This is a genomic window from Streptomyces sp. NPDC043870, from assembly GCF_056435785.1.
In genome coordinates, this window is sequence record NZ_JBWKDT010000004.1 from 78,159 (window position 1) to 135,600 (window position 57,442).

At 71.2% G+C, this 57,442-nt stretch carries 45 protein-coding genes and 2 pseudogenes (2 of these 47 only partly in view); 20 read left to right on the forward strand and 27 right to left on the reverse strand.

Annotated elements, in window-relative coordinates:
- From AC0699_RS06855 to AC0699_RS06870, 4 genes are all read right to left on the reverse strand, one after another.
- Positions 1-1,497, reverse strand: partial view of a sodium/solute symporter gene (locus AC0699_RS06855; RefSeq protein ID WP_478656558.1) — the 5' portion only. It extends 237 nt beyond the left edge of the window; 1,497 of the gene's 1,734 nt are visible here — the first part of the coding sequence; the start codon lies at positions 1,495-1,497; its stop codon lies beyond the left edge, outside the window.
- Between the two features lie 22 nt (positions 1,498-1,519).
- A complete protein-coding gene (locus AC0699_RS06860) occupies positions 1,520-1,900 on the reverse strand; it encodes a DUF485 domain-containing protein (RefSeq protein ID WP_478656560.1) in 381 nt (126 codons plus the stop codon).
- Between the two features lie 133 nt (positions 1,901-2,033).
- The gene (locus tag AC0699_RS06865; protein WP_478656562.1) at positions 2,034-2,357 is read right to left on the reverse strand and encodes a hypothetical protein; all 324 of its coding nucleotides are present in this window, start codon (positions 2,355-2,357) and stop codon (positions 2,034-2,036) included.
- 160 nt (positions 2,358-2,517) lie between these two features.
- Positions 2,518-3,399 carry a LytR/AlgR family response regulator transcription factor gene (locus tag AC0699_RS06870; RefSeq protein ID WP_478656565.1) on the reverse strand — a complete coding sequence of 294 codons (882 nt, stop codon included), beginning with the start codon at positions 3,397-3,399 and terminating at the stop codon, positions 2,518-2,520.
- Positions 3,400-3,593: 194 nt separating this feature from the next.
- On the opposite strand from AC0699_RS06870, the gene AC0699_RS06875 reads away from it, so the two are divergent.
- Complete coding sequence (locus tag AC0699_RS06875) at positions 3,594-4,265, forward strand: zf-HC2 domain-containing protein (RefSeq protein WP_478656568.1); 672 nt, start codon at positions 3,594-3,596, stop codon at positions 4,263-4,265.
- Positions 4,266-4,673: 408 nt separating this feature from the next.
- On the opposite strand, the gene AC0699_RS06880 is transcribed toward AC0699_RS06875, so the two are convergent.
- The 4 genes from AC0699_RS06880 to AC0699_RS06895 form a co-directional block, all read right to left on the reverse strand.
- Positions 4,674-5,537: an Fpg/Nei family DNA glycosylase gene (locus AC0699_RS06880; RefSeq protein ID WP_478656571.1), complete on the reverse strand. Its 864-nt coding sequence runs from the start codon at positions 5,535-5,537 to the stop codon at positions 4,674-4,676.
- A 114-nt stretch (positions 5,538-5,651) separates the two neighbouring features.
- Positions 5,652-7,043, reverse strand: coding sequence for a wax ester/triacylglycerol synthase family O-acyltransferase (locus AC0699_RS06885; RefSeq protein WP_478656574.1), 1,392 nt, complete (start codon positions 7,041-7,043; stop codon positions 5,652-5,654).
- A 108-nt stretch (positions 7,044-7,151) separates the two neighbouring features.
- Positions 7,152-9,224, reverse strand: coding sequence for a SpoIIE family protein phosphatase (locus AC0699_RS06890; RefSeq protein WP_478656576.1), 2,073 nt, complete (start codon positions 9,222-9,224; stop codon positions 7,152-7,154).
- 55 nt (positions 9,225-9,279) lie between these two features.
- Positions 9,280-10,665: a DUF6777 domain-containing protein gene (locus AC0699_RS06895; protein ID WP_478656578.1), complete on the reverse strand. Its 1,386-nt coding sequence runs from the start codon at positions 10,663-10,665 to the stop codon at positions 9,280-9,282.
- 198 nt (positions 10,666-10,863) lie between these two features.
- Here AC0699_RS06895 and AC0699_RS06900 point away from each other — a divergent pair.
- The 3 genes and pseudogenes from AC0699_RS06900 to AC0699_RS06910 all read left to right on the forward strand — a co-directional run.
- Positions 10,864-11,013: pseudogene (locus AC0699_RS06900) on the forward strand (YndJ family transporter); the annotation flags it as partial.
- Positions 11,014-11,245: 232 nt separating this feature from the next.
- Positions 11,246-11,824 (forward strand): DUF1990 family protein, encoded by a 579-nt coding sequence (locus AC0699_RS06905; protein WP_478657192.1) that lies wholly within the window; start codon positions 11,246-11,248, stop codon positions 11,822-11,824.
- A complete protein-coding gene (locus tag AC0699_RS06910) occupies positions 11,791-13,224 on the forward strand; it encodes a lipase maturation factor family protein (RefSeq protein ID WP_478657194.1) in 1,434 nt (477 codons plus the stop codon). Before AC0699_RS06905 ends, AC0699_RS06910 begins: the two co-directional genes overlap by 34 nt.
- A gap of 80 nt (positions 13,225-13,304) precedes the next feature.
- Here the strand turns inward: AC0699_RS06910 and AC0699_RS06915 are convergent, their stop codons facing one another.
- A complete protein-coding gene (locus AC0699_RS06915) occupies positions 13,305-13,475 on the reverse strand; it encodes a hypothetical protein (RefSeq protein ID WP_478656580.1) in 171 nt (56 codons plus the stop codon).
- 305 nt (positions 13,476-13,780) lie between these two features.
- Entirely contained in the window at positions 13,781-15,277 is a 1,497-nt protein-coding gene (locus AC0699_RS06920; protein WP_478656583.1) for an SDR family NAD(P)-dependent oxidoreductase, read from the reverse strand.
- A gap of 219 nt (positions 15,278-15,496) precedes the next feature.
- On the opposite strand from AC0699_RS06920, the gene AC0699_RS06925 reads away from it, so the two are divergent.
- From AC0699_RS06925 to AC0699_RS06935, 3 genes are all read left to right on the forward strand, one after another.
- A complete protein-coding gene (locus AC0699_RS06925) occupies positions 15,497-16,315 on the forward strand; it encodes a serine/threonine protein kinase (protein ID WP_478656586.1) in 819 nt (272 codons plus the stop codon).
- 63 nt (positions 16,316-16,378) lie between these two features.
- Positions 16,379-17,926: a protein kinase domain-containing protein gene (locus AC0699_RS06930; protein ID WP_478656588.1), complete on the forward strand. Its 1,548-nt coding sequence runs from the start codon at positions 16,379-16,381 to the stop codon at positions 17,924-17,926.
- 170 nt (positions 17,927-18,096) lie between these two features.
- Complete coding sequence (locus AC0699_RS06935; protein WP_478656591.1) at positions 18,097-18,447, forward strand: SH3 domain-containing protein; 351 nt, start codon at positions 18,097-18,099, stop codon at positions 18,445-18,447.
- Between the two features lie 33 nt (positions 18,448-18,480).
- Here AC0699_RS06935 and glgC read toward each other — a convergent pair whose 3' ends face one another.
- Genes glgC through AC0699_RS06950 form a run of 3 tightly spaced genes read right to left on the reverse strand, consistent with a single transcriptional unit; the run spans position 18,481 to position 21,631 of the window.
- A complete protein-coding gene (glgC, locus tag AC0699_RS06940; RefSeq protein WP_478656593.1) occupies positions 18,481-19,698 on the reverse strand; it encodes a glucose-1-phosphate adenylyltransferase in 1,218 nt (405 codons plus the stop codon).
- Positions 19,699-19,736: 38 nt separating this feature from the next.
- Positions 19,737-20,900, reverse strand: a complete 1,164-nt coding sequence (gene glgA, locus AC0699_RS06945; protein ID WP_478656595.1) for a glycogen synthase — start codon at positions 20,898-20,900, stop codon at positions 19,737-19,739.
- A gap of 50 nt (positions 20,901-20,950) precedes the next feature.
- Complete coding sequence (locus AC0699_RS06950) at positions 20,951-21,631, reverse strand: (2Fe-2S)-binding protein (RefSeq protein ID WP_478656598.1); 681 nt, start codon at positions 21,629-21,631, stop codon at positions 20,951-20,953.
- A gap of 82 nt (positions 21,632-21,713) precedes the next feature.
- Between AC0699_RS06950 and AC0699_RS06955 the strand changes: the two genes are divergently transcribed.
- Complete coding sequence (locus tag AC0699_RS06955) at positions 21,714-22,403, forward strand: carbonic anhydrase (RefSeq protein ID WP_478656600.1); 690 nt, start codon at positions 21,714-21,716, stop codon at positions 22,401-22,403.
- A gap of 119 nt (positions 22,404-22,522) precedes the next feature.
- Positions 22,523-23,614, forward strand: a complete 1,092-nt coding sequence (locus tag AC0699_RS06960) for a DMT family transporter (RefSeq protein WP_478656602.1) — start codon at positions 22,523-22,525, stop codon at positions 23,612-23,614.
- Here the strand turns inward: AC0699_RS06960 and AC0699_RS06965 are convergent.
- The gene (locus tag AC0699_RS06965; protein WP_478656605.1) at positions 23,495-24,808 is read right to left on the reverse strand and encodes a peptidoglycan DD-metalloendopeptidase family protein; all 1,314 of its coding nucleotides are present in this window, start codon (positions 24,806-24,808) and stop codon (positions 23,495-23,497) included. The genes AC0699_RS06960 and AC0699_RS06965 overlap by 120 nt on opposite strands.
- A 229-nt stretch (positions 24,809-25,037) precedes the next feature.
- Between AC0699_RS06965 and gndA the strand changes: the two genes are divergently transcribed.
- Positions 25,038-26,480 (forward strand): NADP-dependent phosphogluconate dehydrogenase, encoded by a 1,443-nt coding sequence (gndA, locus tag AC0699_RS06970; protein WP_478656608.1) that lies wholly within the window; start codon positions 25,038-25,040, stop codon positions 26,478-26,480.
- A 386-nt stretch (positions 26,481-26,866) separates the two neighbouring features.
- Here gndA and AC0699_RS06975 read toward each other — a convergent pair whose 3' ends face one another.
- The 4 genes from AC0699_RS06975 to AC0699_RS06990 form a co-directional block, all read right to left on the reverse strand.
- Positions 26,867-27,208: a GNAT family N-acetyltransferase gene (locus tag AC0699_RS06975; RefSeq protein WP_478656611.1), complete on the reverse strand. Its 342-nt coding sequence runs from the start codon at positions 27,206-27,208 to the stop codon at positions 26,867-26,869.
- A gap of 74 nt (positions 27,209-27,282) precedes the next feature.
- Positions 27,283-27,717, reverse strand: a complete 435-nt coding sequence (gene panD / locus AC0699_RS06980) for an aspartate 1-decarboxylase (protein ID WP_478656613.1) — start codon at positions 27,715-27,717, stop codon at positions 27,283-27,285.
- Between the two features lie 435 nt (positions 27,718-28,152).
- Positions 28,153-29,064, reverse strand: a complete 912-nt coding sequence (locus tag AC0699_RS06985; protein ID WP_478656615.1) for an NADP-dependent oxidoreductase — start codon at positions 29,062-29,064, stop codon at positions 28,153-28,155.
- Positions 29,065-29,131: 67 nt separating this feature from the next.
- The gene (locus tag AC0699_RS06990) at positions 29,132-30,109 is read right to left on the reverse strand and encodes a cupin domain-containing protein (RefSeq protein WP_478656617.1); all 978 of its coding nucleotides are present in this window, start codon (positions 30,107-30,109) and stop codon (positions 29,132-29,134) included.
- A 160-nt stretch (positions 30,110-30,269) separates the two neighbouring features.
- Here AC0699_RS06990 and AC0699_RS06995 point away from each other — a divergent pair, with 160 nt between their 5' ends.
- From AC0699_RS06995 to AC0699_RS07005, 3 genes and pseudogenes are all read left to right on the forward strand, one after another.
- Entirely contained in the window at positions 30,270-31,259 is a 990-nt protein-coding gene (locus AC0699_RS06995; protein WP_478656620.1) for an Lrp/AsnC family transcriptional regulator, read from the forward strand.
- 154 nt (positions 31,260-31,413) lie between these two features.
- Entirely contained in the window at positions 31,414-31,998 is a 585-nt protein-coding gene (locus tag AC0699_RS07000; protein ID WP_478656622.1) for an FAD-dependent monooxygenase, read from the forward strand.
- Between the two features lie 240 nt (positions 31,999-32,238).
- Positions 32,239-32,928, forward strand: a pseudogene (locus AC0699_RS07005) (AraC-like ligand-binding domain-containing protein); the annotation flags it as partial.
- 252 nt (positions 32,929-33,180) lie between these two features.
- On the opposite strand, the gene AC0699_RS07010 reads toward AC0699_RS07005, so the two are convergent.
- Positions 33,181-34,197 carry a helix-turn-helix transcriptional regulator gene (locus AC0699_RS07010; protein ID WP_478656625.1) on the reverse strand — a complete coding sequence of 339 codons (1,017 nt, stop codon included), beginning with the start codon at positions 34,195-34,197 and terminating at the stop codon, positions 33,181-33,183.
- A gap of 62 nt (positions 34,198-34,259) precedes the next feature.
- Here AC0699_RS07010 and AC0699_RS07015 point away from each other — a divergent pair, with 62 nt between their 5' ends.
- Positions 34,260-34,388 carry a hypothetical protein gene (locus tag AC0699_RS07015; protein WP_478656627.1) on the forward strand — a complete coding sequence of 43 codons (129 nt, stop codon included), beginning with the start codon at positions 34,260-34,262 and terminating at the stop codon, positions 34,386-34,388.
- Between the two features lie 4 nt (positions 34,389-34,392).
- Positions 34,393-35,493, forward strand: a complete 1,101-nt coding sequence (locus AC0699_RS07020) for a winged helix DNA-binding domain-containing protein (RefSeq protein ID WP_478656630.1) — start codon at positions 34,393-34,395, stop codon at positions 35,491-35,493.
- Positions 35,494-35,698: 205 nt separating this feature from the next.
- Here the strand turns inward: AC0699_RS07020 and AC0699_RS07025 are convergent, their stop codons facing one another.
- The 5 genes from AC0699_RS07025 to AC0699_RS07045 all read right to left on the reverse strand — a co-directional run bounded on the left by AC0699_RS07025 (position 35,699) and on the right by AC0699_RS07045 (position 41,094).
- Positions 35,699-36,679 carry a CU044_5270 family protein gene (locus AC0699_RS07025; RefSeq protein WP_478656632.1) on the reverse strand — a complete coding sequence of 327 codons (981 nt, stop codon included), beginning with the start codon at positions 36,677-36,679 and terminating at the stop codon, positions 35,699-35,701.
- Positions 36,676-37,365, reverse strand: coding sequence for an RNA polymerase sigma factor (locus AC0699_RS07030; RefSeq protein ID WP_478656634.1), 690 nt, complete (start codon positions 37,363-37,365; stop codon positions 36,676-36,678). Before AC0699_RS07030 ends, AC0699_RS07025 begins: the two co-directional genes overlap by 4 nt.
- Before the next feature lie 178 nt (positions 37,366-37,543).
- The gene (locus AC0699_RS07035; RefSeq protein ID WP_478656635.1) at positions 37,544-40,093 is read right to left on the reverse strand and encodes an FtsX-like permease family protein; all 2,550 of its coding nucleotides are present in this window, start codon (positions 40,091-40,093) and stop codon (positions 37,544-37,546) included.
- A 3-nt stretch (positions 40,094-40,096) separates the two neighbouring features.
- Complete coding sequence (locus AC0699_RS07040) at positions 40,097-40,861, reverse strand: ABC transporter ATP-binding protein (protein WP_478656637.1); 765 nt, start codon at positions 40,859-40,861, stop codon at positions 40,097-40,099.
- The gene (locus tag AC0699_RS07045; protein ID WP_478656639.1) at positions 40,858-41,094 is read right to left on the reverse strand and encodes a hypothetical protein; all 237 of its coding nucleotides are present in this window, start codon (positions 41,092-41,094) and stop codon (positions 40,858-40,860) included. The genes AC0699_RS07040 and AC0699_RS07045 overlap by 4 nt, the downstream gene beginning before the upstream one ends.
- A 170-nt stretch (positions 41,095-41,264) precedes the next feature.
- On the opposite strand from AC0699_RS07045, the gene AC0699_RS07050 reads away from it, so the two are divergent.
- From AC0699_RS07050 to AC0699_RS07060, 3 genes are all read left to right on the forward strand, one after another.
- Entirely contained in the window at positions 41,265-42,557 is a 1,293-nt protein-coding gene (locus AC0699_RS07050) for a sensor histidine kinase (protein WP_478656641.1), read from the forward strand.
- Positions 42,545-43,204: a response regulator gene (locus tag AC0699_RS07055; protein ID WP_478656644.1), complete on the forward strand. Its 660-nt coding sequence runs from the start codon at positions 42,545-42,547 to the stop codon at positions 43,202-43,204. Before AC0699_RS07050 ends, AC0699_RS07055 begins: the two co-directional genes overlap by 13 nt.
- 145 nt (positions 43,205-43,349) lie before the next feature.
- Positions 43,350-44,504: a serine hydrolase domain-containing protein gene (locus AC0699_RS07060; protein WP_478656646.1), complete on the forward strand. Its 1,155-nt coding sequence runs from the start codon at positions 43,350-43,352 to the stop codon at positions 44,502-44,504.
- 26 nt (positions 44,505-44,530) lie between these two features.
- Here the strand turns inward: AC0699_RS07060 and AC0699_RS07065 are convergent, their stop codons facing one another.
- A complete protein-coding gene (locus tag AC0699_RS07065; RefSeq protein ID WP_478656648.1) occupies positions 44,531-45,142 on the reverse strand; it encodes a TetR/AcrR family transcriptional regulator in 612 nt (203 codons plus the stop codon).
- A gap of 39 nt (positions 45,143-45,181) precedes the next feature.
- Here AC0699_RS07065 and AC0699_RS07070 point away from each other — a divergent pair, with 39 nt between their 5' ends.
- Positions 45,182-45,769 carry an alpha/beta fold hydrolase gene (locus tag AC0699_RS07070; protein WP_478656650.1) on the forward strand — a complete coding sequence of 196 codons (588 nt, stop codon included), beginning with the start codon at positions 45,182-45,184 and terminating at the stop codon, positions 45,767-45,769.
- 96 nt (positions 45,770-45,865) lie between these two features.
- Here the strand turns inward: AC0699_RS07070 and AC0699_RS07075 are convergent, their stop codons facing one another.
- Positions 45,866-46,348, reverse strand: a complete 483-nt coding sequence (locus AC0699_RS07075; protein ID WP_478656653.1) for a hypothetical protein — start codon at positions 46,346-46,348, stop codon at positions 45,866-45,868.
- A complete protein-coding gene (locus tag AC0699_RS07080; protein WP_478656656.1) occupies positions 46,348-56,061 on the reverse strand; it encodes a polymorphic toxin-type HINT domain-containing protein in 9,714 nt (3,237 codons plus the stop codon). Before AC0699_RS07080 ends, AC0699_RS07075 begins: the two co-directional genes overlap by 1 nt.
- A gap of 576 nt (positions 56,062-56,637) precedes the next feature.
- On the opposite strand from AC0699_RS07080, the gene AC0699_RS07085 reads away from it, so the two are divergent.
- Positions 56,638-57,442, forward strand: partial view of a DUF8189 domain-containing protein gene (locus AC0699_RS07085; protein ID WP_478656658.1) — the 5' portion only. It continues 1,163 nt past the right edge of the window; only the first 805 of its 1,968 coding nucleotides appear in the window; the start codon lies at positions 56,638-56,640; its stop codon lies beyond the right edge, outside the window.

Genomic DNA, 57,442 nt, shown 5'->3' on the forward strand with positions numbered 1-57,442 from the left:
GCCGCCGGCGACGAGTCCGGCCGCGGCGCCCGGCGGGGTGAGCCGGCGCCACCAGATACCGAGGACGAGCAACGGGCAGAACGACGAGGCGGAGACGGCGAACGCGAGCCCGACGGCGTCCGCCACCGGCACATTGGTGGCGACGATGCTCACGGCGAGCGGAACCGCCATGGCGAGGACGGTCGCGAGCCGGAAATGCCGTACGCCGCGCGAGGGCAGCATGTCCTGGGTGAGGACGCCCGCGACGGACATCGTCAGCCCGGAGGCGGTGGACAGGAACGCGGCGAACGCGCCGCCCGCGAGGAGCGCGCCGAGCAGATCGCCCGCGAGACCGCCGACGATCCGTTCCGGCAGGACGAGCACGGCGGCGTCGGCCTCTCCGGTGAGGGCGAGTTCGGGGGCGTAGATACGGCCGAGGGCGCCGTAGACGGGCGGCAGCAGGTAGAAGGAGCCGATCAGACCGAGCACGACGAGGGTCGTGCGGCGCGCGGCACGGCCGTTGGGGCTGGTGTAGAAGCGGACGGCGACATGGGGCAGTCCCATCGTGCCGAGGAAGGTGGCGAGTATCAGTCCGTAGGTCGCATAGAGCTGGTAGCCGTCGCGTCCGCCCGCGAGCGGCTGGGACCAGCTGAACGGGTCCGCGCCGGTGGACGCACGTTCGGGTACTTCGGCGCCCTTGGGGAACGTGAGGGTGGTCCCGGCGTCGATGTGGTGGGTCCCCTCACCGAGGGTGAGCCGCTGTCCGTCGTGCCGGGCGCCGTCGACCGAGCCGGAGACGCTGACGGTGAGCGGTCCTTCGAGCTCGACCCGTACGGTGTCGTCGATCCGGACGACGGTGTGCTCGCGGAGGACGGTGGGGGCGTCGAAGCGAGCCCGGGGGGCGTCGTCGCCGAGCCAGGCGGCGACGAGGAACAGGGCGGGCACCAGGAGCGCGGTGAGCTTCAGCCAGTACTGGAAGGCCTGCACGAAGGTGATGGAGCGCATGCCGCCGGCGGCGACGGCGCCGGTGACGACGACGGCGACGACGAGTCCGCCGACCCAGTCGGGTGCGCCGGTGAGTATCTCCAGGGTCAGCCCCGCGCCCTGGAGCTGCGGGAGCAGATAGAGCCAGCCGATGCCGACGACGAAGAGGCTGGCGAGTCGCCGCACCGTGGCGGATTCGAGCCGGGCCTCGGCGAAGTCGGAGAGGGTGTACGCCCCCGAGCGGCGCAGCGGGGCGGCGACGAGTACCAGCAGAACGAGATAGCCGGCGGTGTAGCCGACGGGGTACCAGAGCATGTCGGGGCCCTGGAGGAGCACGAGTCCCGCGATACCGAGGAAGGAGGCGGCGGAGAGGTACTCGCCGCTGATGGCCGCGGCGTTGAGGCCGGGTTTGACGGTGCGCGAGGCGACGTAGAAGTCGGACGTCGTACGGGATATGCGCAGGCCGAGGGCGCCGATGAGAACGGTCGCGAGGACGACGGAGGTGACGGCCGTCACCGCATAGGTCTGGTTCACCGGTTGTCCCCCGCTCGCGGCGTCAGCGGCCCTCGACGAGCCCGGTGAAGTCGCGTTCGTTGCGCTCGGCCCGGCGGACGTACCAGCGCGCGATCAGCCACATCACCGGATAGACGGCCACTCCGAGCACCGCCCAGACGAACGGCTCGGGAGAGGAGAAGGAGCCGAGGACGGCGGCGGGGAAGGCGAACAGCAGGGGGAGCGTGCCGACGAGGAGGACGAGCGTGCCCAGCGCGTACAGCGCCGTGCGGAGCTGGCTTCGCATCAGGGAGCGGACGTACACCGTGCCGAGCGGGGTCTGCTCGCTGATCTCGGAGCGCGCGGGCGCGTGACCGGGCCGGCGGCGGGCTCCACGGGGCACTCCGGTGACCACTTCACGGCGGGGTGGCTGCTCTGCAGACATCGGTGTCCGCTCCCGGCATCTCTCGGCGACTCGTTCGGACGGGCGGCACGTTCGGGCAGGTGCAGGTCCGAGGATCTACGGAGTCTACGCAGGAGGAATGACGCAGGGTAGGCGCCCGATGGTCTCGGCCCGATCACGGTGGCGCGGATGCGCCGCCCCGGTCGCGGGTCGCGGCGCCCGGGGCTCGATGGCCCGCGCGCCGGCGGGTGCAGTCCGCGAGGGCGATCTCCAGTTCGACGTACGACTCCTCGGCGCGGCGGAACGCGACCTCCAGGGCGGCCTCCGCGCGCGGTCCGACCAGTCCCTGCGTGGACTCCTGGATCTCGTACAGCACATCGGCCCACCGGCCGGCGGCGCTCTTGGCCTTGGCGAGGAGCGCCTCGACGTCGCCCGGGCCCGCGGGCCGGATCGCCTGCAGCCCGCCGAGCTCCTTGAGCAGCGCTTCGATGTCCGACATCAGGCCCCTCCTCCCCTTGCCGATCAAGCGTAGGCGGGTGCGGGGAGCGGCAGCACGGATTCCGGGTGCGGCTCGGTCAGCGGGGTGCGCCCGTCGCCGTACGGGCCCGGCGGGACGACGAACGGCGCCCCGCGCGCGCCGAACGGTCGCGTACGGCCGCTCAGCCCCGCGCGTGGCGCATCAGCAGATCGCGCAGCTGGCGCGCGTGCCGGCGGCTCACCGCGAGCTCCGCCGTGCCCACCCGGACGGTCGTGGCGCCGGCGTCCAGGCGCAGCTCCTCGATGCGGCCGAGGGCGACGAGATGGCTGCGGTGGATCCGTACGAAGCCCCGGGACGCCCAGCGTTCCTCCAGGGTGGACAGCGGGATCCGGACGAGGTGGCTGCCCTCGGCCGTGTGCAGCCGGGCGTAGTCGCCCTGGGCCTCGACGTACGCGATGTCGTCTATCGCGACGAACCGTGTCACACCGCCGAGTTCCACCGGAATCTGCTCGGGAGCGCCGCCGGGCGCGGCGGGTCCGGTGACGAGGGGCCGGGTCGGCGGCGACGGATTCGGCCCGGGTGAGGGCGCGGAGGCGGACCGGGGCGAGGACACGGGGGCGGGCGTGGGTGAGGGCGCGGGGGCGGGCGTGGACCGGCCCGAGTCGCGCGCCGCGGCGGCCAGATCGCTGACGCGCCGCACCGCCTCGGCGAGCCGCTCCCGGCGGACCGGCTTGAGGACGTAGTCGACGGCCTTGAGGTCGAAGGCCTGTACGGCGAAGCCCTCGTGGGCCGTGACGAACACGATGAGCGGGGGCCGCGCGAAGCCCGCGAGCAGCTTCGCGACGTCGAGTCCGGTCAGCCCGGCCATGTGGATGTCGAGGAAGACGACGTCGATGGCGTCCTCGCCGTCGGGACCCGCGTCGAGTGCCCGGCTGATGCGCCGCAGCGCCTCGGTGGCGTCGGTGGCTCCCTCCGCACTGTGCACCCGTGGATCGGAGCGCAGCAGATACAGCAGTTCCTCGAGCGCCGGTTTCTCGTCGTCGACCGCCAGTACGCGCAGCATGCTGCGGATTTTAGGCGCGCGGCACGCATGGGACCACGGGCCGGCCACGCCGGAACCGGCGCCGGCTCGTGCCCGTGCAGACTTTCCGGACTCACGGATGAGCACGGAAGGGTTCCTCTGCGTATTCCCCAGTGACCCACGGTACGTACGACGTGTATGGACCGTTCGTAGCCGGCGAGCCGAAGGATTGGTCCATGAATCTGCGGGAGCGGCACCGGGATGTGGCCGCCTATGCGCTGGGCGTCCTCGACCCCGCGGACGCGTTCCGCTTTGAGGAGCATTTGTCCGAGTGCGTGCTCTGTGCCGTGCGCCTGACCGACTTCACGCCGGTCGTGTCGGCGCTGTCCGATCTCGCCGGTCCCGGCCGGCCCGAGACCCCTCCGGCGCCGCGGTTACTGCACCGGATGCTCCATGAGGTCGGGGTGTTCCACCGGCGCAACTCCCGCCGCAGGCTGCGGCTGGTGGCGGCGGCCGCCGCGCTGATCGTCGCGCTGCCCGCACTCGTGGTGGGGCTGTCGCGCGACGCGGGCGGCGGCCCCGACGAGCGGATCGCGGCGACCGACGCTGCGAGCGGGGTGTACGGCGCGGTTGATCTGCGGGCGTCGGACTGGGGCACCGCGGTCGCGCTGCGGGTGGCCCGGCTGCGTGGGCCGCGGACCTGTGAGCTGGTAGCGATAGACAAGGACGGCGAGGAGCACACGGTCACCTCCTGGTCGGTGCCGAGCGGCGGTTACGGCATCCCCGGCTCGCCCGGGCACGAGGAACCGCTGGACATCGAGGTGGGCACGGCACTGCAGGACCGCGAGATCGACCGCTTCGAGGTCCATACGGTGAACGGCGACCGCCTGGTGTCCCTGGAGCGCTAGGGTCCCGAGTCAGAAGTCCTTCGGTGGTTCTTCCAGATCCCGGCTGGCGGTCGGCCCGCGGTGGACCGCAGCCTGCGTCCCGCGAAGGCGATGCCTGGAGCATCCCGCGCCCGGGCGAGAACTACCTAAGAATCTCCGACTCGGGACACTAGGGCCTGTCCGGCGGATCAGGCTGGATCAGCGAGCGCCCGCCGCGAAGCGGCTGATGTCACTGATGCGGCTTCGGATCCAAGGCGGAGGATGGGGGTCCCCCGCCGAAGGCAGGGGGAGCATGGCGGAGCCATGCCGACTGACGACAACGCAGGAGACGGAGCCGCATGACGCCGCGAGCCCAGCAAGATCCACCGGACCGGCCCCAGGGTCTGTCGTTCGGATCAGCCCGGCAAGATCCGGACGACAGGCCCTGAGTCACTTCAGCAGCCGGGACATGCGGCGGTCGGCGAGCGGCTTGCCGCCGGTCTGGCAGGTGGGGCAGTACTGCAACGACGAGTCGTGGAAGGAGACTTCGCGGATCGTGTCGCCGCACACCGGGCAGAGTTCGCCGGTGCGGCCGTGCACGCGCAGTCCGCTCTTCTTCTCGGCCTTGAGGCGTCCGGCGGCGAGGCCGTGCGAGCGCTCGACGGCCTCCTTCAGAGTCGTGCGCATCGCCTCGTACAGTCCGGTGATCTCGTCCTCGCCGAGCTTCGAGGTGAGCTTGTACGGAGACATCTTCGCGACGTGCAGGATCTCGTCGCTGTAGGCGTTGCCGATTCCGGCGATGAGGCTCTGGTCACGCAGTGCGCCCTTGATCTGGCGGCGTTCACCGGCGAGGAGTGCGGCGAAGGCGTCCCGGCCGAAGTCGTCGGCGAGCGGGTCGGGGCCGAGGCGGGCGATGCCCGGGACGTCCGCGGGGTCGCGTACGAGATGCACGGCGAGCCTCTTCGTGGTGCCCGCCTCGGTCAGGTCGAAGCCGTCGCCGCCGGTGAGTGCGGCGCGCAGGGCGAGCGGACCCTTGCCGGGCCGGGGCACGCCGGACGGGAGAACGTCCTTCCACTGGAGCCAGCCGGCGCGGGCCAGATGGAAGACGAGGTGCAGTCCGGCGGTGGTGGTGATGTCGAGGAACTTCCCGTGCCGGTGCACGGCGGTGACCTCGGCGCCCTCAACGGCGGTGAGCGGCGGGTCGTACGTCTTGAGCACGCTGATCGCCACGGGCAGCAGCTTGGCGATCTCTTTGCCCACCAGGTTCTCGTCGAGGAATTCCCTGAGCGCTTCGACCTCGGGCAGTTCCGGCATGGATCCAGGGTGCCAGCACCGGCGCGGCGCGGCGAGCGTGGGGGGTCTGCCCCCCCACACCCCCGGCACGGCCTTCGGCCGTGTCCTCGACGCCGGACGGGCTGGTTCCCGCCTCTACCGGGTCAGCGCCACCAGTGCTGCGAGCTCCTCCTCCATGCTGCGCGCGAGCCGGTCCACGTCCGGCAGCGCCTTGCCGTCGGCGACCAGGCCGACGTGCACGTGTCCGCGGTACGTCGACATCGCCACCGCGAGCGACTGCCCGCGGGCGAGCGGCGCCATCGGGTAGATCTCGCTGAGCGGGCAGCCGCCGAGCGAGAGCGCCGAGCGCGGCAGCGGCACGCTCGTGACGAGCACGTCGAAGAGCATGCGGGCGGCGTTTCCGGCCAGCGGCGCCCCGAAGCGGTGGGCGAGCGGCGGCAGTTGGTCGGCGATGAGGGCCACCGCCCCGGCGCCGCGCATCGGGCCCGCGGCCTTGTTGCGGTCCATGCCGCTGCGGACGGCGTGGAGCCTGAACCAGGGGTTGGCCTCGGACACGGGCAGCCCGAGCAGATAGGCGGAGAGCTTGTTGCCGGAGCCGGACGGGCTGCCGGGGCGGCGCCGGGACACCGGGACCAGGGCACTGGGGTCGGCGAGGGGCAGGGCGTCGCCGCGCTCGGTCATCCAGCGCCGCAGCGCCCCGGCGACGGTGGCGAGCAGCACGTCGTTGGCGGTGCCACCGGCGGTCCTGCGCACCTGGTGCACATCGTCCAGGGAGAGGACGGCGGTGGCGAGCCGGCGTGTCCCGCTGGAGGTCGCGCTGAGCGCGGCCGTACCGCGCGGGTCGAGCCGCCCGGCGCGGGCGAGCGAGGCGCCGACGAGGGATGCGCCGACGCCCACGGCCCGGCCCAGCTCCTCGATCCGGCCGCGGGCCATACCGGCGACCTGCCAGGGCCCCGGCAGCCAGGAGCGGGGCGGCACGGTCCGGGCCTTGCGTCCGTTCCTGCGGCCGCGGGGGTCGGCGATCTCGTCGAAGATCCCGGCGCCGATGGCGACGGCGCGCATGCCGTCGGCGAGTGCGTGGTGGAGTTTGACGAGCACGCCGAACGGGTCGCCCCGGCCTCCGGTGAGGAGGTACATCTCCCACGGTGGCCGCCCGCGTTCAAGCGGACGTTCCATCAGTTCTCCGGCGAGCCTGGCGGCTTCCGCGGCGAAGTCACCGGCCGGCAGCCGCACCTGACGGAGGTGCCGGCGTACGTCGAAGTCCGTGTCCACCATCCAGGCGGCACCGCCGACCGGCAGGAGGACGTCGCGTACCCGCATCCTGAGCCGGGGAATCGCTGCGGCGCGGGAGGCGAGCAGTCCGAGGATCTCCTCGCTGCCGATGCCGTTCCCGTCGCCACTGCCGCCGTCCCCGGCCGCGGGCGCGGGCGGGGTGAAGTGGGCGAGCGCGCCGAGGTGCATCGGGTGGTCGGCGGTTTCGAGGTGCCAGAAAGCCAGATCAAGAGGTGCCAGAAGCTCGCTGCTCAAAGGGGTCCTCATGTCCTAGGGCCGGAACACAGGAGTATGCAGTCAATCGCCTGCAGTCGGTTACGGTCAAGTACAATCAGGTTACATAGGGTTACCATCCGGTAGTGCTCAGGTTGCCTGCCGGTCCGGAACGATGAACTCGCACCACACACATTTGCCGCTGCCGCGCGACTCCACACCCCAGACGTCCGCCAGCCGGTCCACCAGCATCAGCCCCCGGCCGGAGACTCCGGACTCTCCAGCCTCCCGGCGGCGCGGCAGGGCGCTCGACGGATCCTCGACCTCCACCCGCAGCCGCCGCTCGGGTCCCGACAGCACGCGCACGGTCACGATCGCGCCGCCGTCCGTGTGCATCAGGGCGTTGGTGATCAGCTCGTCCGCCGCCAGCTCGATCTCGTCGGACTTGTCCGCCGCTCCCCATGCGCGTACCGCGGCCCGGATCATGTGCCGGCCGGACCTCAGTGCCTCGGGGTCGTTCTGGGCGACGTGCTGCTGCAGCCTTCCACCCGTCTGCGGGGCGTACGCGCCATGGCGGCGCAGCAGCAGGATCGCCACGTCGTCGTCGCCCGCTCGCTCGTCGACCTCGTCGCAGAGCTGGTCGGCGAGCAACTGGAGGTCCTTGGGGCCGCCGCGGATCGTGGCCGTGAGCAGTTGCATCCCGTCGTCGAGGTCGGCGCCGGGCTGTTCGACGAGTCCGTCGGTGTAGAGCAAGAGGCTCTGCCCGGGGTCCAGTTCGACGGTGGCGACGGGGTATTCGAGGCTGCCGAACTCGGCGGACAGTCCGAGCGGGAGTCCGCCGTCCACCGGGATGCGGCGGCAGTCCCCGTCCGTGGTGAGCATCAGCGGGTCGATGTGCCCGGCCCGGACCATCTGGACCACACCCGTCGCCAGGTCGGTCTCCGCGTAGATGCAGGTCGCGAAGCGATCGGTGTCGAGCTCGTGGAGGAACACGGAGGCGCGGGCCATCACGGTCGCCGGCGTGTGTCCTTCGGCGGCGTAGGCGCGCAGGACGATGCGCAGCTGCCCCATCACCGCGGCGGCGTGCGTGTCGTGGCCCTGGACGTCGCCGATGACCGCGCCGACGCGTCCGCCGGGCAGCGGGATGACGTCGTACCAGTCGCCGCCGATGTCCCGGCCCAGCCTGGCGGAGCGGTAGCGGACCGCGATCTGCGCTCCCGGCACGGACGGGATACGCCGCGGCAGCATCGCCTGCTGCAGTCCTTCGGCGAGGTCGTGTTCCTGCTCGAAGAGGACCGCTCGCTGGAGGCTCTGCGCGATGCTGCTGCCGAGTGCGACGAGCAGATTGCGTTCTTCGGTGGTGAAACCGGTCTTGTCGCTGTAAAGCAGGCCGAGTGCGCCGATGGGGCGGGCCTGGGCGATGAGCGGCATGTAGGCGGCCGAGGTGATTCCGAGACCGCTGATGTGCGGCCACAGCCTCGGATAGGAGTCGGCGAAGTCCTCCTTCGACTCGATGAAGCGGGGCGCGAGGGTGCGGATGACCTCGCTCATCGGGTACTGCTCGTCGACGCGGGTGTACCGCGTCCCGGGTACGAACGAGCCTTCGGGACCCTCGGCGACGAGATGGATCCGGCCCGACTCCAGGAGCCCCACCACCATGCTGGTGGCGCCGAGGCGCTCGAGTCCGTGCGAGTCCTTCAGTACGTCGATGACGTCCTTGACCGTCCTGGCGTGCGCGAGCGCGGCCGTGGTGGTCTCGACGACGCTGGTCTGGCGCCGGCGTTCCGCGTCGAGCTCGACACGGGCGCTGGAGTCGGCGAGCTCCTGGGTCGCGTCACGGACGATGCCGATGATGCGGTGGGGTCGGCCCGAGGCGTCGCGCATCACCGACCCCTGGGTATGGGTCCAGCGCAGAGTGCCGTCCCGGCACCGGATACGGAAGTACGCGCCGTAGCTGGTGCTGCCGCTCTTGAGGGCCTGGGACACGAGCCCGTCCAGCCGGATCGCTTCGCTGCGCGGGAAGCGGGGGGCGAGGCTCTCGGGGCGTCCGTCGTACTCTTCGGCCGGCACGTCGAACACATCGAGAGCGGGCTGGTCCAGGTGCATCAGCCCGCTGTCGAGGTCCCAGTCGAAGCTGCCCATGCGGTTGAGGGCCAGACTCAGATCCGGGTGGGCGGGCCAGTCGTCGGGAAGCGACAGGGCACCCGCTGCCCGATCAACCATGGTGACACTCTGCCATCGTTTGTCCGATTTATCGAGCGGCGGGCCGACCGCCCGCTCAGCGCCGCGCGGTCTGCCCGTCGGCGAGCGGCGCGGCGGAGTCCCCGGCAGCGTCGGGCGCCGCGGAGTCCCCAGCCGCGTCGGGCGCCGCCGAGTCCCCGGCAGCATCGGGGGCCGCCGAGTCCCCGTCGGCGTCGGGCGCCGCGGCATCCGACGGCACGGCGTCCGGGAGGATCACATCGGGCCCGTCGCCCGTGCCGCTGCCCGTTCCGCCACCGCCGCCGGGGCGGTCCCCCGGGCCCCAGAGCGCGGTGCCGGACGGATCGAACGCACCCTGGCCGTCCTGCTGCGGCTGCGGCAGCGCGTCGGGATCGCCCGGGACGCCGGGCACGGACTGGGCCGCGCCCGCATCAGGGCTGCTCGCGCCGGGGGCGCTCGCATCGGGAAGGATGGCGTCGGGCCGGATGACGCCGGGACCGCCGGTCGGGGCACTCGGCACGCCGGGACGGTTGGTGCCCGTGTCCTGGCGGTTCGGCTGTGGAGCGGTGGCGTCGGGGCTCACCGGCTGGGAGCTGGAGGTGACCGGGCCGGCCGGCAGGCCCGCCGGCGCCTCGGTGACATGGGTGCCGGGGTCGTACGGCGGTGGCACGTCGGGCTTGCGGTCCGCCTCGCCGTCCGTGCCGCTCTTCCGCTCCATCCAGGCGTTGCCCACGATGTCGACGATCACCAGGCTGTCGATCACATGCGCCGCGCGGGTGATGACGACGACGCGCCCGGGGTCGTAGCCCTGCCACGGCTTACCCTGCTCCTCCGGGGTCCCGGCCGTGACCACGGGCGAGGCCAGTGGACTGCCCGAGGCGCAGCGGACCCGGGGCGATCCGTGTTCGTCGACCAGGACGGCGGTCCCGGCCTGCAGGACGGTCTGGTGGCGCTGGGCGGTGCCGTCGCGGTAGCCGTGACTGGTGACCCGGGCGTCGGCCCTGAGGAGCACCGGGGTGAGCCCGCGCAGGAAGGCCGGGATGTCCTGCTGGCTCACGCCGGCCCCCTGGGTGAACGCGTCGCCCTTCACCCGGTCGGCCATGAGGAAGCGGATCTGCTGCTCGACGTCGCAGCTCGCGACCGAGCGCGTACCGCCGTACAGCCCCGGTGTGGAACCGAGAACGGTCCGGATGGGCCGGACGGTGGACTCGGGGCCGCTCGCCCCGGTGGTACGCGGCGCGTGGAAGTCCCCGGACGCGCCCGTGGTGGTTGCCGTCGAAGGGGTGAAGGGATCAGGACCCTGATCCGCTGCCGCCTGCAGATGTACCTGCTGCGAGGCCGAGGTACCCGGCTGCCCCTGACCTGCCAAGCTGCTGCAGCCCGTGACCAGTAGAGCGGCCGTCAGGCCTGCCGACAGCGCGGCCGGCCCCGCGTACCGGCCTTGCTTCGGTGAGCGCACGAACATGTCCCGCCATCTCCCGCCTGTTGCGAATTGCACCCGGAGTGATCTTTGCGATCTCTCCTGTCATGCCGCATTCCGGCGGAACCCGCGACTTGAACACGTTCAGTTCCTAGCCTAAGCTCGCGAGCAGGAATTGAACACGTTCAAGCAGGGGGGTGGGGCGTGATGACCGCTCTGGTCAACGCGATCGTCATGCTGGGCATGCTGGTGATCGTCCCGGCGGGTCTCCGGCTCGTCACCGCACCCGCTCCGGTTCTGTTGCGCAGGCTGTGGCCGCTGCTCGCCGTGCCCGGCGCGATCTCCCTGTGGCTGCCGCGCGGCCCCGTCGCCACCGCACTCGCCTCGGTCTACGCCCTCGCCACCCTGGCGCTGGCCCTGTATGCACCCGCGCGGCTGCGCCGCACCGTGCCGCCAAGGCCCGCCGGACGCGGCACGCGCCCGCCACGCACGGCCTCGGCAACGCGCTGGGCTTCGCGCTCTGCTCGTTGCTGGCGTGGCATCGGCTCCACGCCCCCGTACGCCCGTCGGGCATCGCCCCGCTGCCACCGGGCACCAACACCGTATGACCGGAGGAGACCGCCCCATGCGCACCACCGAAGCAGCCCCGAACTACCGGGAGACCGGCGCCACCCGCCTCGGCCCGCTCCCGGACGGCTACAACCACCTCCACCACCGCACCCGCATCGGCCGCGGCCGCACCGTCTTCGAGGCCGCCGGTGCGGCGGTCACCACCTGGCGGATGCATCGCGCCACGGGCGCGCGGGTACGGGCCGCCTCCCCGCACGCCGAGCCGGGCACTGCCGTGGAGGTGTCGCTCGGCATCGGCCCGCTGCGGTTCAGGGCGCCCTGCCGGGTGATCTGGACGGAGTACGAGCCGGCCCGCACCGGCTTCGCGTACGGCACCCTGGCGGGCCATCCGGAGAGTGGCGAGGAGTCCTTCACGGTGGAGCTCCGGGACGACGGTTCGGTCTGGTTCACCGTGCTGGCCTTCAGCAGGCCGGCCCGCTGGTACTCACGGCTCGCGGGGCCCCTCGTACCGGTGCTGCAGCGGCTGTACGCACGCCGGCTCGGTGCCGTACTGCGACGGATCGCGGCCGAGGCCGATACTGGAGGTACCGGAGGAACGCGATGGAGTGGTTCACGGCACCCGACTACTGGCTGAGCAGGCTGGTCTTCCAGCGGGCGCTCGCCGTGATCTATCTCGTCGGCTTTCTCGGCGCCGCCCTCCAGTTCCGCGCCCTGATCGGTGAGCGCGGCATGCTGCCGGTGCCCGCGTACGTACGGTTCGTACCCCTGCGGCGGGCACCGAGCATCTTCCAACTGCACTACTCGGACCGGTTCTTCGCCTGCTGCGCCTGGGCCGGGGTGGTGCTCGCGGCCGCCCTGGTGGGCGGTGCGGCCGATCAGCTGCCGCTGTGGACCGCGATGCTGTGGTGGGCGGTGCTGTGGGCGCTGTATCTGTCCATCGTCAATGTGGGACAGACCTGGTACGCCTTCGGCTGGGAATCACTGCTGCTGGAGACGGGATTCCTCGCGATCTTCCTGGGGAACGAGCGTGCGGCACCACCTGTGCTGGTGCTGTGGCTGCTGCGCTGGCTGCTCTTCCGGGTGGAGTTCGGCGCCGGGCTGATCAAGATCCGCGGCGACGAGTGCTGGCGGCGGCTGACCTGCCTCTACTTCCACCATGAGACCCAGCCGATGCCGGGACCGCTGAGCTGGTTCTTCCACCATCTGCCGGGGCCGCTGCACCGGGTGGAGGCCGGCGCCAACCACGTCACGCAACTCCTGGTCCCCGTCCTGCTCTTCACCCCTCAGCCGATCGCGAGCGCGGCGGCCGGGCTGATCATCGCGACCCAGCTGTGGCTGGTCCTGTCCGGCAACTTCTCCTGGCTGAACTGGCTGACGATCACGCTGGCGCTGTCCGCCGTCGACGTCTCCCCGTTCACCGGGCCGCATCCGCTCCCCGGGCCGCCTCTCTGGTACGAGATCCTGGTGATCGCGGTGACCGTGCTCGTGCTGGCCCTCAGCTACCGCCCGGCCCGCAATCTGCTCTCCCGGCGCCAGGCCATGAACCGCTCCTTCGACCCGCTGCACCTGGTGAACACGTACGGTGCGTTCGGCACGGTCGGGCGGGTCCGGTTCGAGGTCGTCGTGGAGGGCACGGACGAGCGGGTGCTGCGCCCCGGCACGGTGTGGCGGGAGTACGAGTTCCACGGCAAACCGGGAGACATCCGGCGGTTGCCGCGCCAGTTCGCCCCGTACCATCTGCGCCTCGACTGGCTGATGTGGTTCGCGGCACTCTCCCCCGCCTACGCCCGCCCGTGGTTCGGCGGCTTCGTCGAACGGCTGCTCGACAACGACCGCGACACGATCCGGCTGCTGCGCCGCAATCCGTTCCCCGACGCCCCGCCGCTGTACATCCGCGCCCGGCTCTACCACTACGAGTACACGACCTGGCGGCAGTTGCGCGCCACGGGCGCCTGGTGGCAGCGGCGCTATCTGCGGGACTTCCTGCCGCCGACCCGGCTGAGCACGACCGATGTGACGGCCGAACGGGTGTGAACGGGACGCAACAGGGGTGCAGAACGTGTCGTACCCCCCGGCCCGTCATGGCCAGGGGGTACATGATCCAGCGACCCGCGTCAGTCGACGCCGGGCAGGATGTGCGGCTCCTCGAGGTCGTCCTCGTATCCGGCGAGCCGGATCGGTGCGGACCTGGCCCAGACCTCGAGGCTGCCGAGCTCGTCGGGCCGCCCGGCCCGTTCGCTGCTTGGCGCCGGCCGCTGGTCCTGCTTCGTCACTTCAGTTGTCACCGCGCACTCCTCTGTGTCGCGCAACAGGGGGACATGGGCATTCCGGTCGCGGTGGCGCCGTTTCCAGGCGGGATCGCGGCCGTGATGCGGGCCTGTCCCAGGGCGGCCGAGGGGTTTCGTGGGCCCTTGGTGGCCGTCCGTGGGCTCCAGGGTAACCAAATGAGCGCCCCTGCGCTCGATGGGGAACGTCACATTGGGTGTTTCTTTACCGGAAACCGTGCGGAGATGACGGCCCATCGGGTACAGCAAACCCCCGGACGGCCCTGTGCGCCCGGGGGTTGCGGCTGTTCGGGTAAGGGCCGGGTCTACCAGTTCGCCGGCGCGTAGTCCTTGAGGAAGCAGCCGAACAGGTCCTCGCCGTCCTCGCCGCGCACGATCGGGTCGTAGACCCGGGCCGCGCCGTCGACCAGGTCGAGCGGGGCGTGGAAGCCCTCCGCGGCCAGCCGGATCTTGTCCGGGTGCGGGCGCTCGTCGGTGATCCAGCCGGTGTCGACGGCGGTCATCAGGATGCCGTCGGCCTCGAACATCTCCTGCGCGCTGGTACGGGTCAGCATGTTCAGCGCGGCCTTGGCCATGTTGGTGTGCGGATGCCCCGCGCCCTTGTAGCCGCGGCTGAAGACGCCCTCCATGGCGGAGACGTTCACGACGTACTTGCGCTTGGCGGACGACGCGGCCATCGCCGGACGCAGCCGGCTGATGAGGATGAACGGCGCGGTGGAGTTGCACAGCTGCACTTCGAGCAGCTCGACCGGGTCGACCTCGGAGACCGTCTGGATCCAGCTGTTGGTGTCGTGCAGATCGGGAACGAGACCGCCGGCGTCGATGGCGGTGCCCGCCTCGATCCGGGCGAGCGACGCCGAGCCGGAGACCAGCGCCAGCTCGGTGACGTCCTGGGCGCTGAGCACGTCGGACTCGCCGGAGCGGGCGGCGGGCAGCGCGGCCACCCGGTCGACGCTGCCGCTGCCGAAGGTGCCGATCACCTCGGCGGGGGGCAGCTCGCCCGCGGGCAGCGGGGCACCCTCGGCCGCGACCAGCTCGCTGTACGCCTGCGGGGAGCGGCGTACGGTCTGCGCGGCGTTGTTGATCAGGATGTCCAGCGGGCCCTCGGCGGCGACCGAGTCGGCGAGCGCGACGACCTGCGCCGGGTCGCGCAGATCGATGCCGACGATCTTGAGGCGGTGGATCCACTCGTCGCTGTCCGGCATCGCCTTGAAGCGGCGGATCGCGTCGTTGGGGAACCGGGTGGTGATCGTGGTGTGGGCGCCGTCGCGCAGCAGCCGCAGCGCGATGTACATACCGATCTTGGCGCGGCCACCGGTGAGGAGCGCCCGCCGGCCGGTCAGGTCGGTGCGGGCGTCACGGCGGGCCCGGTTCTCGGCGGCGCACTTCTGGCACAGCTGGTGGTAGAAGGCGTCCACCTCGACGTACCGGGTCTTGCAGATGTAGCAGGACCGGGGGCGCTGGAGTATGCCCGCGATCTCGCCGGCCACGGACGAGGAGGGCAGCAGGCCCTGGGTCTCGTCGTCGATGCGCTCGGCGGAGCCGGTGGCGGTGGCCTCGGTGACGGACTTGTCGTGGGCGGTCTTGGCGGCCCGGCGCTCCTGGCGGCGGCGCTGCTTCACGGTCCGGTAGATCCCGGCGGTCGCCCGGCGGACCGTGATCGCGTCCGGGTGGTCGACCTCGAGCCGGTCGAGCTCTTCGAGAACGCTCAGGCAGACGGCCAGGCGCTCCGGGTCGATGCCCGGCCCGTACTCCTCGTCCGGCCCGCTCTCCTGGACGGGGCCGTCCTGTGTCACCGTCATCGCCGCTGCCGTTCCGTTCCCTGTGTCGCGCGTGTCGCGCGTGTCCCGCGTGAAGTTTCCAAAAGCGGAACTTTACGCCAGTCGGGAGTCCGGATGCCAAACCGCGCCTCTTGCCGGACCTCCGGGTCGAGTGAACCGTCACCCTCCGTCGCGACAGATGGCACGGGAGTAACGGCCGCGGCATTAGAATGGCGGCGCCTGATGCGGGGGAGGCGAAGCATGGACACCGTCATCGTGCAATTACCGGAACGCCAGGAAGAGCGGCGGGGCGGACCTCAGGACAGGCGCCCGGGAAACCGGCACGACAGACCCCGGCTGCTGCGCCTCGGTCCGGGAAACACGGCGGAATTCGGTCGTGGCGCGCCGGACACCCCGGTGCCCGTGGCCTTGGACGATCCCGGAGTATCGCGCCTGGCCGGGCAGATCACCGCCGCCGAGGACTATTGGCGACTGTCGAATTTCAGCCGGACGGTGACCTACGTCGTCGAAAATCTCGAAGGCGCCGGAGAGCACGTCAAGGTCGCACCCGGCAGACTCGGTGCGCCCATTCCGTTCGAATTCTCACGTGTGGTGCTGCCGGCCAGGGACACGGAGGCGTCCTTCAAGGTCTTCGCACCGGAGCACACATATCTGGACGGGGAGCCGCTGCCGCGCAAAGGCGAGCCGACGATGAGCCCGTTCACCCTCGATCCGACGTCGAAGTACTTCCTGGTGCTGCTCGCCCTGTGCGAGCCACGGCTGCGCCGCGCCTCCAGCGGAGCCGTGCCGGGTGTCGGCGAGGTACTGGAGCGGTTGCGCCCGCTGGCGGCCTGCCGGGACCTGACGCGGTCCGCGGTGAACTATCACATCGACTACCTCACCTCGGTGAAGCTGCGGCTGCGCGACGGGACAGAGGAGCCGGAAGGAACCGTGGGCGGCAAGCGGGACGAGTTGGTGGCGTTCGCGCTCCGCTTCGATCTGGTCCGCGAGGAGCACCTCGCGCTGCTCGCGCCGACGCCCGGAAGACCGGACAGGACCCAGGGCCCGGACCGGCCCTAGGTTCTGTCCGGGCCCTGGCGACCGACAGCAGCAACGGCAGGAGCGACGCGAAAGGCGCACGGGATGGCTCGCGGCAGCATGCCCTCCATCAGCATCTCCCCCGGCTACCGGGTCGGGCCGTGGACAGTGACCGAACCCGTGAGCGCGGGCAGTTGGGGCAGCGTGTACGCCGCCGAGCGCACGGCCGACGGCCACCCCGCCGCGATCAAGTTCCTGCGCACCGATCTGCTCACCCCCGGCCAGCGGACCTCCATGGACGAGCTGGTCAGGCGCGAGGTGCGGTTCGCGCTGGAGGCGGACCATCCGCATCTCGTGCGGACGCACACGGTCCTCACGGTCCGCGACCCGGACCGCCCTGAGCTGGACGGTCTGACGGCGCTGGTCATGGACCGGGCGGAGCGCAGTGTGCAGGATCTGCTCGCCGATGCGACGGGCGTCCCGGCGGCCGTGGCGCGCCAGGTGCTCGACGGAGTGGCCGCGGGTCTCGCGCACCTCCATGCGCGCGGCCGGGTGCACGGCGACCTGAAGCCCGCCAATGTGCTGCTGGGACCTGGCGGTGCGGTCTGGCTCGCCGACTTCGGCCTCACCGCCGAGCTGGAGGGCACCCACGCCTACGTACTCCCGCTCGGCTCACTCGACCACGTACCGCCCGAGTGGTGGTCCGAGCGCACCGGCTGCCGGGGTACGAAGCTGCGACCCACGGCGGACGTGTGGGCCTTCGGAGTACTGGCCCATCAGGTGCTCACGGACGGACAGCACCCTTTCCCGGGCGCCACCGCGCGGGCGCGTGCGCTGGCCGCCCAGACGTATGCGCGGGGCGGCGCCCGGCTCCGTCTCGACGAGAGCGTGCCCGAGGGCTGGCGGCAGCTGATCACCGAGTGCCTGCGCCCGGACCATGCCTCCCGCGCCCGGCTCACCGCCGGCCGACTCGCCGGGCGGGTGAGGCTGCTGTGCCACGAGGCGGGTACGGTACGGCGCCGGCGCTCGGCGGTCCTGCTGGCCGTCGGCTCGACCTTGCTCGCCGCCGCGGCCGGCACGGCGGTGGTACTGGCCACCGGAGCGGGAACGGGGGCCGGCGGCGGCGCGACGGGGGCGAACGGCAGCACGGCGTCCGTCCGGAGCGAAGCGCCCGCCGGTGCGCTGCCGGCCCGCTCCGACGTCCCGCCGGCACTGCGCCCGCACATCGTCAATGCCGCGATGCGCTGCGCCCAGCGGGAGGTCACCCCGGCGCTGATCGCCGCGATGCTCAAGGCGGAGAGCGGCTTCGACCCCGATGCGAGCCGTGTCAGGACCAGCAACGGCATCCGCATCAGGGAGCACGGCATCGCGATGTGGACGCCGGAGGTCTTCGGGCCCTGGTCCCTGGACGGCGACGGGGACGGCCGCAAGGACTACATGTCGGCGCCGGACGCCATTGCCACGATGGGGCCGTATCTCTGCTATCTCGTCAACCAGTTCAAGCAGAACGGTCTGCACCGGGATCTGCCGGCGCTGATCGCCGCCGGGTACCGCACGAGCGCCCGCGTGGTCGTGGAGGAGCGCGGTGTCCCGGACCGCACCCGGCCGTATGTGGACGAGGTGATGAAGTACCTGGCGGAGTATTCGCGCTGAGGGTCCGTGAGGGTGGGGTGTCCGAGGCCCGCCCTGACATACGTCAGGTACACCGTGAGGCACTTCTGGCAGATCGTGGATCACGCAGGGGAAAGCCGCACCGGCCTTCGGGGGATCCGACGGAAGGCCGGTGCGGCACCACATCGCCGGACCAGGAAGGAACACCGGACATGCAGATGGCCAGGTTCAAGAAGGCGCTGACGGGGATCGCCGTGGCGGTCGCCACCACCGGGGCCGTCGTCGCCACGACCGGCGCGGCGGCCGCATCCGCCACGCCGGCGGCAGCGCCGGCAGCCGCGCAGTCCCGCCAGGCTGCCCCGCAGCAGGCACAGCAGACGTGCTTCGTGAACGACAACGGGGTCAACTACCGCGGCGGCCCGGGCACGGACTACCCCGTGCTGGGCCAGGTCGACAAGGGACAGGGGTTCGAGGCGCGGGGACAGGAGGGGAACTGGGTGATGGGCGACCTGTGGGGCGGCCGCACCGGTGTGTGGATCCACGTGGCCTACCTGGACTGCTGACGCGGGCCGAAGGGGCAGTCGCTGCGGCCGGGTTCACAGCACCGGCTGCCCCTTCCCCAGGGCGATCACTCCGCCCTTCGACACCGTGTACAGCTCCTGGTCCCGCTCCGGGTTGACGCCGATCGTGGCGCCGGGCGGGACGTCGACGTTCTTGTCGAGTACGGCCCCGCGCACCACCGCGCCGCGCCCGATCCTGACGTTGTCGTGCAGCACCGAGCCCTGGACGACGGCTCCCGGTTCGACGCTCACACCCGGTGAGAGCACGGACCGGGTGACCTGGCCGCGGATCACACAGCCGGGGCTGACGACCGACTCGCTGGCGATCCCGCCCGCGCAGAACCTCGCGGGCGGCAGCTGGCCGGAGTGCGTGTAGATGGGCCAGCGGCGGTTCTCCAGGCTGAAGACGGGCCGTTCCGCGATCAGATCCATATGGGCTTCGTAGTACGAGTCGAGCGTGCCCACATCGCGCCAGTAGCCGTGTTCCGCCGCGCTCTCTCCCGGCACGTGGTTGCCGTCGAAGTCGTAGAGCTGCGCCACGCCCCGCTCGGTGAGCATCGGCAGGATCGATCCGCCCATGTCGTGCACCGAGTGCGGGTCCTCGGCATCCCGGTGGAGCGCGTCGACCAGCACCTTGGTGGTGAAGAGGTAGTTGCCCATGGACGCGAACACCCGGCCGGGATCGCCGGGCAGCCCCGGAGGATCGGCGGGCTTCTCCAGGAAGCGTTCCACCCGGGTGCCGTCGGCGGCGGGGGTGATGATGCCGAACGACGAGGCGTCCCTGCGCGGCACCCTGATCCCGGCGACGGTGACGCCCGCCCCGCTCCCGATGTGCTGCTCGAGCATGTGCCGCGGGTCCATCCGGTAGACGTGATCGGCGCCGAACACCGCGATGTAGTCCGGCTGTTCGTCGTGGACCAGGTTGAGGGACTGCAGGATGGCGTCGGCGCTGCCGAGATACCAGCGCGGGCCGAGGCGCTGCTGTGCGGGTACGGGCGTCACGTAGTTGCCGAGCAGACTGGACATCCGCCAGGTGGTGGTGACATGGCGGTCGAGGGAGTGCGACTTGTACTGGGTCAGTACGCAGATCCGCAGGACGTCCCCGTTGACGAGGTTGGACAGGACGAAGTCGACGAGCCGGTACGTACCGCCGAAGGTGACTGCCGGTTTCGCCCGGTCGGCGGTGAGCGGCATCAGCCGTTTGCCCTCCCCGCCCGCCAGAACGATCCCGAGTACCGAAGGTCCACCGCGCATCGCGCCCCCTCACACCGTCGGCTCGCGCCGTCAGTTCGTCAGTTCGACTTGAGCGTCTCCTCGTACACCTCGTACGTGCGCCGGGCCACCTGGTCCCAGCCGAACTCGCGGACCGCGCGCTCCCGCCCCGCCCCGCCCATCCGCCGTGCCGTGGCGGGGTCGTCCAGCACCCGGTTCAGCGCTTCGGTGAGCCCGGTCTCGAAGTCCTGCGGATGCCCGGAGTCGTACGGTACGAGCAGTCCGGTCAGGCCGTCCTCGACGACTTCCGGGATGCCGCCGACCGCGGACGCCACGACCGCGGTGCCGCAGGCCATCGCCTCCAGGTTCACGATCCCCAGGGGCTCGTAGACGGAGGGGCAGACGAACACGGCCGCATGGCTGAGCAGCTGGACGACCTGGGCCCGCGGCAGCATCTCGGGTATCCAGTGCACCCCGTCGCGCGCCCGCCCGAGCTCGTCGACGAGCTCCCGGAACTCGGCACCGATCTCCGGGGTGTCGGGTGCGCCGGCACAGAGCACGAGCTGGGCGCCGGGGTCCAGCGCGCGGGCGGCGCGCAGCAGGTGCGGGACGCCCTTCTGGCGCGTGACACGACCGACGAAGAGGACGTACGGGCGGGCGGGGTCGATGCCGATGCGACGCAGTACGTCCGTGCCGGGGTCGGGCCGGTAGAGGGAGGTGTCGATGCCGTTGTGGACGACGCGGACCTTCGCCGGGTCGAGGGCCGGATAGCAGTCCAGGATGTCGGCGCGCATCCCTCGTGAGACGGCGATGACGGCGTCCGCCGCCTCGATCGCGGTCCGCTCGGCCCAGCCGGACAGGGCGTAGCCGCCGCCGAGCTGCTCGGCCTTCCAGGGCCGCAGGGGTTCGAGCGAGTGCGAGGTGACGATGTGCGGTATGCCGTGGAGGAGCTTGGCGAGATGGCCGGCGAGGTTCGCGTACCAGGTGTGGGAGTGGACGACTTCGCGGTCCTCCAGCGCGGCGGCCATCGACAGATCGACGGAGAAGGTGCGCAGCGCGTCATTGGCCCGGTCGAGTCCGGCGAGTGCGGTGTGGCGTACGACTCCGTCGGCGTCGCCTTCGCCCCAGCAGTGCACGTCGAGGTCGGTCAGGGCCCGTAACTCCCGGGCGAGGAACTCCACATGGACTCCGGCGCCGCCGTAGACGTCCGGCGGATACTCGCGTGTGAGCAGTCCCACCCTCATGTCTTGATGGTCACTCAGACCGGGCCCGGGCGGAAGACCACTGCGAGCGCTCACTGTTCCGGCGGGCGGTCGAAGACGCAGTCGCCGCACAGTCCGCCGCCGGGGCAGCGGTAGTAGAGGCAGCAGCTGGTCCGGCGCAGCGCCGGACCGCGTACGGTGCCGGTCAGGTCGGGGTGGCTCAGGAGTCCGGCCGTGAGGTCCGCGGCCCGCTCGGCCACCTCGGGGCGGCCGTGTGCGTGTGCCCAGCGGACGAGTTCGCGCAGGGCGCCGGCGAGGGCGGAGCCCGCGTTGCCCCAGAGCAGCCGGGGCGCGATACGGACATCGCCGCGGACGGCTTCGGCGAGTGGTACGAGATGTCCGTACTGCACGGCCGCCCGGATGGACTCGACCGTGCCGGGGAGGGTCCGTGTCCGGGTCCAGCGCAGATCGTCGGGCGCGGTGAGGGCCGGGTCCCAGTGGAGGGTCGCGGCTGCCGGGTCGGGGAACTCGCCGTGGAGCGCGGCGGCCCCCAGTGCCGTGGACCAGAGCCGGGCGGCGAGCCCGAGATACGCGAGGGAGGCGGCGACCCTGCGTTCGGGGGTGCGCAGCCGGGCCGCGACCAGGTCGACGCGGTCGGTGAGCGGGGCGAGGTCTCCTGCGTACAGCCGGGCGAGGGGCACATGTCCGGTGCCGGGTTCCCCGTGCCGTACGGCGAAGAAACCGCCCACCGATTCCAGCCGTTCGAAGTCCACTCACGCCCTGCTTCAGTCAAAGTCCGGTAGAAGATCGATCAAATTCAGAACCGCCGCTGTCGATCCACTGTCACCTTGCCATGTGACTCTTCGAAACCGCCGAGCGGTACTCGGCATGACGGCCGCGGCCATGACCGTGGCATTACCTTCCGCCCGCGCCGCGACGCCCACGGCTCCCCGCGAAACGCACGCGCCACGCCCCACGACCGCGGGCGAGGCCCTGGCCCTGCTGCGCGCGGGCAACATACGGTGGGCCGCCGAGCGGCAGCGCCACCCGCACGACGACGCGGGGCGCCGCCGCGAGGTCGCCGTGGCACAGCACCCCTTCGCCGTCGTGCTCGGGTGCATCGATTCACGGGTGCCGCCGGAGCTGGTCTTCGACCAGGGACTCGGGGATCTCATGGTCATACGGTCGGCGGGCCAGGCGCTGGACGAGGCCGTGCTCGGCAGCATCCAGTACGGAGTGGAGGAGCTGCACATCCCGCTGGTGCTGGTCCTCGGCCATGAGCGGTGCGGGGCGGTGTCCGCGGCGGTGGACCACGTGCGAACGGGCCGGCCGGCGACCGGCCATCTTTCCCGGGTGATCGATGACATCGCACCGTCCGCGCGCGCGACGCAGCACCTGCCCGGCGACTGGGTGGAGAACACGGTGCGGGCCAATGTCGCGCGCATACGGCGCACCCTGGCCGCGGACCCGGCCTTCGAGGGAGCCGTCGTGGCCGGGGCACGCTTCGACCTGGACACCGGAAAGGTGCGTTTCGACCGGATCTGATCGGGTCATTCGCCGGGGGACACCACCGCGGTTGTACTCCCGTACTCCGTCGGCAGTACGACCCAGTGTGTGCTCAAGGACGACGACGCGGGCGGCCCGCGGGGGAGATCGTGGAGCCCATGACCTCCCTCGCACTGTCCGTGCTGCTGTCCCTGGTCTCCGCGGCCGCCTACGCGGCGGGGGCGATCGTGCAGGAGCGCGTCGCCGTCGGCACCCCCGCCCGGCCCTACGCACCGTTGCGCAGCGCCGTGTGGTGGGTGGCGATCGCACTCAACGGGCTGGGGGCGCTGCTGCACGTGCTCGCGCTGGCGTACGGGCCGCTCAGTCTGGTGCAGCCGCTCGGCGCGCTCACGCTCGTGCTCGCCCTGCCGATGGCGGCGGTGTTCGCCGGCGGCGCGGCAGGAGCCGGGGCCGGGGCGACGGCATGGCGCGGCGCGCTGATGGCCACGGCGGGTCTGGCCGGGCTGCTGGTACTGACGGGCGCGGCGGAGTCCGGGGCAAGTGCGGGACAACTCGGCGGCGGAGACCTGTTGGCGCTCAGCGTGGCAGCGTTCGGCACGATCGCCGCCTTCTTCGTCGCCGCACGGCGGGTGCGCCGCGCCGTCGTACGGGGGGTGATGCTGGCCGGCGGCGCAGGGGTCGCCTTCGGCGTCGCTTCGGTGTTCACCAAGACCGTCGTGGCGGACTGGCTCGACGGCGCACCCGGCGGTGCGGTCCCGGTCCCGAGCCTGCTGGCGATCGCGGGTCTCGGCGCGACGGGACTGCTGCTGTCCCAGGCGTCCTACCGGGGCGCCGGGCTCACCGCACCGCTGGCGACCGTGACCGTCGTCAATCCGGTGGTGGCCGCGGCGGTCGGCATCACGCTCCTCGGAGAGCGGTTCCGGTACGGGGCGACGGGCGCGGTGCTGGCGCTGGTGTGCGCGACCGTCGCGGCCGCCGGGCTGACGCTGCTCACCGCGGAACGGCCGGCCGCGGCCCCTGCCCCGGATACGCGGTATGCCTCACGGAGGTCGCAGGCGTCACAGACGTCAGGGGCGCCCGAGTCGTCTGAGGTGTCAGAGGCGTCTGAGCCCTCTGAGCCGTCGGAGGTGTCAGATCGTGACGCCCCCCGAGCGCAGGTACGCGAGCGGATCGATGTCGGAGCCGTACTCCGGCCCCGTACGCACCTCGAAGTGGAGGTGCGGTCCGGTGCTGTTGCCGGTGGATCCTGAACGGGCGATCCGCTGGCCGCTGTTGACCTGCTGCCCGTCGCGCACATTGAGCGCGGACAGATGCGCGTACTGGCTGTACTTGCCGTCCGTGTGCCGGATGACGATCTGGTAGCCGTACGCGCCCGCCCAGCCGGCCGAGACGACCCGGCCGGAGGCGACGGCCTTCACCGAGGTCCCGGTGGGCACCGGGAAGTCCACGCCCGTGTGGTAGCCACTGGACCAGGACGAACCGGCCTTGCCGTAAGGGGTCCCGGTGCTGGCGGCGACGGGCGCGCTGAAGCCGGCGGCGCGTCCGGCCCGGTCGGACCGTTCCTTGTGCCGCTGCTCCTGCTTCGGCAACGCCTTGGGCTTCGCCTTCGGCTTGGGCTTCGCCGCCTGCGGCTTCTGCTGCTGCGGCCCGGCGACGGGCTGCCGGGCCTCGGGCGGCTGGGCCTTCGGCGGGCTCTTCGGCGGAATCTTCGGCCGCGCGGGTGCGGGCGCCGTGGCCCGGATCACCAGCCGCTGGCCCGGATGGATGAGATCGGGGTCGTCGCCGACGACCTCGCGGTTGGCTTCGTACAGTCCCTGCCAGCCGCCCTTGACCCGCTCGGACCGCGCGATGCGCGAGAGCGAGTCGCCGCGCGCCACCGTGTAGCTCTCGCGCTGCGTGGGGACGGTGGTCGGCGTGGCCGCATGCCCGGCCTGCACGGTGCGCCCACTCCGCTTGCTCTCCCCGGCCCGACCGGCCCGACCGGCCTGTCCGGACTCCGGGGCCTGTCGGCTCTCTCCGGACCGCGGCTCGCGCTGCCGCTCCGGTGAGACATCGGGTGCGTCACCGCCCCGGGTGAGTTCCGCCCGTACGGAGCAGGCCGGCCATGCACGCGGTCCCTGCCCCTTGAGCACCTTCTCGGCGATGGCGATCTGCTGGTCCTTGGTGGCGAGGTCGGCGCGCGCGGCATAAACCGTGCCGCCGTAGCCCTCCCAGGTGGACTGGCTGAACTGGAGGCCGCCGAAGTAGCCGTTGCCGGTGTTGATGTGCCAGTTGCCGGTCGACTCGCAGGCAGCGACCTTCTCCCAGACGTCCACGGACGCGGCGTTCGCCATGCCCGCCCCGATCAGCGGCAGCGCCATTCCCGCGCCACCCGCCGTGACGGTGAGCGAGGCGCGGTTGATACGGCTCGGCTGGTATCGGCGGTGTCGTCCGCGAACGGCCATGAGTCCCCCCTTGAACGCATCAGCAGCGGACAAAGCTATGGGCTCGTAAGAGGCCATGACAAGGGTGTGCGCAAGGCGCCACGGCGCACAGGGGGGCCGTCGTTCGGCGGAACCGGGGAATCCTGCGCCCCTCGAGCGACTTGAGGTCTCATGAACGCCGCAGTCCCGTGACCCGTATTCATACTGGCCACGGGGAGGGGCACTTCCGACGGACTCCAGGAGCACACGCATGAGTGGTACCGCCCAGATCGGCGTCACCGGGCTCGCGGTGATGGGCCGCAATCTCGCACGCAATTTCGCGCGCAACGGCTTCACGGTCGCCGTGCACAACCGGACCGCCACCCGCACACGCGAGCTCGTCGAGGCGTTCGGCGACGAGGGTTCCTTCGTCCCCGCCGAGAGCCCCGAGGAGTTCGTCGCGGCCCTGGAGCGTCCGCGCCGCCTCGTGATCATGGTCAAGGCGGGCGATCCCACGGACGCGGTGATCGAGGAGTTCGCGCCGCTGCTGGAGCCCGGCGACGTCATCATCGACGGCGGCAACGCGCACTTCGCCGACACCCGGCGCCGCGAACGCGAACTGCGCGAGCGCGGGATCCACTTCGTGGGCGTGGGCATCTCGGGAGGTGAGGAGGGCGCGCTGCACGGGCCGAGCATCATGCCGGGCGGCTCGACCGAGTCGTACACCTCGCTCGGCCCGCTGCTGGAGAAGATCGCCGCGAAGGCCTCGGACGGGACCCCCTGCACCACGCACATCGGCCCTGACGGCGCGGGCCACTTCGTGAAGATGGTGCACAACGGCATCGAGTACGCGGACATGCAGCTGATCGCGGAGGCATACCACCTGCTGCGCGACGTCGCGGGCTACTCCCCCACCAGAATCGCGGAGACCTTCCGCGGCTGGAACACCGGCAGGCTCGATTCGTATCTGATCGAGATCACGGCCGAGGTGCTGGCCCACACGGACGCGGCGACCGGCAAGCCGTTCGTCGACATCGTCGCCGACCGGGCCGAGCAGAAGGGCACCGGCCGCTGGACCGTGCAGATCGCGCTGGACCTCGGGATTCCGGTCTCCGGCATCGCGGAGGCGGTCTTCGCCCGCTCGGTCTCCGGGCACGCGGACCTGCGGGCCGCTTCGCACGGCCTGCCCGGGCCCACCCCTCAGCCGCTGGGCGAGGAGGAGGCGGCGCACTTCGCGAGCCAGGTCGAGCAGGCCCTGTACGCGTCGAAGATCGTGTCGTACACACAGGGCTTCCACCAGATCCAGGCCGGCAGTGCTGCCTACGACTGGGACATCGATCTGGGGGCCGTCGCGTCGATCTGGCGTGCGGGGTGCATCATCCGGGCCGCGTTCCTCGACCGCATCCGGTCCGCGTACGACGCGCAGCCCCAGCTGCCGAGCCTGCTCTCGGACAAGCAGTTCGCCGAGGAGATCGGCGCGGCCCAGGACGACTGGCGTGCGGTGGTGGCGGCAGCCGCGCGGCAGGGCGTGCCGACGCCCGGCTTCTCGGCCGCGCTGTCGTACTACGACGCGCTGCGTGCGCGGCGGCTGCCGGCGGCGCTGACCCAGGGCCAGCGCGACTTCTTCGGCGCCCACACCTACCGGCGCACCGACCGTGACGGCTCGTTCCACACGCTCTGGGGCGGCGACCGGTCGGAGGTGCGCACCGACTAGGCCCTGTCAGCCGGGCGGGGTGGGCGGCGGTTCCGGCTCCGGTACCGGTGCCGGTCCCGGCGGCTCGGGGATCGGTTCCGGTGCGGGGCCGGGCGGCGGCTCCGGCGGCGGGACAGGACTGGGGGGCGGGCCCGGCCCCGGGCCCAGCGGGTCCGGGGGCGGGGTCGGTATGGGCGGTACGGGAGGGGGCTGCGGATGGGTCATAGAAAGCTCCCGGAAGTCGATGGAGCCCTATGGCTCCAGGTTCCTCCGTTGCGGGTGCCCACGCGCGGCGGATCCACGCGTCAGTGGGCGGCTCATGAGCGTGCGGCTTTCCGGTGAGCGGATCGTGACCTCGAGCGTGCGGATCGTGAGCGTCCCGGGCGCGGATTACGAGCGCGGCGTCGTCACAGTCCCGGGTGCTCCTTCACCTGCCGCTCGGCCTCCTGCACCAGCTCGGCGGGCGGCACGGGCGCCTCGTCGGGATGGCGCAGCGCCCACTTCGCGGCATAGGGACACAGAGGCACGACCGGCACACCCTCGCGGGCGGCCATCGTGTAGAACTCCCGGACCAGTGACCCGGCGATGCCCTTGCCCTCGTGTCCGGGCTCCACGACGGTGTGCACCGCGACGAGCGCGGCGGGCTCGGAGTCCAGGGTGAAGTACGCGATGTGGCCGGCGAACACACCGTCCTCGAATGCCTCCAGCCGCCCGGCGGCGCGGTCGTCGCGGAGCTCGGTATCTGCCATGGTGCTCTCCTCCGTCAGTGGCCGGATGCGGTCTGTTCAGGCGCGTGCGACCCGTTCAGGCGCGTGCGACCCGTTCAGGCCCGGCCTGCGGTGGCCGGGACGGCGTGCGGGCTGCTCTCGGTGTCGCTGCCGGGCACCGGCCGCGAAGGGTCGGAGCCGAGCTCGACGATGCGGTTGCGGGTGTCGACGTGGACGACGCGGGGCACCAGCGTGCGGGCCTCGGCGTCGTCGACCTGGGCGTAGCTGATGAGGATCACCAGATCGCCGGGGTGCACGAGGTGGGCGGCAGCGCCGTTGATGCCGATGACACCGGAGCCGCGTTCGCCTTCGATGACGTACGTCTCCAGGCGCGCTCCGTTGTCGATGTCGACGATGTGGACGAGCTCGCCGGGGAGCAGGTCCGCGGCTTCCATGAGCTCGGCATCGACGGTGACGGAGCCGACGTAGTGGAGATCGGCCTGGGTCACGGTGGCCCGGTGGATCTTGGACTTGAACATGGTACGCATCATCGAGGCACTCCTGGACATAGGCTCCCTGCCTGCGTTTCTGCAGGTCAAGGGCGGTTTTCCTACCCTACAACGAGTCGCATGTCCGGGCAGCGTTCCCCAGGTTTTCCAGGACTCATGCTGACCACTTGCCGACTCGCCTGACGCATCGTCAGGCGACTGCAGGAGGACTTCGCCCGCCCTCCCGGACCCACCGCGACGACTGCACAAGCCTACGCAGCACCCTCCGAAGAGTGTCCGTGATCACCGTCACTCTGGCGGTCTGGGCGGCAGTCAGGAGCGAAGGCGGCCGCCGACGGGGAGCGGGCCACGCGCGGGTTCAACGCCGCGACGTTGACGTGCGCGCGCCGCGCGCACCGCCACGCCCGCCGGAACGAGGTGCGGGGCTGGTGATCGGCGCATCGGTGGGTCGGACCGCCGACTTCGGCGGCCGTGTGCTCAGACGGACACGATGATCTTTCCCCTGAGCCGGCCCTGTTCGCCGTGGGTGTGTGCTGCCGCGATGTCGGCGAGGCGGTAGACGCTGTCGATGACAGTGCGGAACGCGCCGGAGGCCACCAGAGGCAGCACGGGGGCGAACGGCTCGGCGGTCGGTGTGCAGCTTCCGGTGGAGGTCTGGACGCCGAGGCCGGCGGCCTCGAAGTCGGCGATGGTCAGAACGCGGCGTGGGTCGCCGGTCAGCTCGACGGCGGTGGGGGCGAAGCCGTGGCCTGCGGCGTCGTAGACCGCGTCGACGCCGTGGGAAGCGTGGATACGGATTCCGGCCTCGACGCCGCTGCCGTAGGCGACGGGCGCGGCTCCCAGCGAGGCCACGTGGTCGTGGTTGGCCTTGGACGCGATGCCGATGACCGTGACGCCCTGCGCGGCGAGGAGTTGCACGACGGCGCTGCCCACCACGCCGGCCGCCCCGTTCACCACGACTGTCCAGCCGGGCCGGACTCCGAGGGCGCTGATGCCTCGCGTCGCGGTCTCGACGGCCACCGGCAGCGTGACCGCGGTCTCGAACGAGACGCCGTCCGGCACGACCGCGAGGGCCTCGACGCGAGCCGTGCAGTACTGCGCGTAGGCGCCGGATTCGGTGAACCCGGCCACGCGGTCACCGACCGACACACCGGTCACCTCGGGCCCGAGGGCTTCGACAGTTCCGGCGATCTCCTTGCCGAGGACGGCCGGGAGCGGTGTCGGGAACATGCCCTTCAGCCCACCGCTGCGGATCTTCCATTCCAGGCTGTTGATGCCGACGGCCGCGATGCGCACGAGGACCTGGCCACGGGCTGGAGTCGGGTCCGGGACCTCGGACAACTCGAAGTTGTCGGCACCGCCGAAAGCGGTGAGCAGCTGTACCTTCAATGTCTTCTTGCCTTTCAAAGTGACGTCGTGGGCGGAGAGGACGGTGCCCCGAGGGCGGCAGCATCCGTCAGGTGGGCCGGACGCCCGGTGTGCACGGCCGGGCGGTGTGGGCAGTGGGCGCGACTTGCGCCAGCTCTCGGCCGGACAGCACGGTGAGGTACTCGGACGGCCCGGCGGTGATGTCGGTGTGTGCCACACCCAGCGGAATCCGGACAAAGTCTCCCGGCCCCAGCTCGACCACGCCGCGCTGCGAGACCAGGGTGCGGTTCCCGCTGATCTGGTACTGGATCTCGTCGGCGTCCAAGGTGCGCCGGTAGCTGCTGCCGTCGGCGGCGGCCAGGGACACGCTGCCCAGCCGGAACCCGTCCGACCGGTAGTGCCAGGTCACTCCCGGCGTCCGCGCCCTGACCAGGACGTCGAGCCGGGCGGGGCCGGCATGGACCCGGTCGAGCAGCAGCCGCTCGTCGACGGGGAACACGGCGATGTCGTGGCCCGGCGTGCCCATGCACTGGGTCACCGCCTCGTTGACCGGCCCGGCCTGCCACTCGGGAAACGGCGGGAGCACCGGCGCCGAGGTGCGCACGGCCTCGCTCTCCTCGGCCACCGGTGCCGGGCTGTAGAACAGCAGGTGACTCTCCTGCCGGCCGTAGTTGTCATGCGCCACACCGCGCGGTATGCGTGAGAACTCCCCGGGCCGGTGCTCGACCACGCCCAGTTCGGTCATCAAGACGCGCTCCCCCGCGATCTGGTACGAGATCTCGTCCACGTCGCAGTTGCGGTGGTAGAACGGCTGGCGCTCGCCGTGCATCGTCTGCCACTCGATGCGCAGCTGCGAGTTCTCGTAGACGCCGCGCGGCGCCGCGAACGGCTGCTGCACGTGCTGCTGGGGGAAGTGCACCACCGACAGCGGCTCGTGGTCGCGCCACGGCGTGACCGGCAGACTGCTCGGATGCGGCGGCGCGAGCAGCAACCGCTCATCCCGCTCCAGGACGCACACCGGCTCGTCCGAACTGATCAGGCCCAGCGCCTCGGTCACGACGGTCATGAGTCGCCCTTCATTCGTGTCGACGGTTGTCGTCCTCGCTCAGCCGGCGGTCGGCGGAGTCGCACGCGGCGATGCGCGCTCTGCGACAAGCTTCGGGACGCCCTGCACCGGACACGCTTCGAAATAGCCGCCGTTGAAGGAATCTGACACGATCGAGTTCATGGCGCGGGAATCCGTCATCGTCGACGACATCGACCGAGGGCTGCTGCATGCCCTGATCGTGGACGGCCGGGCCTCGTTCGCACGGATCAGCGAGGTGCTCGGCGTCTCGGACCGCACCCTGGCACGGCGCTACGCCCGCCTGCGCGAGAGCGGCCTGGTGCGCCTGGTCGGGGTCGTCGACGCGAGCCGGCTCGGCGGCGCCGAGTGGATCGTCCGGGCGCACTGCAAGCCGGGAACGGCGAAGGAGGTCGCCGCAGCGCTGGCCCGCCGTGCGGACACCCACTGGGTGAACCTGCTCTCCGGCGGCACGGAGATCTGCGCCGGCCTGCAGTCCTGGTCGGCACAGGAACGCGACGAACTCCTTCTCGACCGTCTTCAGCGCACCGCGCCGGTGCTGTCGGTGACCGCGCACCATGTCCTGCACGTCTTCGGCGGCCGCGCTCAAGGCCTGGAAGGGACAGGCGCCCTCACCCCCGAGCAGATCGCGGTGTTGCGCCCGGAGCACCGGAACGGCGATGGCCAGGTCGCCCTGGGCGAGCCCGACCGCCGACTGCTACGGGCACTCGCCGAGGACGGCCGCGCTCCCTATCCGGTGCTGGCCGCCGCGACCGGCTGGTCGGCCTCGCGGGTCGCCCGCCGGATGGACACACTGCGCGCCGCCGGGCTGCTCTCCTTCGACGTGGACATCGACACGCAGCTCCTCGGCTACCACGCGGAGGCCCGCTTGTGGGCGTCCGTACCGCCGGCGCGCCTCGCCGAGGCCGGCGCCGCGATCGCCGCCCACCCGGAGGTGGCCTTCTGCGCGGCGACCACGGGCCCCACCAACCTGCTGATCTCGGCCGTGTGCCGCGACGGCGCCGACCTGTACTGCTATTTCACCCACCGGCTCGCCGAAGTCCCGCAGATCCACGGCATCGAGACCGCCCCCGTCATCCGCACCATCAAGCGCGCCACGTCCACACCACGCACAAACCCGGCTCAGCGGTAAGAGCAACCAAGAGGCGCCGCCACGGTACTCCTGGGGCCGCCGGACGCACTGCACACATCGGTTGCCGAAAGCGGATGATCGCCTCCCGATCCGGACAGGGCGAAGCGCCCGCGGTTCTTAGGGTTTCGGAGAACTCAGCGCTCAGGAGGCGTACATGGACAGCTATCGCGGTGCGCGGACAGCCCTGATCGTGGGCGCGGGCGTCGGCGGTCTCACCGCGGCATCGGCCTTGGCATGCAGAGGGTGGCAGGTCGAGATCGCCGAAATCAGCCCGGCCGCGGCGACGTCCGGCTGGGGGTTGTGCCTGACCGGTCCCTCGCTGCGTGCGCTGGACGAGCTGGGGCTGGCCGACCCGTGTCTGGCCGCGGGCTACGGCATGAGTGTGATCACGCATGTGGACGTGGACGGCGGAATTGCGGACGAGGTCCGATTGCCGCGGCTGATCGGCGCCGAGCGGCCGGCGATGGTCGGCATGGCGCGCCCCGCGCTGTACCGGAACCTCGGTCGAGATCGCCCGCCTGGAGCGGGCACAGCGCCACCACAAGGCGTACCCGCTGGTCGAAGCCTGTCACCGGCAGATGGCCGAGCCCGCATGACCATGCCGCCCGCACAGCGCGCCCGCCGCCCGCCGCCCGAACTGGTGGCAGGCGTACCGGATCGCGTTCCTGGGCCGCCGTCCCTCCCCGGTGCACCCGCAGCCGCCGCGGCCGCGTACCCGCGTCCGAAGCAGTACGCGTAGGACCGGGCCGTCGCCGGCGAGCGGTGACACACTGACCGCAGACCTGGGTCGCCCGCACCACGCGCCGCGGCGGGCACCCTCAAGGGAGGTGAACGCGTGCCGGCTCCACTGCGCAACTTCCTCATCACCAAGTCCCCCAACCCCGTCGACCTCCTGAACGCCGCCACCCGCCTGTTCGGCGGCTCTGTCGCCACGTCGCCGCTGGACGACCTGTGCACGGGAGTTCACGAACTGCGCGGTGTGGCCGCGCACGACTTCGCCGTCGGCTACTTCGCCTCGCCGCTCGAGGTACGCGTCGCCTCGGCGGAAGGACGCAGCTCCTATTTCGTCAACATCGGTGTGTCCGGCGCGATCGCCGCATCCTGCGGCGGCCTGGACGCCATCCTGGACACCGCCACGGCCGGGGTCGTCAACCCCGGAGACACCCAGGAACTGCGCCCTGTGAGCAGAACCCGGTCGCGCTTTCTGGGACTTCGGATCGACGCCGCGCTGGTCGACCAGGAATTCACCGCACTGACAGGACGCCCGCCGGTGTCCACCGTCCGCTTCGACCTCGCCCTCGACCTGGCCAAGTCCAAGGGCCGGGCCGTACGACTGCTGGTCCGCTCCCTCCTGGAGCAACTGGACTCCGGAGACCCCCTGTTCCAGCGAGCCGAACTCCAGCGCAGCCAACTGCGCTGCATCGTCACCGCGCTGCTCCTGGCCCAGCCGCACTCGCACACCGGCGAACTGCGAGACCGTCCTCGACCTGACCACCCGCGCTCCTTGCGCGCAGCCCTCGCATTCATCGAAGCCAACCTCACCGAGCACATCGCCCTCGGCGACATCGCCGAAGCCGCCCACTGCGCCCCGCGGACCATCAGCTCCGCATTCCGCGACCGGCTCGGCCTGTCACCCATGTCCTATGCACGTAATCTGCGGCTGGACCGGATTCGTGCGGACATCCTCACCACCACCGACGACATCGGCACCATTCGCCTATCGGTGGGGCGTCTCCCACCTGGGCCGTTTCGCCGCCGACTACCGCGGCCGTTTCAACGAGCTGCCCTCCGACACCGCGGCCCGCCGCTGACCTCGGTGAGGATCGACGCAACGTCGTCGCAGCCCGGGGTCGCCGGTCCGGAGACCACCATTCTTCGCGCTGCCCATCCGCCCCGGATCCTGGTCGACAATGTCCCTGACTCATTGGACCGGGGGCAGCGGGGCGGGTGCGCCGGTCGCCGCCGTGGCGTAGCGGCGGGCCAGGCACGCGAAGGCGTCCTTGAGCTCGGGCGGCCCCACGACCTCGATCCCGGCGTCGAACCCGCCGAAGGCGGCGGCCAGGCCGGGCCATGACCAGGAACCCAGGACGAGCCGGCAGCGGTTCGGGCCGAGCTCCTCGACGACTCCGTCGCGGCTGTACAGGGCCACGGTGGCCGCGGGCAGGTCCAGGATCACCTCGCCGCGGCAGGGCCAGTCGTCGGAGCCGTCGGACCCCCGGAACCTGCCGGCCACGAAGGCGGCCACCTCGCCTCCGGGCAGTTCGCGCGGGGTGAAGCGTGGTCCCGTGGGGGTACGCGGGGTGATCCGGTCCGCGCGGAAGGTGCGCCAGTCCTCACGGTCCAGGTCCCAGGCGACGAGGTACCAGCGTCCGCCCCGGGTGACCAGGTGGTGGGGCTGCACCCGCCGCGGCGGAGTTCCGCTGCCGCCCTGACCGGCTCCCGGTGGGGATGCGGGGGTGTAGTCGAAGCGCAGCTCCTCGCAGGCGTGGACAGCAGCGCTGAGAGCCACGAGCACGCGGCTGTCGACCTGCGAGTCCGACGGGATCGCGGGTGGCTCGACGGCAGTGACCTGGAGGGTGTCGATGCGACGGCGCAGCCGTGCGGGCATGACCTGCCGGAGGGTGGTCAGCGCGCGTGCTGCGGCTTCCTCGATGCCGGCGCCGGTGGTGGTGGCGACCTGGAGTGCGACGGCGAGGGCGACGGCCTGCTCGTCGTCGAACAGCAACGGGGGCAGCTCGGTGCCGGCGTCGAGCCGGTATCCGCCGTCGGGGCCCTTGAAGGCCGCGATGGGGTAGCCGAGTTCGCGCAGGCGGTCGACGTCGCGGCGCACGGTGCGCGGGCTGACCTCCAGCCGCTCGGCCAGCAGCGCCCCGGGCCAGTCCCGGCGTACTTGGAGCAGCGAGAGCAACGACAGCAGTCGCGCTGAGGTCTTCTGCATGCTCCCCATACTGCCCCAAGTAGCGGACACAACCTGGCCGCTTCTCCTGCGACTGTGGTGATGTGCCGGACGACGCGCCGGACGACGTACCCGTCAACGAGAACAAGGAGCCCGTCATGTCCGTCAACGCTGTGGCCCACCACCCACCGCCGTGCTCCGTCGACGGCCGGCCGACGAGCGCGCCGCGGTGACCCGATGACCGTTCTCGGCACCCGTGCTCTCAACCGTGCGACGCTCGCCCGCCAACTGCTCCTCGACCGTGCCGGTATGCCTGTCCTCGACGCCGTCGCGCACCTCGGCGGACTGCAGGCGCAGGAGCCGCAGGAGCCCTTCGTCGGACTCTGGTCGCGGCTGCGCGCCTTCGACCCGGCGGCGCTCTCGGACCTACTCGTCGACCGGCGCGTGGTACGGACCCATCTCATGCGCCGCACCGTCCACCTCGTCACCGCCGACGACGCCCTGGCCTGGCGGGCCCGCCACGACGCCATGCTGCGCCAGCGGGTGCTCGGCACCTACCGCCGCGAGCTCGACGGCGTGGACCTCGACGAACTCGGGGCGGCGGGACGGGCGGTGATGGCCGACGGCGAGCCCCGTTCGATGACCGAGCTCGCGCGGGCACTCGCCGACCGCTGGCCCACGCCGGGTCCACGGCCGCTGGGCGAAATGCTGGTCGCCGCCCTCGTCCCGATGGCGCAGTTGCCGCCACGCGGGCTGTGGCGCACTAAGGCAGGAGCTCGCTATGTGCCGCTCTCCTCCTGGCTGGGCCAGGAGATCGAGCCGCCGCCCCTTGATGGCAATGATCTGGTCGGCCAGGCGCTGGTACGCCGCTATCTGGCCGCGTTCGGCCCCGCCGCCACGGCGGACCTGCGCGCCTGGTGCGGCCTCGCCGGACTGCCGGCCGCGGTCGCCGCTGTGCGCGAGGAGCTGGTCGCCTTCCGCGACGAGCGGCGTCGGGAACTCCTCGACCTCCCCGACGCCCCGCGGCCCGACCCCGACACACCCGCCCCAGTGCGCTTCTTGCCCGCGTTCGACAACGCGCTCCTCGGCTACCAGGACCGCGGCAGGATCGTCGACGACGCCCACCGCGGCCTGTCGGTCGCCGGCGAGCGCGTTGTCCTGGTCGACGGCCGGGTTGCCGCGACGTGGACCGTCGAGGACAGCGCCGTGACGGTGACTCCGCTGCGCCGCTTCTCCCCTTCCGACCGCGTTGCCGTCGCCGAGGAGGGGCGTACGCTGGCGTCGTTCCTCTCCGACGGCGACGGCCACCGCGTCCGGATCGCCGCGTCCCCTTGCTGAGCGAACCGGAAGTCAACGGGGACCACGGCATGCTCGTCACCCGCTCCGGTGCTCCCAGCCACCCGATCTACAGCACGCCTCTGTCTGCCGACACGGCTGGAGCGGGAACCCACCGGCACACCAGTGTGCTCGGCCGTGACCATCACCTCCGGATGCACCTGCTGCCAGGAGGTCGTCGGCACGCGTGCATGCGGCCTCCGGCGCTCTACGCACGCCCGGGCGTCTGGCCGAGCCGGTCGGTCACCCCGACCTGGAGGACGGCGGTCTCGCGGGTGCCCAGGTAGGTGAGCTTCGCCCTGTCGAACACCCAGGTGATGGCACCGGAGGAGGAGTCGTGGAAGGTCAGGCCGATGCCGGACCGTCCGGCGGCGTCGGTGGCCTTCTGTTCGACGGCGATGCCGGGCAGCCGTGCGGCGGCGCTGTAGAGCGCCGCGTCGAGGTCGGGCAGCAGAGCGGCCTGCTCCAGCATCGCGCCGATGGCTTCGAAGACCGCCTCCTCGTGTGTCGGGCCCTCTCCCTTCGTGGCTGCGTACAGCTTCTTCAGCAGCGCGTCGGGATCGGTGGGGAGGGTCCGCAGACCCTGGTAGGTCGCAGGGCCCGAATAGGGGGTCATGGCCATGCTGCGCGGCTCCGGACCGTCGGGAGACAGGGGCGTGATACGGACGAGCCCGTCCCGGGTGCCGTCGACCGCCTGCCATTCCTGCCGCTGGACCGACACGTCACCGGCATACGGGTCGCTGCCCAGGACTGATTCCGCGCCCTGGACCCGCGTGTAGATGTACTGGTCGTCCTGCACGGTGACCGCCGGCCGGGCGGCTGCGACGGTGGCGATCCGGTCCAGCAACCGCACCGCTTCCCGGCGTTCCGCGGCGGTGACGGGGGCCCGGTGGCCGCCGTCCGGGGCGCTGTCGAGGACCGTTCCCACACCGACGGCCGCGACCAGCCCCATCGGTACGGCGAGCAGGACGATGCGGCGCGCGGGGCGGGGAAGCGGACGGAGGATCCGGGGGCGCGTGGGTGGCGTGACGGCGGCCGCCTGGCTGTCGCGCATGATCTGGTGAACCAGGCGCTGCCTGAGAATCAGGCGGCGGTCCGGGGCGAGCTCCGGGTGATCCGGTGCCGGGAGCAGGTCGGCCAGGTCCTCGTACCCGGCCTGCCGGTCGTCGTGTCGCGCGTGTGTGTTCATCGGTTCCTCTCCTGCGGGAAACGGGCTGCCCGGCGGCTGTCCGGTGTCCGTCCGTCGGCCGCCGACAGCTCGTCGGCCAGTGACCGTCCGGTGATCGCTGACTGTCCTGTGGCCGGGGGGCGTTGCACTGCTCGGGCCGGCTGCCGGAGTTCCGCCTCGGTGAGCCTGCGGAGTCGTTTGCGGGCGCGGGACAGGCGGCCCCGTACCGTGCCGGCCGTCACGCCCAGCACCTCGGCCACCGCCGCGGCGTCCAGGCCCTCCCAGACGCACAGCGTGAAGACCTCACGCTCGGCGCGGCGCATGCGGCTCAACACCTTGTACGCGGCGGCCAGTTCCTCGTGATCGGCCAGGCGCTGGGCGACCTCGTCGGCGAAGTCCGGGACGCGGTCGGCCGGGGGCAGCCGGCCGAGCGCGTTCTGGTGGCGGCGCGCCGCCCGTGTGGTGTTGCGCATGACGTTCGTCGCGATGCCCAGCAGCCAGGGGCGCAGGCTGCCGCCGTCCGGCAGCACCCGCTCGCGCAGGCGCCACGCCTCCAGGAAGGTCAGGGAGACGATGTCCTCGGCCGTCGTGGGGTTGCCCGTCAGCCGGACGGCGTGCCGGTGCACGGCCGCCGCATGGTCGTCGAAGATTTCACCGAATGCGTCCGGATCCCCGTCGCGGACACGAGCGCGTAGTAGATGCTCCACACTTCTACCTGTCCCCCACTCGAGGCACGCTGCTGTGACACGCGCCACATCAAGGCGGGGACGTGGGTCACTCGGCATCACGGAGTCGGCGATGTGCTCCCGGGCTGCTTCGTTCGAGTCCCCGGAGACAGGGGACGCACCTCCCCCGCGCGGTTGCGGGTCTTCGGCGCGCCTCGGTCTACTCGCGGGCGGCCAGTGCATGAGCGGGTTCCGTGCGCAGGGACTGTCGGGTGGGGAGTTCGATGGTGACGAAGGCGGTGCAGACGACGGTGAGCGCGAGCGTGGGCAGCAGCCATGCCGGGCCCGCGGGCCATGGCCTGTGGAGGAAGCCGATGCCCAGGAGGGCCAGGGGGACGACGGACAGCAGCAGGCCCGTGGCGAGGGCCGCTGCGCTGATCACCGCGGCTTCGCGGCGCATCATGGCGAGGATCTGGCGTGGTGTGGTGCCGTTCAGGCGGAGGGCGGCTGTCTCGGTCCGGCGCTGGGCGGTGGCGGCGACCAGCTTGTTGGCGATGCTGAGGAGCAGATAGCCGAGCAGCACCACGATCGTGGCCAGGTTGATCCACACCTCGGGCGGGGCGTCGCGCAGTTCGTCGCCGGAACCGGTGTCGGTCGCTTCGAGGACGAGGCCGGGGCCGGACTCGGCGAGAGCGGCGAGGGCGTGCCGGGCAGTGGCGGTGCCGTCGGTGCGGATGAGGATGCTCTGGTCGAGTCCCGCTGTGGTGTGCCCGGCGGCGAGGTCGTGGGAGATGACGAGCGGGCCGAAACCGAGGCCGCGTTCGTAGACGGCGACGACCTTCGGGGTAACACGGGTACCGTCGCCGAGGACCAGGCTCACCCGGTGGCCCAGCCGCGCACCCCGGGACCGGGCGGCGTCGCCGCTGACGGCGACGGTGTCGCCGGTGAGGCGGACCAGGCTGCCCTCACGTACGCCCAGGTCGAGGACGTCCGGTGCGGCCGGGGTCAGGATCATCGCCGTACTGGAGTCGACGTCGTCGTCACCGAACTGTTTGTAGGGCCACACCACGGTGGTGGTGCCGACCGGGGCTGCCGCCCGTACGCCGGAGGCCTTCTGCACGGCGGTGAGCGTGCCGTCGGGCAGTCCGCCGAGGCCGGGCGCGCTCATGCGCTGCTGGGCGAGGGTGCCGGTGCGGGTGTCCTGCGCGGCGGCGGCCATCACGGTCGTCTGGGTGAGGGTGTAGGTCAGGACGAACACGACCGCCATGGCGAGGGCGCTGACGACGCCCGCGATCCGCAGGGCGTAACCACGGATGTTGGCCACCGCCAGCCACGTGGGGGCGGAGACATCGGGCGGCATCCGTCGGGACACCGTGTTGCCGATGGCTCGGACCAGGGCGGGGCCGGCCAGCGCCGAGCCGATCGCTCCGATGATGCCGGCGAAGGAGGTGGCCGTTGCGCCGAGGACGGTCCGGCTGAGCAGCGGTACGGCTGAGAGGGTCGTCGCCGCGACGATCACCAGCAGACCGAGACGGGTGCGGACCTTCGACGGGTCACGGGGCTCACTGCGCGACTCGGCGACAGCCTCGGTTGCCGGCAGGCGGGAGGTGCGCCATGCGGCGCCGCGGGCCGACACCTGGACGGCGGCGGCCAGCAGCAGGACTGTGGCGATGGCGGGAAGCGGGCTGATGCTGAGCGGCAGGGCCTCGGGGAGGACACCCCGGTCGACCAGCAGCCGCCGGAACTGCCCGGCCAGCAGATAGCCGAGGGCCACGCCGGGTACGACTGCCACGGCCGCGATGACGCCGGCCTGGGCTGCGGCAAGTCGCCGTATCTGCCGGGGAGTTGCACCGACGGCGCGCATCAGTGCGAGGTCGCGTCGTTGCCCTGCGATCGAAACCGCCAGTGCGCTCGCCATGACGAACCCGATGATCATCAGGACGATTCCGGCCAGTGAGCCGGAGAGCAGGACCAGCAGCGACCTGGCCGCTCCCGCGCCCGGCGACGCGGCGTCTCCTCGGTCGGTGCCGGTGGCCACCGTCAGGCCGGTGCCCTTCACCTGGTCACGTGCCGCGGCGGCCACGGCGTCGGCGGCGCCGGGTGCGGTGCGCAGGCCGACAAGGTCCACGGTCCCGGCGCGGGGACCCTCCCCGGGCTCTCGGCCTGACAGTTCCGCAGCCGTCGTATCGGCGAAGAGGATTCCGGCCCCGGGCGAGTCGACCACGGCCGCCAGGCGGTAGACGGCGGCGGGGCGGCCGGCCGCGACGACCTTTACCCGGTCGCCCACCCGGACCCCCGCGGAGGTGGCCGTGGCGCCGTCCACGGCGACCTCGCCGGAACCGGTCGGCTCGTTGCCGTCGATCCGCGGGTCCTTCGACAGCTTCGTCGATGACCAGCCGTGTCCGGCCGTCCGGGGATCCTCGCTCGGTACGACGCGGCCGTTACCGTCGAGGAGGGCGGCGGGGAAGCCGATGTCGCCGACCGCCGCGGTGACACCCCTCAGCCCGGCCAGTCGGCCGACCAGACGGGCCGGGACGGCAGCGCGCTCCGGGAGCGCGATGGGCAGGTCGCCGCTCGGGCGGAAGTTCTGGTCGGCGGAGACCACGACATCCGTGGCGGCGAGGCGTCCGGCCGGCGGATGGGAGCGGAGTCCGGATTCGGCCAGAACACCGGTGCCGGTGATCAGTGCCGCACCGCCGAGCACCGCGCACGCCACCGCCAGCAGCGCGGTGACCCGGTGCCCGGCCATGCGTATCGCGAGACGCAGCATGCTCTAGCCCTCTCCCAGCGCCACGAGACGGCCCGCCAGCACGGGGGCGGTGGGCGCGTCCAGGGTCTCCACCACTCGCCCGTCGGCCATCACCAGCGCCCGGTGCGCCTGCGCCGCGGCGGCCGGATCGTGGGTGACCATCACCACCGTCTGGCACAGTTCGTCGACGAGTTCACGCAGCAGGTTCAGCACCTCGTGGGCACTGCGCAGGTCCAGCGCGCCGGTCGGCTCGTCGGCGAACACCACGGCCGGCCGTGCCACCAACGCCCTGACGATCGCGGCCCGTTGCTGCTGACCGCCCGAGAGCTCGGCCGGGCGGTGCGTGAGCCGGCCGGCGAGGCCGACCCGTTCGACCAGCGCCCGCAGCCAGTCCCGGTCGGCGGCCCGTCCTGCCAGGCGCAGCGGCAGCGTGATGTTGTCCTCGATGCTGAGCGAAGGGATCAGGTTGTAGGACTGGAACACGAAACCGATGCGCTCGCGACGCAGTTCGGTGCGGCGGGTCTCGTTCAGTCCCCCGATCTGGTGGCCGTCGATGGAGATGCTGCCCTCGGTCGGAGAATCGAGCCCGGCGGCGCAGTGCATCAACGTGCTCTTGCCTGATCCGGACGGTCCCATCACGGCGAGGAAGGTGCCGTGCGCCACCTCCAACGACACGTCGTCCAGGGCTCGTACGCCCCCCGGATACGTCTTGCCGACGTGCGCCAGCGCGATGGCGGGCGGGTGACCCGTAACCGTGCGGCGGTCGGTTCCCGCGGCGCGCGCCCTCATCGCCGGTCCCGCAGTCGCTGAGCGACGAGCGCCGTCACGCACAGCGCGGTGACCGCGCCGCACGCGAGGTGGACGCGGGTCGCGGCGCCGGTGTACGAGGCCGCCACGTTGCCGACCACGCTGATGACCAGCACCAGCCAGAGGATCGTCCTTGCGAGGTCCGCCCTGGTGATCAGGGGCGCTGGGGGGCGGTCCGGGCCGGTCGTGCGGCGGTACGGGTCCGTGGTCGTCATCGTGTGCTCCTTCGGCGCATTGCTGTCGGTCACCGAAGCTACGGACCGTGACTCTTCTGTCCGAGCCTGCCAGCCGTACGGTTCGGGGTGCAGCAGGCTGTACTTCCGGGCTCCTGAGCTGACGGCGAACCGGCCGACCCCATAAGGTCGTTCGGGAAGGAAGGGCCGATGTGACCACGACTCAGCACGACGAAGTCACCACCGGCCGTAGGGCCGTCGCCGCGCGATCCGGCATCCGGGACACCGCCGTACGCGCCGCCGGTGCCGCCATCACCGCGCTCGAACAGCTCGCCGGCGGACTCGGCACCGCGCTGCTCGCGCTGATCGTCCTGGTCTGGCTGGCGGTCGCCGCGGTCACGGCTCCGCTCGGCGTCGGGTTGCTGATGGCGCCCGCCGTGCTGCGGGCCCTCCATGCGCTGGCCGAGCGCGAGCGTGACCGGCTCGGCCGCTGGGGGCCTCAGGTCGTGGGCCCCGGCCCGGCCCCGACGCGGCTGCGGCCCGCCGTCGTCGACGCCACCACCCGGCGGGAGCTGCGCTGGCTGGCGGGCCACGCGACGCTGGGGCTCCTGCTGGGCCTGATCGGCGTCCTGTTGCCGCTTCTCGCCCTGCGCGACTTCACGTTCCCGGCGTACTGGCCGCTGATTCCCAAGGACGCGAGCAGCACGTCGCTGGGGTTCGGACCCGCGCGGTCCTGGGCCGACGCCCTCGCCGTCGCGCTGCTGGGCCTGGGCTGGATCGCGATCATCGTGGGACTCACGCCGGGGATGGCGCGGTTGCAGGCGCGGCCGGGACGGCGTCTGCTCGCCGCCGGCCCCGACGCGGATCTGTCCCTGCGCGTCGCCGAGCTCACCGCCACCCGAGCCGCCGCGCTGGACGCCCACGCCACCGAACTGCGCCGGATCGAGCGCTCGTTGCACGACGGCACCCAGAACCGGCTCGTCACGGTGACCGTGCTGCTCGGTGCCGCCCGCCGCATGGCGGCCCGGGACCCCGCCGGCGCCGGCGAACTCCTCGAACGTGCCCAGGGCGCCGCCGAACAGGCCCTGGCCGAACTGCGCACGGTCTCGCGGAGCATCCTGCCCCCGGTCCTGGCCGACCGCGGTCTCGAAGGCGCCCTCTCCGGGCTGGCCGTGAACTGCGCGGTGCCCTGCCGGATCGACGTCGACGCGCCGGAGCGGTGCGCCGCCTCCGTCGAGGCGACCGCCTACTTCGTGGTCGCCGAGGCGCTGACCAACATCGCCAAGCACAGCGGCGCCGGGCAGGCCACGGTCACCGTCCGCAGCCGCGCCGGACGACTGGAGCTGACCATCACCGACGACGGCCGGGGTGGCGCGGACGAGGGCAGCGGCTCCGGGCTCGCCGGCATCCGCGGCCGGATCGCGGCCCACGACGGCACCATCTTCCTGGCCAGCCCGCCCGGCGGCCCGACGACCCTTGAGGTGGAACTGCCATGCGGATCGTGATCGCGGAGGACGACCCGTTGCTGCGCGAGGGGCTGGCCCTGCTGCTGCGCGCGGAATCGCTCGACGTGGTGGCCACCGCCGGCACACCCGACGGCGTCCTGGACGCCATCGACGAGCACAGGCCCGACGTCGCCATCCTCGACGTACGGATGCCTCCTACCCACACCGACGAGGGAATCGTCGCGGCAGTGGAGGCCAGGCGCCGTCGGCCCGATCTGGCGGTGTTGGTCCTGTCCGCGTACGTCGAGCAGTCCTTCGCCACGGAACTGCTCGTGGGCGGGGTCACCGGGCTCGGCTATCTGCTCAAGGAACGGGTCGGGCGGGTCGAGGAGTTCCTGGACGCGCTCAGGCGAGTGGCGGCCGGCGGGACCGCCATCGACCCGGAGGTCGTCGCGCAGCTCTTCACCCGCAGCCGCCGGGACGCCCGGCTGGAACGGCTCAGCCAGCGCGAGCGCGACGTGCTCGCGCTGATGGCCGAGGGACTGGGCAACAGCGCCATCGCCGAACGGCTCGTCGTCACCGACGGCGCCGTCCACAAGCACATCCGCAGCATCTTCGCCAAGCTCGACCTGTCGCCCGCCGACCAGGTAGACCGGCGCGTCGCCGCGGTCCTGCGGTACCTGGAGGACGTGCGGCGCCGGAGCTGACGTACAGCAGGCTGTACCTCGTCACGGGCCCAACCGCCACGGTGGAAAGGACAGTTGGCGTGATCGTGCGCCACGGGCAGCGTTCCTAGGTTGGTGACCGCATCGCGGAGAGCGGTGCGGACACCGACCCGCAAGGAGCAGACCCATGAGGATCACCGCCACGGCTCTCGTCGCCGCGATCACCGCGTCAGTCCTGACGATCCCCCCGGCGACGGCTGCGACCAAGTCCTCGCAGGACACCCTGCAGGACCGGGTGAACGCCGTCATGGAGACCGGGACCGTCGGCGCCATCGCCCGGTCGACCGGCCCACTCGGACACCGCTTCGCCACCGCCGGCGTCACCGACACGGTCACGGGCGACGCCGTGCGCCCCGGGGACCGGTTCCGGATCGCCAGCGCCAGCAAGACGTTCGTCGCGACGGTGGTGCTGCAACTGGTCGGCGAGGGGCGGGTGTCGCTGGACGACACCGTCGAGGACTGGCTGCCGGGAGTGGTGTCCGGCAACGGCAACGACGGCAGCAGGATCACTGTGCGGCAGCTGCTCCAGCACACCAGCGGGCTGTTCAACTACACGGCGGACTTCCCCGCGCTCGCCGACGTGGCCGGGTTCCAGGCCGACCGGTACAAGACCTGGACCGACGAGCAGCTGGTGGCCATCGCGATGCGGCACAAGCCGGACTTCGCTCCCGGCACCAAGTGGTCGTACTCGAACACCGGATACATCCTCGCCGGAATGATCATCAAGAAGGCCACCGGGCACAGCTGGCAGCAGGAGGTGACCCGGCGCATCATCAAGCGGCTCGGCCTGCACCGCACCCTCGCCCCGACCACTTCCACCCACATCCCCGGCCGCCATCTGCACGGCTACTCCGACTTCGGAGGCTCCGGCGCGACGATCGACGTCACCGAGTTCAATCCGTCCGCGGCCGGCGCGGCCGGCGCAGTGATCAGTACGACGGCCGACCTGAGCCGCTTCTACCAGGCCCTCCTGGGCGGCCGGCTGCTGCACCCGGCCCAGCTGGCGGAGATGAAGAAGACGGTGCGGACCCCGGAGCTGGACGTCGTGTGGCCGGGGGCGAGCTACGGCCTCGGTCTGATGCGGATCCCGCTGTCCTGCGGCGGGTCGTACTACAGCCACGCCGGCGACTTCCCCGGCTACACCACCCGCGACGGCGTCAGCCCCGACGGCCGACGCGCGGTCGTCCTGGCGACGACCGGCGACGGCGCGCCCGACCTCTCGACCGAGCGGGCTCAGAACAGGCTGATCGACCAGGAACTCTGTGCCCCCAGCCGGCGGTGACCGCCAGGCCTTCCGCGGAGCCCGGCTCACTCCCGCGCGGCCGCGCACACCGCGGCTTCGGTCAGCGTGGTCGCCGTGCGTACGGCGCTCGCGATGGCGTCGTCTGGGGCGAGGCCGCACAGGTCGGTGAGGGTGAAGAGGGCTTCGGCGCTGACGACCACGGCGAGGTCCCGCTTCAGTTGGGCGAAGGCTTCCGGGTCCGTCGTTCCCAGCGTTCCCTCGAGGGGGGCGACCGCGTGGTCGATCAATCCGAATCGGACACCGGGCCTCTCGGTCGCCGCCGCGGGGCGGGCGATGGTGGCCGCGATCATGGCGCGCACCGCCCCCTGGCGCCGGAGTACGCCGCGGAGCAGGAACTCGCAGGCGAAGGCGACTCGTTCGGCGGGGTCGGTGGAGTCCGCGACCGGGGCGAGAGCCTCGGCGGGGGGTGGCCAGGCGCCGGCCAGGGCCTCGCTGATCAGCGACGGGAGGTCGGGGAAGTACCGGTAGGCGGTGGGCTCGGAGATCATGGCCGCGCGCGCGACCGCGGGCATGCTCACCTCGCCGCCCGCGGCGATGAGGTCGCTCGCGGCTTCGACGATCGCGGCACGCGTGCGTCTCTTCTGGTTGCTGCGGCCGGTGTCGATCGGCGTCGCCATCGGTACGTCCCCTTTCCTGCCCGTCCCGTCCGCGCTCACGTGACATCCGTACAGAACCCACTGGCGTCACTCGCCGACGACGTCGCGGCGACCGAGCGAGCCCTGTCCCCCCAGGACGGGCCGACGATCCTCGTCGCACACTCCTGGGGTGGGACGGTCATCTCGCAGGCGGGTCTCGCCCGAAACGTCACGGGCCTCGTGTACGTCGCCGCCCGCGCGCCCGACACCGGGGAGGACTACACGGCCCTGGCCGCCACGTTCCCCACCCCGCCCGCCAACTCCCAACTCATCAAGTCCCGCGGCTTCAAGCGCCTCACCGAGCTGGGCTTCCTCAGAGACTTCGCGGGTGGCCTCCCCCGCCACCGCGCTCTCACCCTCTACGCGGCCCAGGCACCCATCCCCGCCTCACTCTTCCCCACATCGACCACCACCGCGGCTGCCTGGCGCCACAAACCCACCTGTTACGCCATCTCCAGCCAGGACCGCACGACCTCCCCCGACCTCCAGCGCTTCCTGGCCAAGCGTATGCACGCCCACACCGTTGAAATCCCCACCGGCCACCTGTCGATGCTCACCGACCCCGACACGATCAGCCGCCTGATCCTCCGGGCCGCGGGGAGAGCCTGAGGCTGGTTGGGGGCGCTGGGTAGCTGACCACACCTCCAGCGAACTGGCGGCTCTGGCGCGGACACTGGACCCTGCGCCCCGGTCCTTCATTGAGTCTCAGCGTTCGGCAACCGCGGACCGGTAGTACTCCAGCCGGTCCTCGTCCTCGTCCACGAACTCCAGAATGTCGAACGCGGCCTCGGCGTCCCCGGACGCGGCCTCGGCATACAGCACCCAGACACCCTCGCGCACCGCGGCGATGCACTCCTCCTCCAGATCGGGGCGACCGGCCTCGATCTCGCTTCGATGCGACTCCCCTGTCACGAGGTACTCCAGCATCCCCAGCAAGTGTCCCCTGACGGAGTCGTGCAGGTCCTCCCCCAGCGCCGTGAGCATCACCGGCACGGCATGCGGGGCCACCTCGAAGAGCATGCTCTGCACCTCGAGGTGGTTCTCCAGCGTGTGCCCGATCATCTCCTGCGTGCTCCGGGCGTCCAGCAGCTTGGTGAACGACTCCGGCAGATGTGCGCCCGACTTCCCGCAACCGCACCGGAGTACGGCCCACTCGTGGCGTCTCAGTTCCAGGATCGATGCCCTCATCACTGTCCGATCATCCATGGTCCCTCGGGGTTGTAGATGACGCTGTGGACGAAGTTGTCGGCGGGATAATTGCCCTGGCAGACCGGGCAGATCTCCTTCTCATTGAGAATCTTGCCGTTCCCGTCCCCGAAATCCTCGCGTCGGAGAGCCCTCGTGAAGACGACGTCGTCGGCGTCCCAGCCGGTATGGTCCAGGATATTGGGCTCGACGCAACTACCGTTGCCCGAACAGCCCACCGCGATGTCCCCTGTCTTCTTGTGCACGGCGGCCGAGTAGGTTCTGGACTTCGCCCTGCCCGTGGCCCTCTCTGCCGCTTCGTAACGCAGACCAGTGGCTTCCGATATACGGTCGTCCATGTTCCAGTTGCCCTGGGCCCGGTGAACCGTGATCGTCGGCTGGAACTTGCCCTTGTTGCCTCGGGTGCCCTTACCCGCGGCGCAGTTGTGGACGAGCGTGGACGTGTCGCCCGCCGCTACGAAGTACGTGTGCGCCGTGTCAACGGTCAGGTTGTAGACCGCCGCCCGCTGTGTCCACGCGCTGACCGCGTCGACCTGGACCCACGTGCCGGAGCCGGTCTGGAGCCACTGGCCGGGCTTGAGTTCGCCGGCCTTGAGCCACTTCCTCAGGTCCGGGACCCAGAAGGGGTGACCCGCGGTCGCGGTGATCGTGTCGGTGGCCTCGCCCTTGTCGCCGTCTGTGTCGACCGTGAGCTTGACGAGGTGCTTCTCGCCCTTGCCCTCGATCGTGTCGGTGACTTTCTGCTTGGAGGTCTTGCCGGTCGTCGGGTCGGTAGCGAGGACCTCGTCGCCCTCCTCGACCTGTTCGATCGGTTTGCGACTGCCGTCGGCCATGACGACTTCGGTTCCCGGCACGAAACTGTTGGCGGAAGCCATGGAGGCCAAGTCCATCGCCGTGCTGGTGCACTCGACCGCCGACTCGACCTTGTCGACCGTGTCGCCGACTCGCTCCGCCGCCTTCGCGATGTCATCCGCGTACTTCGCCGCCTTCGACACCATCCGACCGGCCCTCGCCGCCCGCACCGCCGCCGCGCCGGCGCCGCCGAGGACAACGGCACCGACGGTGGCCGCGGCCCAGGCGCAGGCCTCCATGTCGCCCTTGGTGACGCAGTTCTTGATGTCGTTGAAGCCGGTGACCTCGCCGACGACGTTGCCGACCGTCTTGACGCCTTCCCAGACCTCGCCCCAGTCGACCGCCTCCGAGACGGTCTCGACGACGCTGCCGACCTGCTTGACGACCTCGTCCCGGATGGTGTCCACGACCTTGGCGACATCGGCGACGACCTGGACGGCCGCGCCGACGATGATCGCCGGGAGGTTGGGGTCGCCCGTGACGATGGCCTTGCCGACGGCGATCAGGGGCTTGGCCGCAGCGACGATCTGCGGGATCGGGTTGTGCTTGGCCGCGTAGGAGACCGCTGCCTTGGCCTTCTGGGTGATGTAGACCTTGGCCTGGTAAGCGGCTTGCGCCGCCTGTCTTGCCTTCTCGCGGGCCCATTGGGTGATGCCCGTCTTCTGGCCGACCCACTTGACGGCGTTGACGGTGGCGTCGACGACCGTCTTCAGACCCGACTTGCGGTAGACCCAGCCGGCGGCCTGGCCGACATAGCTCAGGGCCTTCCTGAACGCGGCACCCGGGTGGCGCACGGCCCACTGCACGCCGTGCCAGACGCTCTTGGCGGACTTGTAGACGTAGCTCGCACCCTGGCGGAGCTTCTTGCCCGTCCAGTTCACAGCCCGCTTGCACCAGCCACAGCTCGGCCAGTGGCCGTCCGGGTCGGAGTAGTCCAGCGGGGCGCCGGCACCGTAGGTGTAGCGGTTGGCGAGGATGGAGGCGCCGGAGCCGTAGGTGTACGAGTCGCGGGAGCCGAAGGCGCCGGTGCCCGGGTCGTACCAGCGGGCATGCATGTTGACCTGGTCGGTGTCCGGGTCGGTCCAGTCGCCCTGGTAACCGACGTTGCCGTCCATGCCCTCGGCGCTCGCCGTGCCGCGGACCTTGCCGAAGGGGTCGAAGGCCGTGGACCGGTCCAGGGCGGTCGCGGCGCCGTTCGTCGCGGACATGTTGCCGACGATGTCGCCGTGCTTGTCCTCCAGCGTGAGCCGGGCCGCGCCGCCGTTCTCGGCGACCGCCATGAGCTCGTCGGACGCGCCGCGGCCGTATGTCGACGTCTGGTCCTTGACCGGGTCGGGGGTGAAGCCGGCGTAGGCGAAGTCCACGCCGTTGCGGGCCGCGACACGGTCCAGCGAGTCGTACGTGTACTCCGTACCCGACTCGCCCGCCTTCACCATCCGGTCGAAGGCGTCGAAGGTGAACCCCTCCGTCAGGCCCGAGCTGGTACGGGTCGCCAGCGTGCCGCGCGGCGTGTGGTCGTAGGTGTAGTCGCCGTCGGACAGCATCCGGTTGCGCTCGTCGAAGGTGGCGGTCTTGCTGCCGTTCTGCACGCGGTTGCCGCTGTCGTCCCAGCCGTACTCCGTGGTGGTGCCGTCGGCCGCCCAGGAGGTGAGGCGGCCGGCGTGGTCGTAGCCGTAGGTGCTGGTCCCGGCCTTGGCCGTGCCGGCCGTGGTCTTCGACGTGAGCTGGTCGTTGCTGTCGTAGCCGTAGTCGGTCGACGTCATCGTCTGGCCGGCGCTGTTCTTCAGCGTGTCGGTGTCGAGCCGGCCGAGGTCGTCGTAGGTGAAGGAGCGGGACTGGCCTGAACCGTAGTCGACCTTCTTGATCACGCCCGCGCCGTCGTAGGTGTAGCTCTGCTGTACGCCGGTCAGCGGGTCGGTCGCCGAGGTCAGCTGCTGCTTGGCGTAGCTGAAGCTGGCGGTTCCGGCCGCGTCGGTGCGGCTGGTGAGCAGGCCGTCGTTGTTGTACTCGTACGTGGCGTCGCCGGACGGGCCGGTCGCCTTCAGCAGCCCGCCCCGGTCGCTGTACTCGTAGGTGTTGTCGCCCTTCGGGGACGAGGCCTTGACCAGCCGGCCCGCCGGATCGTACTGGAACCGCTTCTCGGGGGTGGCCACTTCGGCGCCGCTGCCGGTCTCGCGGACCAGCTGGCCGGCCTTGTCGTACTCGCGCTCGCGGACCACGTTGCCGGGCGCGGTGAGCTTCACCGGCTGGCCCACGGCGTCGTACGCGGTCGTCCAGGTGCGTGCCTCCGGCGCGGGATCACGTGCCGTCGAGGGTTCGATCACCGACTCGGCGAGGCCGAGCGTGTTGACCGTGTAGACCGTCGTGTTCCCGCGGCCGTCGGTGTAACGCGTGCGGTTGCCGAGCGCGTCGTAACCGAAGGACGTGGTGATGGACTTGGTGCCGGAGACCGGCTCCGTCTGGCTGGTCAGCCGGTTCATCGCGTCATACGCGTACGTCGTCGTGCGGTTCAGCGGATTGGTCGACGTGACCAGGTTGCCCGCCTTGTCGTAGGTGTAACTCACCTTGCGCAGCTGGCTGTTGAAGGAGTCCAGATCCTGGTCCTGGACGAGCTGGCCGAGCTGGTCGTAGATCTTCGCCGAGGTGCGGCCCATGCCGTCGCTGCGGCGCACCTCGCGGCCCGCGGCGTCGTAGCCGAGCTGGGTGATGACGCCGCTCGGCTCCTGCAGCCCGGTCAGCTGGCTGAGCCCGTCGTAGGTGTACCGGCTGACCGCGCCGCTCGGCGAGGTCTGCTTGACCACGTTGCCCACGTCGTCGTACTCGTTGCGGGTGGTGAAGGCACCGGGCGCGGGCTTGCGCTCGATCTGGGTGGTGGTGACCGGGCGGTCGAGGTCGTCGTACGTCGTCTCGGCGCGGGCGCCGTTCGGGTCCGTGACCGACAGCACCTGTCCGGTGCGCGTGTACGCGTACTTCCACTGCCCGCGCTCGTCGCCGGTGCCGACGGGCACGTCCTTGACGGTGAGCCGGTTCTGGCGGTCGTACTCGAACTTCGTCACGCGGCCGAGCGGGTCGGTCGTCTCGGTGACGTTGCCGAGCGCGTCGTACTTGTTGGTGACCGTCGGGGTGACGGTCTGAGACGAGCCGGGCGCGGTGTAGGCGGGCGCGGTCGCGGTGACCGCGCGGCCGAGCCGGTCGTAGGTCGTGCGGTTGGTGCGGCCGAGCGCGTCGACCGACTCGGTGACCGCGCCGAAGGTGTCGTAACCGGTGTAGGTGGCGGGCCGGGACGTGACGGGCACACTGCCGCCGGACTCGGTCTGGACCGCCGGCGCGGTGACCGAGGTCGCCCGGCCCAGCTCGTCGTAGCGGTACTCGGCCTTGTTGCCCGCCGGGTCCGTCTTGGACGTGGCGAGTCCGCGGTCGTCGTAGGTGTAGACGCTGGTCCGCGAGTCGGTGCCGTTCTCGACGGTCTCGTGGGTGACGTTGCCCGCGTCGTCGTACTGGTAGCGGACCGAGTCGCCGGTGACGCTCACCGGCCAGGGGACGTTGGAGGGAGAGCCGCTCGAGGCGGTCGTCTCCACGTTGCCGGCGATGTCGTAGGTGTAGGTGGTGCGCCTGGCCAGCCCGCCGGGGTCCATGACCTCGGACTTCACCCGGCCGACCGCGTCGTACGTGTACTCGGTGACGAGCTTGCCGTTGCCGGTCGTCTCGGTCAGGACGTTGCCGGCACCGTCGTAGGTGTTGGACTCGACGACGATGTCGCGCTTGGTGCCGTCGGGGTTGTGGAAGTCCTTGAGCGTGATCGACTTGACCAGGTCGTCGCCGTAGTACTGGTAGATCAGCGAGCGGCCCATCGAGTCGGAGTGCCGGACCAGCCGGCCGCCCATGTCGTATGCGTACGACTGCAGGACGGTGTAGTCCCCGTCGCCCCCGTCGTCGTCCCAGTCGCGCAGCCGGGTCTCGGCCATCATGCTGCGCGCGGTGTAGACGTAGTCGAAGTGGTTGCCGCCTGCGTCCACCATCGAGGTCTTGTTGCCGAAGACGTCGTAGGTGTACGTCGTCTCGCTGCCCTCGGCGTCGGTGACCCGCTCGGGGCGGCCACGGTCGTCGAGTTCGAAGGCCATCGTGCGCGTGGCGTCGCCGCCCAGCAGGTCGCTGATCTCGGTGCGCACCACGTTGCCGTCGGCGTCGTAGGTCGTGGTCGTCTTCTGCTGGTGCCTGCCGCTGGTGACGGCATTGGTGGCCGTCGGGTCGGTGAGGGTGGCGACCCTGGAGAGCTTGTCGTAGGTGAACGTCGACGTGGTGCCGGACGGAACGGCGTCCGTGACGACGGTCTCGGTGAGCTTGCGGCCCAGCGCGTCGTACGTGTACTTGGTGACCCGTCCGGACGGTTCGGTCACCCAGGCCAGGTCGCCGTTCTTGTAGTACTGGTAGCGGGTGATCTTCCCGCGCGGGTCGGCGGTGGTCAGCGGCAGCCCGGTGGGTGTGTTGCCGCCGCCGACGGCCGGTTCGGCGCCGGTCGTGTAGGTGTTCCTGGCCGTGCCGCCGTCGGCGGCGGTCTGCGTGAGCAGGGCGCCGTTGGTGTTGTACGTGTACTGGGTGCGGAAGCGGTTGTCGGTGGGGCCGGACGAGCGGCCGTCCCGGGTCTCCGACGGCTGGTCGCCCCGCAGGTCGAAGTCGCCCGTCGCCACCGGGTAGGTGGTGTACGAGGTCTGGCAGTCGCCCGCGGCTCGGCAGGTGGTGCGGCTGGTGACATTGCCGCGGTCGTCGTAGCCGAGGGTGACCCTCTCGCCGTTCTCGCTGACGATCCCGGTCTGGAACCCGTTGTCGTCGTACTCGAAGAGGCGGATGGCGACGCCGTCGACAGGGTGCCGGATGAAGTCCGGCTCGCTGCCGCCGTCACCGGGCGGGTTGGTGCAGAACGCCGGGTCGCCCGGGTCTGGTTGGGTGCAGATCTCGCCGGGGTCGGTGGGCGACGGGGAGGGGGACGCGGTGACGGACTCGCGGGCGCCGAGAGCCATCGGCTCGCCGTAGCGCAGCAGTCGCGAGGACAGTCCGTCGTACTCGTAGAAGTACGGGGCGTCCATCGGGTCGTGGACCTCGACGGTGCGGCGCAGGTCCCGGTCGTTGCCGAAGACCGCGGGCGTGCCGATCTTCCAGGTGCCGCCGTTGCGGTCGGTGTACTCCTCGACCCGGTCACGCGAGGCGTCGTACTGGACATCGGAGGCGATCCGGCCGCTCGGCAGCGTCGTCCGCGTCAGGACGTCGGCGGTCCGGCCGGCCTCTCGGTAGTGGGCCGTGACGGCAGCGGAGCCCAGCGGGTGGTGGTAGACGGCGACGTCGTCGATGGTGCCCGCGAAGGACTTGGCGGCGGTGGAGCCCCAGCCGGGCCAGGAGGCGGGGGTGGTGGCGTGGGCGGCGCCGATCTGGTTGTGGGTGAGGTTCGTCTGGAGGGGCTGCTTCCCGGTGATGGTGCCGGAGAGCCTGCCGTCCAGGTAGAGGCTCTGGGTGGAGCCGGACATGGACAGCGCCGCGTGGTGCCACTGACCGTCGTTGACGTTCTTGGTGATGTCGATGACCGGCTCGACCGCGCCGGTCCAGAACTGGCCGCGCAGCTTTCCGTCGGTGCCGACGTACAGCATCGGGACGCCGGTGCCGGGGGTGGTGCCCCAGGCCTTGTCCTGGTAGCCGACGAGCGGTCCGCCCACGCCGCCGGCAATCGTCTTGAACCAGACCTCCACGGCGGCGTCACGGCTCTTCTTCACCGTGCCGGCGGGCAGGTCGATCCGCGAGGTGGTGCCGTTGAAGGTGACCGCGGTGCCGGGGTCGCCGGCGATCGCACCCTCGGCGCCGAGCGTGACGTTCTGGTACGTACCGCGGTCCTTGCCGAGGTTGGCCTCGTTGGCGCTGTCGGCGGCGGTGCCCTCCTCCTCGCCGAGGCGCCAGTAGGACTCGGGACGGGAGTCGAGCACGGTGGTGCGGTAGTGGCTGCCTGTGCCGTAGGCGTACTGGGTGCAGCCGTTCAGTGGGTCGCAGACCTTGTCCAGCAGGTCGCCGGTATAGGTGTACGTCCAGGTCAGTGGGGCGCCGTCGACGGCGGTCGTCTGGACCCTGGTGACGTGCGCGCCGGTCCAGGTGAAGGTCAGCGAACGAGCCGTACGGTTGTTCGTCGCGGTCGCGAGCTTCCCGGCGCTGTAGGTGTAGGTGACCGCGTTGGAGTACGGGTCGGTGATCTTGGCCAGCAGGCCGGAGGTGCTGAAGTCGTACGTTGTACCGGACTTGTCCTGCAGCCTGTAGGTACTGGTCGCCGAGTCGAAAATCAGCTTGGCGAAGCGGCCGGACGGTGGGGCGAAGGTCCCGTCGGCGTTCTTGCCGAAGCGGACGTCCTGGCCGTCGGGGTAGCGGATGACGACATTGCCCGTGCCGTCGTCGTCGGGCGTGAGCCGCATGTCGTAGCGGGTCGTCCAGCCCGCGCCGAAGGCGAGGTCACGCCGTGGGTCGAGGCTGTTGTAGGTGCGGATCAGGGTGAGCTCGGGGCCGACGCCGGCGACGGACGCGTCGACCGCGCTGGAGGTGAAGTTGCCGACGTTGGGGTCGAACTCCTTGCCCTGCGCCTCGGAGAGCCGCGAGGTGATCTCGGGCTGCGGCACGGCAGCGACCAGCGCGACCTGCGCGGTGGGCACCTCGTTGGAGGCGTCCTTGACGAAGCCGCGCCACAGATAGGTCTTGCCCCACTTCAGCCGCCCGGACGGAACCGGGTAGGCAGAGCTCGTCTGATAGGCGGAGGTGGTGCAGGCAGTCGGCTTGCCGTTCTTGTCCGACTCGCAGATCTCGAACTTGTACTGGAGTGCGGAGCCGGGCGGCGCGTCGATGTCGGTGCCCGCCGCCCACAGCTGCGGGGTCAGCGTCTGGGCCTGGTAGCCGTTCGGCGGGAACTGCTCCTTGACCACCGGAGCGATGTCGAAGACCTGGATGGTCAGCCGGCCCGGCGGCACCTGCTCGTCGGTGAAGACCTTGCCGCCCTGGCGCACCATCGTGAAGTCGAGCATGTAGACGCCCGGCGGGAGTGCCTTGATCGTAGCGTCGACGGTCGTCTTGGCGCCGTGGGCCACATTGCCGGGGAGACTGCCCGCGCGCTGCTGGGTGACCAGCTTGCCCTTCTTGTCGTACGCCCGGTAGGCCAGGTAGTAGGTGGACGGCGTCCAGGTCTCGGCACCCTTGTTGGTGACGGAGACCTTGACCTTCCCCGCCTGGTTCTGCAGCACCGGCGGGTCGGGGACGGGCTTGGGGAAGCTGTAGGACGCGTTGTACGGCGAGTGGGTGACGTACAGCTTGGGCGGGTTGGCCGTGGCGTGGCCGGTGAACTTCTTGAACCCGAGCGAATCGGTGGCGGAAGCCCGCAGCGACAGGCCGTGGTTGGCCTGGGTGCCGTTCACCCAGCGCTGCACCAGGTCGCGGCCGCCCTTGCCCAGGTCGAAGAGCTCACCGGCGGCGGGGCAGGCGGATCGCGACTGTCCGAAGCCTATGTAGCCGTACGCGAAGGACTTCGAGGCGAGCGCGCCGCCCACCGAGGGCCCGGGGTAGGCGGTGCCCGTGCCGGCGGTCCAGGACTCGGTCACTGGGTGGACGGAGACCGGGCGCGGCTTGCAGGAGGCCGAGTCGAAGTTCACGACCTGGAGCTGCGCGCCGAAGATCTGGTGGTGTTTGAGCTCCTCGTCGAGTCCGGGGAAGCCGAGGTACGCGGCGGAGGCGCCGTCCGGGCCCTTGCCGACGTGCAGTTCGCTGGAGCCGACTACGGAGCCGCCGCTGCGGACCGTCATGGAGGTGGAGGCGGACGTGGTGTCGACGGAGGGGTCGATGCGGACGGGGTAGGCACGGGCCGGGTCGGCGAGCCAGTCCCGGTCGGCGGTCACCTTCAGCGCCTGGCCGCCGCCCTGCCACTGGACGAGTTCGTACGTCACGGCGTGCGAGACGGCCTGGGCGGCGTCCTCCATGAAGGGGGCCGGAACGACGGCGCGGGTGCGACCCTCGGCGTCGGTCAGCAGAATCGATCCGCCGTCGATCCTGGCGGTGAGGCCCTCGAGGTGGAGCGGGAAGACGAAGCTGTTCGGCGCGGTGGCGGACTTCAGGACGAGCGTCTCCTTGATGCCGCCGGCCTGCGAGTCGAGCCAGAGGTCGGTCTCGGGGAGCACCTGCTCGTAGCTGACACGGGCACCGTCCGCGGTGCCTGCCACGGAGGCGGCGCCGCTCAGCCCGTAGCCGAAGGACTCACCGGACGGCAGGGTGACGGAAGCGAGCTCTCCGGCGTCGGCCTGGTCGGCGAAGCGCAGAGCCACGGAGTCGGCGGCGTTCGCCCAGCCGCCTCCCTGCTCGACCAGTTCGCTGTCGATGGGCCGCCAGATCCCGCGGTCGTCCCGGTAGTTGATCGAATCGGTGGAGATCTCGCTGGTGCGGGTGCCGTCCTCGTTCGCGTAGGTACGGCTGCGGGCGTCCCGCTCCGGGACGATCTCCTTGCTCGTCCTGCGGTCGAAGCCCTTGACCTGCGCGGGGGCCGGCGTGGTGACCTCGACCGTGTTCTTCCGGACCGTGGGCCGTGCGGCGGGCGGGCTCTTCAGCGGGTACTTGGCGCGCAGGGACCGCGGCGCGTTGTCGTTGCGTGCACCACCCGCCAAGTGGCTGAGCCCTTCGGCACTGCCCCAGCGCTGGCCGGGGCCCTTGGCGGCGGCCGGCTTCTCCGGGAAGAGCGGGATCCCCACCCCCGCGACGCCGAGCGAACCGACGGCGATGACCGCTGTCACGGCGAGTGCGATGGCCTTGCCCCAATGTGAACGCAGGAGTGTTGACATCAGGAACTTGCGCGCGAGTGTCCGGTACGCCGGCACGGCCCCCCCCCAGGACGAACAAAGAATCAGTCGGGAGAATGACGGTTCGTCGGGCTCCTCGTCGACTCATTGACCAGTCCATTCATCTGAGCGTGATCCCTTCGTGATCACCTCTCTCGACACCCAACGCAGGCTTTCCAACTGCCACTTGGGGCTCGAGCTCACAGCTGGGCTTCCGCCGGAAGCCGCAAAAAGGGCTGCCCTGGGGCACCTTGTTCGATGGAAGGACACGACGAATCCACACGGCGTTCATTCCACACCGCAGCGTCGGCCGACCGACCTACGCGACAGCGGCGAGCGAGGCCCTCTCGAAGCATCTCGCGACCGGCCCCCGTCCGACCCTGCGGGGATGTGGCCGGTACGGCGTTCCTGCAAGGCGAGTTGGCCTCCTCAGGCGAGATCGTCAAGTTGATATCCCGTCAATCGGTGGCTATACCTGACCTGTTGGCTCCATCGTTCACCTTCAAGATCCTTATTGGAGGTCTTTGTTCACCTGGCCGAAACGGCAGCGTTCACCATCGGACGCTTAACGTCCCCGCCATGAACCGGATTTCACCTCGCGCACTCATCTCCGCCACTGCTCTGGCCACGGCCCTGGCGACCGCACTCCCGCTCACCGGCGCACTGCCCTCTGCTCCCGCGGCGGCCGCCGTGTCGCTGACCTGCGGCTCCAATGGGGCCACGTACACCCTGGACTCCGCCGGCAAGCTCAACAGAACCGACATGCCGGACCCGGCGGTCGGCAACGCCCTGCCCACCGGCAGCACCATCGACACCACCTGGACCGGCTACGGCCACATGCTCGCCGGCCCCGGTGCGACCTTCTACGGCATCAAGTCGGACGGGCTGTACTACAGCCACCGGATCAGCTCCAGCAACACCTGGGACGTCCACCACCGGAAGATCAGCTCCAGCTTCACCCAGTTCAGGGCCGCCGACCGGATCGACGACATCACCATCGACCGCGGCGGCTACATATGGACGCTCTCCGGCGCCACCAACGACCTGCGCTGGTACCGCTACGACGCGACCGCCGACGAGTTCGTCGCGGGCAGCGGCAAGATCGTCGACATGGGCTGGAACTACGACGCCATCTACGCGGGCGACCGCGGCGTCGTCTACGGCCGTGACGCGACCGACGGCAAGCTCTACCGTTCGCGCTACGACTACACCAGCCAGCGCTGGATCGAACGCCATGTGCTGGAGTCCGCCGCCGACTGGAGCGACACCAAGTTCATGCCGTCGTACGGCGGTGACACGCTGTTCCGCGTCAAGGGCGGCGGCGCGGTCACGTACTACCGCTTCGACGAGGACATCCGCGACTGGCCCGTCTACAACAAGCAGG

What these genes read in the sequence shown, in the direction of transcription:
- AC0699_RS07040 (WP_478656637.1), bottom strand. Translation starts at nt 40,861, where the DNA reads ATGAGGGCGCGCGCCGCGGGAACCGACCGCCGCACGGTTACGGGTCAC.
- AC0699_RS06895 (WP_478656578.1), bottom strand. Translation starts at nt 10,665, where the DNA reads ATGTTCGTGCGCTCACCGAAGCAAGGCCGGTACGCGGGGCCGGCCGCG.
- AC0699_RS07075 (WP_478656653.1), bottom strand. Translation starts at nt 46,348, where the DNA reads ATGAGGGCATCGATCCTGGAACTGAGACGCCACGAGTGGGCCGTACTC.
- AC0699_RS06875 (WP_478656568.1), top strand. Translation starts at nt 3,594, where the DNA reads ATGAATCTGCGGGAGCGGCACCGGGATGTGGCCGCCTATGCGCTGGGC.
- AC0699_RS06880 (WP_478656571.1), bottom strand. Translation starts at nt 5,537, where the DNA reads ATGCCGGAACTGCCCGAGGTCGAAGCGCTCAGGGAATTCCTCGACGAG.
- AC0699_RS06975 (WP_478656611.1), bottom strand. Translation starts at nt 27,208, where the DNA reads ATGGCAGATACCGAGCTCCGCGACGACCGCGCCGCCGGGCGGCTGGAG.
- AC0699_RS06920 (WP_478656583.1), bottom strand. Translation starts at nt 15,277, where the DNA reads ATGACGGTGACACAGGACGGCCCCGTCCAGGAGAGCGGGCCGGACGAG.
- gndA (WP_478656608.1), top strand. Translation starts at nt 25,038, where the DNA reads ATGAGTGGTACCGCCCAGATCGGCGTCACCGGGCTCGCGGTGATGGGC.
- AC0699_RS06890 (WP_478656576.1), bottom strand. Translation starts at nt 9,224, where the DNA reads ATGGTTGATCGGGCAGCGGGTGCCCTGTCGCTTCCCGACGACTGGCCC.
- AC0699_RS06930 (WP_478656588.1), top strand. Translation starts at nt 16,379, where the DNA reads ATGGCTCGCGGCAGCATGCCCTCCATCAGCATCTCCCCCGGCTACCGG.
- AC0699_RS06965 (WP_478656605.1), bottom strand. Translation starts at nt 24,808, where the DNA reads ATGGCCGTTCGCGGACGACACCGCCGATACCAGCCGAGCCGTATCAAC.
- AC0699_RS06860 (WP_478656560.1), bottom strand. Translation starts at nt 1,900, where the DNA reads ATGTCTGCAGAGCAGCCACCCCGCCGTGAAGTGGTCACCGGAGTGCCC.
- AC0699_RS06960 (WP_478656602.1), top strand. Translation starts at nt 22,523, where the DNA reads ATGACCTCCCTCGCACTGTCCGTGCTGCTGTCCCTGGTCTCCGCGGCC.
- AC0699_RS06870 (WP_478656565.1), bottom strand. Translation starts at nt 3,399, where the DNA reads ATGCTGCGCGTACTGGCGGTCGACGACGAGAAACCGGCGCTCGAGGAA.
- AC0699_RS06865 (WP_478656562.1), bottom strand. Translation starts at nt 2,357, where the DNA reads ATGTCGGACATCGAAGCGCTGCTCAAGGAGCTCGGCGGGCTGCAGGCG.
- AC0699_RS07065 (WP_478656648.1), bottom strand. Translation starts at nt 45,142, where the DNA reads ATGGCGACGCCGATCGACACCGGCCGCAGCAACCAGAAGAGACGCACG.
- AC0699_RS07060 (WP_478656646.1), top strand. Translation starts at nt 43,350, where the DNA reads ATGAGGATCACCGCCACGGCTCTCGTCGCCGCGATCACCGCGTCAGTC.
- AC0699_RS07045 (WP_478656639.1), bottom strand. Translation starts at nt 41,094, where the DNA reads ATGACGACCACGGACCCGTACCGCCGCACGACCGGCCCGGACCGCCCC.
- AC0699_RS07080 (WP_478656656.1), bottom strand. Translation starts at nt 56,061, where the DNA reads ATGTCAACACTCCTGCGTTCACATTGGGGCAAGGCCATCGCACTCGCC.
- AC0699_RS07020 (WP_478656630.1), top strand. Translation starts at nt 34,393, where the DNA reads ATGACCGTTCTCGGCACCCGTGCTCTCAACCGTGCGACGCTCGCCCGC.
- panD (WP_478656613.1), bottom strand. Translation starts at nt 27,717, where the DNA reads ATGATGCGTACCATGTTCAAGTCCAAGATCCACCGGGCCACCGTGACC.
- AC0699_RS06935 (WP_478656591.1), top strand. Translation starts at nt 18,097, where the DNA reads ATGCAGATGGCCAGGTTCAAGAAGGCGCTGACGGGGATCGCCGTGGCG.
- AC0699_RS07055 (WP_478656644.1), top strand. Translation starts at nt 42,545, where the DNA reads ATGCGGATCGTGATCGCGGAGGACGACCCGTTGCTGCGCGAGGGGCTG.
- glgA (WP_478656595.1), bottom strand. Translation starts at nt 20,900, where the DNA reads ATGAGGGTGGGACTGCTCACACGCGAGTATCCGCCGGACGTCTACGGC.
- AC0699_RS07035 (WP_478656635.1), bottom strand. Translation starts at nt 40,093, where the DNA reads ATGCTGCGTCTCGCGATACGCATGGCCGGGCACCGGGTCACCGCGCTG.
- AC0699_RS07025 (WP_478656632.1), bottom strand. Translation starts at nt 36,679, where the DNA reads ATGAACACACACGCGCGACACGACGACCGGCAGGCCGGGTACGAGGAC.
- AC0699_RS06990 (WP_478656617.1), bottom strand. Translation starts at nt 30,109, where the DNA reads ATGACCGTCGTGACCGAGGCGCTGGGCCTGATCAGTTCGGACGAGCCG.
- glgC (WP_478656593.1), bottom strand. Translation starts at nt 19,698, where the DNA reads ATGCGCGGTGGACCTTCGGTACTCGGGATCGTTCTGGCGGGCGGGGAG.
- AC0699_RS06910 (WP_478657194.1), top strand. Translation starts at nt 11,791, where the DNA reads ATGGAGTGGTTCACGGCACCCGACTACTGGCTGAGCAGGCTGGTCTTC.
- AC0699_RS07000 (WP_478656622.1), top strand. Translation starts at nt 31,414, where the DNA reads ATGGACAGCTATCGCGGTGCGCGGACAGCCCTGATCGTGGGCGCGGGC.
- AC0699_RS06905 (WP_478657192.1), top strand. Translation starts at nt 11,246, where the DNA reads ATGCGCACCACCGAAGCAGCCCCGAACTACCGGGAGACCGGCGCCACC.
- AC0699_RS06995 (WP_478656620.1), top strand. Translation starts at nt 30,270, where the DNA reads ATGGCGCGGGAATCCGTCATCGTCGACGACATCGACCGAGGGCTGCTG.
- AC0699_RS07010 (WP_478656625.1), bottom strand. Translation starts at nt 34,197, where the DNA reads ATGCAGAAGACCTCAGCGCGACTGCTGTCGTTGCTCTCGCTGCTCCAA.
- AC0699_RS06925 (WP_478656586.1), top strand. Translation starts at nt 15,497, where the DNA reads ATGGACACCGTCATCGTGCAATTACCGGAACGCCAGGAAGAGCGGCGG.